The sequence below is a fragment of the Arthrobacter sp. 10T425 genome, from assembly GCF_056393985.1.
In genome coordinates this window covers 1-56,510 of the sequence record NZ_JBFTGZ010000021.1, presented here as the reverse complement: position 1 = coordinate 56,510, position 56,510 = coordinate 1, and the positions used below count along the sequence as shown (strand labels likewise).

At 67.6% G+C, this 56,510-nt stretch carries 50 protein-coding genes (1 of these 50 running past the window's edge); 19 read left to right on the top strand and 31 right to left on the bottom strand.

The window, feature by feature from the left end:
- On the bottom strand, positions 1-30 hold the beginning of the coding sequence (locus tag AC1DDH_RS19235; RefSeq protein WP_079555658.1) for an Lrp/AsnC family transcriptional regulator. Its footprint begins 426 nt before the window's first position; 30 of the gene's 456 nt are visible here — the first part of the coding sequence; the start codon lies at positions 28-30; the stop codon falls past the left edge of the window.
- A 117-nt stretch (positions 31-147) separates the two neighbouring features.
- Here AC1DDH_RS19235 and AC1DDH_RS19230 point away from each other — a divergent pair, with 117 nt between their 5' ends.
- Complete coding sequence (locus tag AC1DDH_RS19230) at positions 148-810, top strand: LysE family translocator (RefSeq protein ID WP_230007336.1); 663 nt, start codon at positions 148-150, stop codon at positions 808-810.
- 21 nt (positions 811-831) lie between these two features.
- Here the strand turns inward: AC1DDH_RS19230 and AC1DDH_RS19225 are convergent, their stop codons facing one another.
- The 6 genes from AC1DDH_RS19225 to AC1DDH_RS19200 all read right to left on the bottom strand — a co-directional run bounded on the left by AC1DDH_RS19225 (position 832) and on the right by AC1DDH_RS19200 (position 6,518).
- Positions 832-1,188 carry a nuclear transport factor 2 family protein gene (locus AC1DDH_RS19225; RefSeq protein ID WP_028277562.1) on the bottom strand — a complete coding sequence of 119 codons (357 nt, stop codon included), beginning with the start codon at positions 1,186-1,188 and terminating at the stop codon, positions 832-834.
- Positions 1,189-1,269: 81 nt separating this feature from the next.
- The gene (locus tag AC1DDH_RS19220) at positions 1,270-2,319 is read right to left on the bottom strand and encodes a hypothetical protein (protein WP_476932237.1); all 1,050 of its coding nucleotides are present in this window, start codon (positions 2,317-2,319) and stop codon (positions 1,270-1,272) included.
- Between the two features lie 33 nt (positions 2,320-2,352).
- Positions 2,353-2,853 (bottom strand): DUF456 domain-containing protein, encoded by a 501-nt coding sequence (locus AC1DDH_RS19215; protein ID WP_230007333.1) that lies wholly within the window; start codon positions 2,851-2,853, stop codon positions 2,353-2,355.
- Positions 2,854-3,017: 164 nt separating this feature from the next.
- Positions 3,018-4,211, bottom strand: coding sequence for an NAD(P)-dependent malic enzyme (locus AC1DDH_RS19210; RefSeq protein ID WP_374208206.1), 1,194 nt, complete (start codon positions 4,209-4,211; stop codon positions 3,018-3,020).
- 302 nt (positions 4,212-4,513) lie between these two features.
- The gene (locus tag AC1DDH_RS19205; RefSeq protein WP_476857711.1) at positions 4,514-5,071 is read right to left on the bottom strand and encodes a TetR/AcrR family transcriptional regulator; all 558 of its coding nucleotides are present in this window, start codon (positions 5,069-5,071) and stop codon (positions 4,514-4,516) included.
- 181 nt (positions 5,072-5,252) lie between these two features.
- Positions 5,253-6,518, bottom strand: coding sequence for an MFS transporter (locus tag AC1DDH_RS19200; protein WP_476956079.1), 1,266 nt, complete (start codon positions 6,516-6,518; stop codon positions 5,253-5,255).
- Positions 6,519-6,672: 154 nt separating this feature from the next.
- On the opposite strand from AC1DDH_RS19200, the gene rraA reads away from it, so the two are divergent.
- The 3 genes from rraA (at position 6,673) to AC1DDH_RS19185 (ending at position 10,587) form a co-directional block, all read left to right on the top strand.
- Positions 6,673-7,149, top strand: coding sequence for a ribonuclease E activity regulator RraA (rraA, locus tag AC1DDH_RS19195; RefSeq protein ID WP_223914960.1), 477 nt, complete (start codon positions 6,673-6,675; stop codon positions 7,147-7,149).
- A gap of 102 nt (positions 7,150-7,251) precedes the next feature.
- Positions 7,252-8,910, top strand: coding sequence for an MDR family MFS transporter (locus AC1DDH_RS19190; RefSeq protein WP_476956078.1), 1,659 nt, complete (start codon positions 7,252-7,254; stop codon positions 8,908-8,910).
- A 201-nt stretch (positions 8,911-9,111) separates the two neighbouring features.
- On the top strand, positions 9,112-10,587 hold the full coding sequence (locus AC1DDH_RS19185; RefSeq protein WP_476956077.1) for a sugar porter family MFS transporter: 1,476 nt from the start codon (positions 9,112-9,114) through the stop codon (positions 10,585-10,587).
- 120 nt (positions 10,588-10,707) lie between these two features.
- On the opposite strand, the gene AC1DDH_RS19180 is transcribed toward AC1DDH_RS19185, so the two are convergent.
- The 5 genes from AC1DDH_RS19180 to AC1DDH_RS19160 form a co-directional block, all read right to left on the bottom strand.
- Positions 10,708-11,934 (bottom strand): MFS transporter, encoded by a 1,227-nt coding sequence (locus tag AC1DDH_RS19180; protein ID WP_028277571.1) that lies wholly within the window; start codon positions 11,932-11,934, stop codon positions 10,708-10,710.
- 38 nt (positions 11,935-11,972) lie between these two features.
- A complete protein-coding gene (locus AC1DDH_RS19175; RefSeq protein ID WP_223914957.1) occupies positions 11,973-12,437 on the bottom strand; it encodes a MarR family winged helix-turn-helix transcriptional regulator in 465 nt (154 codons plus the stop codon).
- Positions 12,438-12,621: 184 nt separating this feature from the next.
- Positions 12,622-13,770, bottom strand: a complete 1,149-nt coding sequence (locus AC1DDH_RS19170) for a mannitol-1-phosphate 5-dehydrogenase (protein ID WP_476956076.1) — start codon at positions 13,768-13,770, stop codon at positions 12,622-12,624.
- Positions 13,770-15,740: a PTS mannitol transporter subunit IICBA gene (locus tag AC1DDH_RS19165; RefSeq protein ID WP_476872291.1), complete on the bottom strand. Its 1,971-nt coding sequence runs from the start codon at positions 15,738-15,740 to the stop codon at positions 13,770-13,772. Before AC1DDH_RS19165 ends, AC1DDH_RS19170 begins: the two co-directional genes overlap by 1 nt.
- Positions 15,741-15,798: 58 nt before the next feature.
- On the bottom strand, positions 15,799-16,527 hold the full coding sequence (locus tag AC1DDH_RS19160) for a TetR/AcrR family transcriptional regulator (protein WP_028277575.1): 729 nt from the start codon (positions 16,525-16,527) through the stop codon (positions 15,799-15,801).
- A gap of 184 nt (positions 16,528-16,711) precedes the next feature.
- Between AC1DDH_RS19160 and ptsP the strand changes: the two genes are divergently transcribed.
- The 3 genes from ptsP (at position 16,712) to AC1DDH_RS19145 (ending at position 19,186) form a co-directional block, all read left to right on the top strand.
- On the top strand, positions 16,712-18,397 hold the full coding sequence (gene ptsP / locus AC1DDH_RS19155; protein ID WP_223914954.1) for a phosphoenolpyruvate--protein phosphotransferase: 1,686 nt from the start codon (positions 16,712-16,714) through the stop codon (positions 18,395-18,397).
- Between the two features lie 22 nt (positions 18,398-18,419).
- Positions 18,420-18,842, top strand: a complete 423-nt coding sequence (locus AC1DDH_RS19150; RefSeq protein ID WP_476857705.1) for a helix-turn-helix domain-containing protein — start codon at positions 18,420-18,422, stop codon at positions 18,840-18,842.
- A gap of 74 nt (positions 18,843-18,916) precedes the next feature.
- On the top strand, positions 18,917-19,186 hold the full coding sequence (locus tag AC1DDH_RS19145; protein ID WP_230006918.1) for a hypothetical protein: 270 nt from the start codon (positions 18,917-18,919) through the stop codon (positions 19,184-19,186).
- Positions 19,187-19,194: 8 nt separating this feature from the next.
- Here the strand turns inward: AC1DDH_RS19145 and AC1DDH_RS19140 are convergent, their stop codons facing one another.
- A complete protein-coding gene (locus tag AC1DDH_RS19140; RefSeq protein WP_223914951.1) occupies positions 19,195-20,415 on the bottom strand; it encodes a PucR family transcriptional regulator in 1,221 nt (406 codons plus the stop codon).
- 244 nt (positions 20,416-20,659) lie between these two features.
- Between AC1DDH_RS19140 and ald the strand changes: the two genes are divergently transcribed.
- The gene (gene ald / locus AC1DDH_RS19135; protein WP_476872288.1) at positions 20,660-21,778 is read left to right on the top strand and encodes an alanine dehydrogenase; all 1,119 of its coding nucleotides are present in this window, start codon (positions 20,660-20,662) and stop codon (positions 21,776-21,778) included.
- Positions 21,779-21,936: 158 nt separating this feature from the next.
- Here the strand turns inward: ald and AC1DDH_RS19130 are convergent, their stop codons facing one another.
- From AC1DDH_RS19130 to AC1DDH_RS19105, 6 genes are all read right to left on the bottom strand, one after another.
- Positions 21,937-22,992: a Gfo/Idh/MocA family protein gene (locus tag AC1DDH_RS19130; protein WP_476859597.1), complete on the bottom strand. Its 1,056-nt coding sequence runs from the start codon at positions 22,990-22,992 to the stop codon at positions 21,937-21,939.
- Between the two features lie 139 nt (positions 22,993-23,131).
- Positions 23,132-24,829: an ABC transporter family substrate-binding protein gene (locus AC1DDH_RS19125; protein ID WP_230006921.1), complete on the bottom strand. Its 1,698-nt coding sequence runs from the start codon at positions 24,827-24,829 to the stop codon at positions 23,132-23,134.
- A gap of 69 nt (positions 24,830-24,898) precedes the next feature.
- A complete protein-coding gene (locus tag AC1DDH_RS19120) occupies positions 24,899-27,055 on the bottom strand; it encodes a dipeptide ABC transporter ATP-binding protein (RefSeq protein WP_476956075.1) in 2,157 nt (718 codons plus the stop codon).
- Positions 27,052-28,062: an ABC transporter permease gene (locus tag AC1DDH_RS19115; protein WP_230010032.1), complete on the bottom strand. Its 1,011-nt coding sequence runs from the start codon at positions 28,060-28,062 to the stop codon at positions 27,052-27,054. Before AC1DDH_RS19115 ends, AC1DDH_RS19120 begins: the two co-directional genes overlap by 4 nt.
- Positions 28,063-28,064: 2 nt before the next feature.
- On the bottom strand, positions 28,065-29,051 hold the full coding sequence (locus tag AC1DDH_RS19110) for an ABC transporter permease (RefSeq protein ID WP_028277582.1): 987 nt from the start codon (positions 29,049-29,051) through the stop codon (positions 28,065-28,067).
- Positions 29,052-29,408: 357 nt separating this feature from the next.
- Entirely contained in the window at positions 29,409-30,041 is a 633-nt protein-coding gene (locus AC1DDH_RS19105) for a TetR/AcrR family transcriptional regulator (protein WP_476956074.1), read from the bottom strand.
- A 126-nt stretch (positions 30,042-30,167) separates the two neighbouring features.
- Here AC1DDH_RS19105 and AC1DDH_RS19100 point away from each other — a divergent pair, with 126 nt between their 5' ends.
- The 3 genes from AC1DDH_RS19100 to AC1DDH_RS19090 all read left to right on the top strand — a co-directional run bounded on the left by AC1DDH_RS19100 (position 30,168) and on the right by AC1DDH_RS19090 (position 32,722).
- Positions 30,168-30,731, top strand: coding sequence for an NAD(P)H-dependent oxidoreductase (locus AC1DDH_RS19100; protein ID WP_018775397.1), 564 nt, complete (start codon positions 30,168-30,170; stop codon positions 30,729-30,731).
- Positions 30,732-30,894: 163 nt separating this feature from the next.
- Positions 30,895-32,187: an aminotransferase-like domain-containing protein gene (locus AC1DDH_RS19095; protein WP_476956073.1), complete on the top strand. Its 1,293-nt coding sequence runs from the start codon at positions 30,895-30,897 to the stop codon at positions 32,185-32,187.
- Positions 32,188-32,293: 106 nt separating this feature from the next.
- Positions 32,294-32,722, top strand: coding sequence for a universal stress protein (locus tag AC1DDH_RS19090; RefSeq protein WP_223914942.1), 429 nt, complete (start codon positions 32,294-32,296; stop codon positions 32,720-32,722).
- A gap of 4 nt (positions 32,723-32,726) precedes the next feature.
- Here AC1DDH_RS19090 and AC1DDH_RS19085 read toward each other — a convergent pair whose 3' ends face one another.
- A complete protein-coding gene (locus tag AC1DDH_RS19085; protein WP_476956072.1) occupies positions 32,727-34,370 on the bottom strand; it encodes an AMP-binding protein in 1,644 nt (547 codons plus the stop codon).
- Positions 34,371-34,626: 256 nt separating this feature from the next.
- Here AC1DDH_RS19085 and AC1DDH_RS19080 point away from each other — a divergent pair, with 256 nt between their 5' ends.
- On the top strand, positions 34,627-34,965 hold the full coding sequence (locus AC1DDH_RS19080; protein ID WP_476851437.1) for a hypothetical protein: 339 nt from the start codon (positions 34,627-34,629) through the stop codon (positions 34,963-34,965).
- A gap of 116 nt (positions 34,966-35,081) precedes the next feature.
- Here the strand turns inward: AC1DDH_RS19080 and AC1DDH_RS19075 are convergent, their stop codons facing one another.
- The 4 genes from AC1DDH_RS19075 to AC1DDH_RS19060 form a co-directional block, all read right to left on the bottom strand.
- Positions 35,082-36,623, bottom strand: a complete 1,542-nt coding sequence (locus tag AC1DDH_RS19075; protein WP_476888041.1) for a dihydrolipoamide acetyltransferase family protein — start codon at positions 36,621-36,623, stop codon at positions 35,082-35,084.
- A gap of 9 nt (positions 36,624-36,632) precedes the next feature.
- Positions 36,633-37,613, bottom strand: a complete 981-nt coding sequence (locus AC1DDH_RS19070) for an alpha-ketoacid dehydrogenase subunit beta (RefSeq protein ID WP_090582226.1) — start codon at positions 37,611-37,613, stop codon at positions 36,633-36,635.
- A complete protein-coding gene (gene pdhA / locus AC1DDH_RS19065; protein WP_476888040.1) occupies positions 37,613-38,878 on the bottom strand; it encodes a pyruvate dehydrogenase (acetyl-transferring) E1 component subunit alpha in 1,266 nt (421 codons plus the stop codon). Before pdhA ends, AC1DDH_RS19070 begins: the two co-directional genes overlap by 1 nt.
- Positions 38,879-39,025: 147 nt before the next feature.
- A complete protein-coding gene (locus tag AC1DDH_RS19060) occupies positions 39,026-40,144 on the bottom strand; it encodes a histidinol-phosphate transaminase (protein ID WP_476888039.1) in 1,119 nt (372 codons plus the stop codon).
- 128 nt (positions 40,145-40,272) lie between these two features.
- Here AC1DDH_RS19060 and AC1DDH_RS19055 point away from each other — a divergent pair, with 128 nt between their 5' ends.
- Complete coding sequence (locus tag AC1DDH_RS19055; RefSeq protein ID WP_028277592.1) at positions 40,273-40,659, top strand: phage holin family protein; 387 nt, start codon at positions 40,273-40,275, stop codon at positions 40,657-40,659.
- On the opposite strand, the gene AC1DDH_RS19050 is transcribed toward AC1DDH_RS19055, so the two are convergent.
- Positions 40,610-42,064, bottom strand: coding sequence for a hypothetical protein (locus AC1DDH_RS19050; protein ID WP_476888038.1), 1,455 nt, complete (start codon positions 42,062-42,064; stop codon positions 40,610-40,612). The two genes, AC1DDH_RS19055 and AC1DDH_RS19050, sit on opposite strands and share 50 nt — an antisense overlap.
- On the bottom strand, positions 42,064-42,378 hold the full coding sequence (locus AC1DDH_RS19045; protein WP_476888037.1) for a hypothetical protein: 315 nt from the start codon (positions 42,376-42,378) through the stop codon (positions 42,064-42,066). The genes AC1DDH_RS19050 and AC1DDH_RS19045 overlap by 1 nt, the downstream gene beginning before the upstream one ends.
- 271 nt (positions 42,379-42,649) lie before the next feature.
- Between AC1DDH_RS19045 and purB the strand changes: the two genes are divergently transcribed.
- The 5 genes from purB to AC1DDH_RS19020 all read left to right on the top strand — a co-directional run bounded on the left by purB (position 42,650) and on the right by AC1DDH_RS19020 (position 50,942).
- Positions 42,650-44,092, top strand: coding sequence for an adenylosuccinate lyase (purB, locus tag AC1DDH_RS19040; protein WP_476888036.1), 1,443 nt, complete (start codon positions 42,650-42,652; stop codon positions 44,090-44,092).
- Entirely contained in the window at positions 44,089-44,760 is a 672-nt protein-coding gene (locus tag AC1DDH_RS19035; protein ID WP_476872278.1) for a histidine phosphatase family protein, read from the top strand. The genes purB and AC1DDH_RS19035 overlap by 4 nt, the downstream gene beginning before the upstream one ends.
- Before the next feature lie 156 nt (positions 44,761-44,916).
- Positions 44,917-49,773: an NAD-glutamate dehydrogenase gene (locus tag AC1DDH_RS19030; protein ID WP_476956071.1), complete on the top strand. Its 4,857-nt coding sequence runs from the start codon at positions 44,917-44,919 to the stop codon at positions 49,771-49,773.
- 160 nt (positions 49,774-49,933) lie between these two features.
- Positions 49,934-50,437, top strand: coding sequence for a GNAT family N-acetyltransferase (locus AC1DDH_RS19025; RefSeq protein WP_043436378.1), 504 nt, complete (start codon positions 49,934-49,936; stop codon positions 50,435-50,437).
- Between the two features lie 70 nt (positions 50,438-50,507).
- On the top strand, positions 50,508-50,942 hold the full coding sequence (locus AC1DDH_RS19020; protein ID WP_079555099.1) for an acyl-CoA thioesterase: 435 nt from the start codon (positions 50,508-50,510) through the stop codon (positions 50,940-50,942).
- Here AC1DDH_RS19020 and AC1DDH_RS19015 read toward each other — a convergent pair.
- From AC1DDH_RS19015 to AC1DDH_RS19000, 4 genes are all read right to left on the bottom strand, one after another.
- Positions 50,881-51,933 (bottom strand): FAD-dependent monooxygenase, encoded by a 1,053-nt coding sequence (locus AC1DDH_RS19015; protein ID WP_476956082.1) that lies wholly within the window; start codon positions 51,931-51,933, stop codon positions 50,881-50,883. The two genes, AC1DDH_RS19020 and AC1DDH_RS19015, sit on opposite strands and share 62 nt — an antisense overlap.
- 44 nt (positions 51,934-51,977) lie before the next feature.
- The gene (locus tag AC1DDH_RS19010) at positions 51,978-52,370 is read right to left on the bottom strand and encodes a nuclear transport factor 2 family protein (RefSeq protein ID WP_230008143.1); all 393 of its coding nucleotides are present in this window, start codon (positions 52,368-52,370) and stop codon (positions 51,978-51,980) included.
- Positions 52,371-52,479: 109 nt separating this feature from the next.
- Positions 52,480-53,670, bottom strand: coding sequence for a 4-hydroxybenzoate 3-monooxygenase (locus AC1DDH_RS19005; RefSeq protein ID WP_476956070.1), 1,191 nt, complete (start codon positions 53,668-53,670; stop codon positions 52,480-52,482).
- Between the two features lie 93 nt (positions 53,671-53,763).
- Complete coding sequence (locus tag AC1DDH_RS19000; protein ID WP_476874192.1) at positions 53,764-54,543, bottom strand: IclR family transcriptional regulator; 780 nt, start codon at positions 54,541-54,543, stop codon at positions 53,764-53,766.
- 133 nt (positions 54,544-54,676) lie between these two features.
- Here AC1DDH_RS19000 and AC1DDH_RS18995 point away from each other — a divergent pair, with 133 nt between their 5' ends.
- Positions 54,677-55,993, top strand: coding sequence for an MFS transporter (locus AC1DDH_RS18995; RefSeq protein ID WP_476956069.1), 1,317 nt, complete (start codon positions 54,677-54,679; stop codon positions 55,991-55,993).
- A gap of 13 nt (positions 55,994-56,006) precedes the next feature.
- Here AC1DDH_RS18995 and AC1DDH_RS18990 read toward each other — a convergent pair.
- The coding region (locus AC1DDH_RS18990; protein ID WP_476956068.1) for an integrase core domain-containing protein at positions 56,007-56,510 on the bottom strand (504 nt) is incomplete at its 5' end.

The window sequence follows — 56,510 nt, the reverse complement described above, 5'->3', positions numbered from 1 at the left end:
CAAGATACTTCTGTCAATGGCGTCAATCACGCAATTATCTTACCCAATTGCGGTGATTCTTCAGTAAATAAGCGAGCACTTCCCGGCCGAATTTGCCTAGAGTTTTTCTTGTACCCGCCACGGGGTGCCGCACTCCTGGAGCCCGCCATGAACCCCCAGCTTTTCCTCGCCTTCCTGGTTGTCGCCGTCGCCCTGGCGTGCACCCCCGGCGTCGACTGGGCCTATTCGATCGCGGCCGGGCTCCGGCAGCGCAGCTTCGCGCCCGCCGTCGCCGGTCTCTGCGGGGGCTACGCCCTCCACACGGCGTTGTTGGTGCTGGGCCTGGCGGCACTGCTCGCCGGGATGCCCGGCGTGCTGGGCTGGCTGACCGCGGCGGGCGCCCTCTACCTGCTGTGGCTGGGCTTCAGCACCCTGCGGTCCTGGCGCGGGGCCAGCTTCAGCACCGGTACCGCTGCTCCCGGTGCCGCCACACCCGCGAGCCAGTTCCGGGTCTTCCTCCAGGGCATGGGCATCAGCGGGATCAACCCCAAGGGCCTGCTGTTCTTCGTGGCCCTGGTGCCGCAGTTCGTCAGCCCTGACGCCGCGTGGCCGGTTCCGGTCCAGTCGGGTCTGCTCGGGCTGACCTTCATCCTGCTCGTGGGCGTCATCTACAGCTGTGTGGCACTCCTGGCGCGGAAACTGCTGCAGGCCAGGCCGGGCGCAGCGCGCCAAGTGACGCTGGCCAGCGGGATCATCATGCTGGCCCTGGGCGCCTTGCTGCTCGCCGAGCAGATCGTGCCCGCCGTCAGCGCAGCCATGACGCACGGGTGAGGACGCGAATCCGCCCTGGGGCTACTTGCGCTGCATGTACCACTCGGTGAAGGACGACGCGCGGCCGTCCGCGGTCAGTTGGATGACCCACAAGTTGTCATAGCTCCGGCTGTTGCCGCGGTACGTCGTCAGGCCCTGCACAAACGCCCGGCCGCCGTCGACCCCCAGCAGCTTCCATTCAAACATCCAGTCATCCGGCTCATCACGCCCGGCAAGCCAGTGCTCCACGATATCGTCCCGGCCCTGCCACGGTTCGGCTTCCTGGGGGCTGGTCGCATAGATGGCGTCCTCGGTAAACAGCGCCCGGATGTCCTCCGGATCGTTCGTCGTCCACGCTGTGATGTAGTGCTGCATCCAGCGCTCCACCGCATCTCTCATGCCTCGTTTGTACTCCCCGCCCCAGGGGCCCGCAAGAGTAGTGGATACGTGGATTTGGCCGCGATCGGGCGTGGAAGCCCGTCAGTCGTCGTCAGCGCGCCCGTATTCGCGGTCCCAGAGTTCGTGCATTTCGGCGTCTTTGCGGATGGCTTTCACGGCCTCCAGCTGTGCCGGTTTGTGGCGCTGCCAGTCCCGGCCGCCGAGGGTCTTGCGGCCCGCCTCGAGGAGGAGCAGGGCGGTGTCCGTCAGCGCGTCGCTGCGGAGGGTGAAGTCAGTCTTCCTGCGCCGCAGGACTTCCTGCAGGGCCGAACGGGAAGCGGTGTAGGCGCCGAGCCTGCGCAGCGACCGGGCACGCACCAGCAGCAGCGCCGCGGACAGATCGTCCGCGTTCAGCAGGCCCTCGGTCTCTGCCACCACGTCGACGTCGCGTCCCAGCTCGGCCTCCAGCGAACAGCGCGCCAGGGCGAGCGGCAACGACGGCGGCAGGCCGGCCAGCGCCGCCAGCGCCGCCTCCGTCTGGCCGGTCTCGCGCAGGGAATGGGACAGCGCCAGGAACACGGCCTCCTCGGAGAAGAGCACCGGAACCTCAATCCGCTCGGCCACCTCCACCCTGGTGACCACGCCGGCCAGGTATTCGCCGGCGTAGCGGTTGGCGTCCTCGTCGTTCCGCAGTCTCAGGCCGTGCTGCAGGAGTTCGGACGCGCGCAGGTGCCCGCCGTGGGCGTACGCCAGCAGCCCGGCCATGAGGTAGCACACCCCCGCCCAGCCGGGGTAGGAGCGGGCCAGGGTTATCAGGCGGTCAGGATCGGTGCTTCCGAAGACGGCGGAGTGCACGGCTTTCATCCTCTTGGCCGAGGTCCGGCCCCCTACCCTGCCCAGCCGGGGCACCCCGCCTTCGGCGGCCAGCGTCCCGGGTGCCCGGCCCGCCATGAGTCCGGCCACCGCGCCGCCCACGGTGCCGGCCAGGCCGCGGACGGGTGTCCGGACCACTACCTTGCGGAAGGGCGTCAGGTCGCGGGTGTCCGTGTACGGCCTGCGCTGGCCGTCGGGATTTTCGCCGTCAGCAAGCTGGCCAGCGGGAATGCGGCCGTCAGGAATTTGGGGGGCGGATTCGCCAAGTCCGGCGCTCATTCCCCCATGGTAGTAGGCTCCGGCAGGCCGCTGCTAGGCCGCCGAGGCCACCCAGAGGCCGATCACCCAGGTGCTCGCGGCGAGGCACGCGAGGCCGAATTCCACGATCATGCCCAGGCCCGTGGCCTTCAGCGCGGCCCAGCTCGAGGCCACTGCGGTGCCGAACACGCGGGTGCGCTGCAGCTCGCTGAGCAGGAGCCCAGCGGCGAAGCCCACAAAGAGCCCCACCACGGGGATGACGAACATGCCGGCCACGCCCAGCACGAGGCCCACCACCACGGAACGGCTCGGGATGCTGTGCTGCTTGAGCTTCCGGCCGGTAAGGACGGTGCTCGCGGCCAGGCCGGCCAGAACGAAAAGCATCCCGATCCCGAAGACCACCCAACCGGTGGTCCCGGCGCCGCCCCACAATGCCCAGGCAAGCAGGCTCGCCCCGATCAGGATGCTGCCGGGCAGAACGGGAATGATCGTCCCGGCAACGCCCACCACGATGGCGAGGCCGCAAAGCACTGTCACGACAATCTCGGGGTTCATGGCCCCAGTCTATGGCCGGGCCCGGGGCTGCCGTTGACGGCCCCGGGCCCGGAATGCCGGCGCCTAACTTCCGGACGGCTCCCCGAACGACAGCGGCGGCGCTCCCCCCTCAGGGAAGCGCCGCCGTCGTCGTCCGGTGTCGGATGCCTTCTGACGCGGTCCTGCTACTCGGCGGCCACCGCCGCGGCGACTGCGGCGGAGACGGCCGGGGCCACGCGCGGATCCAGCGGGCTGGGCACGATGTAGTCCGCGGAAAGGTCGTCCTCGGCCAGTTCCGCGATGGCCCGGGCCGCGGCGAGCTTCATGGCCGGCGTGATCCGGCGGGCGCCGGCGTCGAGGGCGCCGCGGAAGATGCCGGGGAAGGCCAGGACATTGTTGATCTGGTTCGGGAAGTCGCTGCGTCCGGTGGCGACGACGGCCGCGTACTTGCTCGCGACCTCCGGCAGGACTTCCGGGTCCGGGTTCGACAGGGCGAACACGATCGAGCTGTGGTTCATCAGCTTGAGGTGCTCCTCGTCCAGCTTCGAAGAGGAGACCCCGACGAACACGTCGGCGCCGAGCAGCGCCTCCCCCGGGCCGCCTGTCACGCCACGAGGGTTGCTGCGGGCGGCGAGCTGGGCCTTCTTGCTGGCCGGATCGGCGGCGATGTCCGCGCGGTCCTTGTTGATGGTGCCGCGGGAGTCCAGGAGGACGACGTCGCCGATTCCGGCCGTCAGCAGGATTTCGGCGACCGCGATCCCGGCGGCCCCGGCGCCGGAGACCACCACACGCAGGCTATCGAGGGTCCGGCCGGTCACCTTGGCGGCGTTGGTCAGGGCGGCGAGGACGACGACGGCGGTGCCGTGCTGGTCATCGTGCATGACCGGGCAGTCCAGCGCCTCGATGAGTTTCTCCTCTAGTTCGAAGCAGCGGGGCGCGGCGATGTCCTCAAGGTTAACGGCGCCGAAACTGGGGCGCAGCCGGACAAGTGTCTCGATGATTTCGTCGACGTCGGTGGTGTTGAGGACCAGCGGGATGGAGTCGAGTTCGCCGAAGGCCTTGAACAGCGCGGACTTGCCCTCCATCACGGGCAGCGAGGCGCTGGCGCCAATGTTGCCCAGCCCCAGCACGGCCGTGCCGTCGCTGACCACCACCACGAGGCGCTGGGCCCACGTGAGCGTCTTGGCGAGCTCCGGGTTGGCGTGGATGGCGCGGCTGACCTGGGCGACACCGGGCGTGTAGGCGATGGAGAGGTCGCGCTTGCTGGCAAGCGGGACGGTGCTGGAAATCGACAGCTTGCCGCCCTCGTGGGATGCGAAGATTTCCTCGTCGCTGAGCACGGCTACTGGCTCAGCCGGGGAGGTGGAATCGGCGGGAATGATCGTTTCAGTGGACACGTCGTTGTCTCCTGGGGCTCACCGTGGGCGCACGGCTCATGGAAGCTCAAGCAAGGATGCTCAAGTTGGTCTGGCAGGGGCGGCGGCGACCAGAGGTGGCGGTCGCCGGTGTTTCCCCGATTTGCCGGCATCAGCCGGCTCCGGTCCAGCAATGGTAAACAGGGCATCGCGCCCGTTACGCCCGCGGGGAGCGTTACCCACCCGTGGTGAAACGTTTCTTCTCCAGAATATGTGACCCGGATCACGCGCGGGAGGGCATATTCCGGGCCGCTGGTCTAGACCAGTTACGCGGCCTGCGGGGTCCGCTGCAGGAGGGAACAGGCCTTCTTCAGGTCCTCCTCCGCTTCGAAGAGGGACAGCCGGCGGCAGCGGACGGCCTGGACCAGGCCCGTAACCGTCAGCAGCAGGACCCGGGCCACGGCCGGGTCGCCGCACGCCGCCGTGACTGCCTTCTCGGCCGTCGCATCGATCTCGCGCAGCAGCCGCGTTGTGTCGTTGTCCTTGACGTAGACCGCCCGGTTGAGGGACTGCTCCACGGCGGGCTGCATCAGGCGCATGTGGAAGATCTCCATCACCACTCCCGCGAGGGCCTGGGCCGCGACCTTGCCGGCCGCCGGCGAGCTCCCCGCGAGCAGTTCGCCCAGTTGCTTGCGGTACAGCGCCAGGACCAGCTGGGTGGCCGACGGGAAGTAGCGGTACAGCGTCCCCAGTGGCACGTCCGCCTTGGCCGCCACCTCGGACAGGACCACGGAGTCCAGGCCCTTGCGGGCAAACCCCGCGGCGACATCTAGGATCCGCACGTAACGGAGCCGCTGCCGGGGCAGAGTGGGTGGAGGGGCCATCGGTGGAAGATCTGAGTGAAAATCAGGCATCAGCAGCGTTCCGGGGGTCGTTTTTCTCGGCAGCCGGGCGCGATCCGCCCACCGCGCTGCCGCGGCAATTGCCGTCCACTATACGCCACGAATCCGGGCGCCCGGCGAGGAGACCGGGGCTCCGAGGCCCCCTGCACGGAACGCGGGCGGCTCAGTCCACGCCCTTGATCTTCACCACGAACACGGCCCCCAGGAGCCCAATCACGGCGGCCGCCAAGTACAGCGCCACATAGCCGCCCCAGAAGGCAACAAAGGGGTACGCGATCAGCGGGGCGAGCACTTGCGGCAGCGAGTTGGCAATGTTGATGACGCCAAGATCCCTGCCCCGGTTCAGGGCCGTGGGCAGCACCTGGGTAATGAGGGCATAATCCACCGCCAGATAGCAGCCGAAGCCGATGCCGAGCACGGAGGCGCCGACCAGCGCACCCGGCCAGGTGGGCGCGAACGCAAGAATGAGGGAGGCTGCGGCGATCACGGCGGAAGAGATGATGACCAGCGGCTTCCGGCGGCCCAGGCGGTCGCTCAGCCGGCCGCCGACCACGCTGGTGATGATCACCATGACCGCATACAGGCCCGTGAGGATCAGGACGCCAAACTCGGGCTCGATACCCTGGGTTTCGCGGACGCGGACGGCGTCGTTGAGGAAAAACAGCAGGTAGAGGGTGATCATATGGTTGCCGATGTTCACCAGGAGCCGTGTCAGCCAGGCCCAGGCAAAATCCGGATGGCGGGCCGGGGAAATCCAAAAACCCCGCACAAAGCCGCCCAGACTGAACGGCGGACGGGCCTGCGCAGGCAGCGGAACGTCGTCGTTCTTGAAGTAATAGAGCACGACGCCGGCGAGCAGCGCCACCGCGCAGACAACATACCCCGCGGCGAAGTTTCCGGCGACGGCGGCGGCGATCACCGCCCCTGCCAGGATTCCCGCTGTTTGGCCCATGGCGGCAAGGCCGCCGACGGTGCCGCGCTGGGGTACCGGCACGCGGTCCGGGATGGCCGCCGTGATGGCCGCATAGGCGCCGTTGCAGCCGGCCTGGACGAGGCACCAGAGCAGCGTCATTGCGGCAACGCCCGGGGCGCCGGCCAGCGCGATCAGGGCCGCGGCACCCAGGACGGCACCGAAGAGCACCCACGGCACCCGCCGCCCCCGGCGCGCGGTGGTCCGGTCGCTGAAGGCGCCGAAGAGGGGGTTGGCCATCAGGGACACGGCCGCACCCGCACCCGTCACGAGGGCGAGGATGGCTTCCTTGTCCGGTTCACTGAAGGCTGCCGCCTGTTGGCCGAGGAGCACCTGGAGCGGGCCGAAGAATGCCGCGTTGATGCCGACGTTGACCAGCACCACCCCTGCCGTCCAGACAGGCCGGACGCGGCGTTCGGGTTCGGCGAGCGCCGGCGCGGTGGTATCGGACATGCTCATGGCTCCCCCTGGAACTGATGATCAGGCATATGTATCAGTGCGCAGCCAGACTACCGGGACTCGGCGGATCTGGGCGCAATGTGCGAGTCTCGGTCATGAAACACGCCGCCAACCCGCTCTGCCACGCCATCCGGTTAACACGCAAGGAGTCACTGTGAACGCTTCCGCCCTGAATACTGCAGACCTTTACGACGAGCGCGGCGGGGAGCTGGAATCCGTGTCGGTGCAGTTCCAGTCCCTGGGCGGGCACACGCATTTCAGCGGGCCGGTCCGGACTATCCGCTGCTTTGAGGACAACGCGCTGGTCAAGTCCGTGCTGGCCGCTCCCGGCCACGGCTCCGTCCTGGTGGTCGACGGCGCCGGTTCCCTCCGCACGGCACTGATGGGGGACATGATCGCGGCGAGCGCCGTCGCGAACGGCTGGGCCGGCGTCGTTATCAACGGTGCCATCCGGGACCGGCTCGCCATCGCGGGGCTGCCGCTCGGGGTCAAGGCACTGGGCAGCAACCCGCGCAAGAGCGCCAAGGACGGCGCCGGGGCAATCGACGTGCCCCTGGAAATCGACGGCGTGGCCATCCGCCCCGGCGTGATGATCTGGTGCGATCCGGACGGGATCCTGGTCGAACGCTAAGGACTTTCTTCTCCCCGAGGTAGTGGCGGGAACAATTCAGCCAGTAACATAGTTACTGAAAGCAACTATCCGCTTAATCCCCCACTTCACCTTGGAGCAGTCATGTCCAAAACCACCTCCGTGCGCGCCGCGGGAGAGGTCCTGACCCACCGTCAGACCATCACCGTCATGGTGGGACTCATGCTCGGCATGTTCCTGTCTTCGCTGGACCAGACGATCGTGTCCACCTCGATCTACACGATCGCCAACGACCTCGACGGCCTCTCCCTGCAGGCCTGGGCCACCACCGCCTACCTCATCACCTCCACGGTGAGCACGCCGCTCTACGGCAAGCTCAGTGACATCTTCGGGCGCCGCCCGCTGTATCTCATCGCCATCGTGATCTTCCTCGCCGGTTCGCTCTACGCCGGCTCGGTCCACTCAATGACCGAGCTCGCCATTGCCCGCGGCATCCAGGGCATGGGCGCCGGCGGCCTCCTGGCCCTCGCCCTGACAATCATCGGCGACATCGTGCCGCTCAAGGACCGGGCCAAGTACCAGGGCTACTTCATGTCGGTCTTCGGCATCTCCTCCGTCCTGGGCCCGGTTATCGGCGGCGCCTTCGCGGGCACCGAAACCATCCTCGGGATCGACGGCTGGCGCTGGGTGTTCCTGATCAACATCCCGATCGGTCTCGCGGCCCTCACGGTGGTGTTCATGTACCTGCACCTCCCCGCCAAGCACGTGAAGCAGAAGATCGACTACTGGGGCGCCGCGGCCATCACGCTGGCCATTGTGCCGCTCCTCCTCGTGGCCGAACAGGGCCGCACCTGGGGCTGGAGTTCCGCGAACTCCTACCTCTGCTACGGCCTCGGCGTCGTGGGCATCATCGCGTTCCTGCTGGCCGAACGGCACGCCGCCGACTACGCGCTGATCCCGCTCCGGCTGTTCCAGAACATCACCTTCGGCCTGTCCTCGCTGCTGAACTTCATCATCGGCATCGGCATGTTCGGCGCCATCGCGATGCTGCCCATGTACCTGCAGCTGGTCAAGGGCCTGACCCCCACCGAGGCCGGCCTCATGATGATCACTTTCACCGTGGGCATCCTCACCGGCTCCATCACAGCGGGCCGGACCATCTCGGCCTCGGGCACCTACCGGATCTTCCCGATCCTTGGCACCGCAACGCTGACGGCGGCCGCCGTCGTCATGGGCCTCTCCCTCGGCGTGGACACCCCGCTGTGGGTCCCCGGCGCCATCGCCGTGTTCTTCGGCCTGGGACTGGGCTTCTGCATGCAGCCCCTGACGCTGGCCATGCAGGTCTCCGTGCCCTCGAAGGACATGGGCGTGGGCACTTCCTCCGCCGCGTTCTTCCGTTCCATGGGCGGCGCGGTTGGCACGGCAGTGTTCATCTCGATGCTTTTCAGCCTCGCGGCGGACAAGATCGCCACGGGCATGAAGGACGCCGCGCAGAATGCTGACTACCTCAAGGTGCTCAAGGATCCGGCCGTGGCCGCCGACCCGGCCAACGCCCAGCTCTACGACTTCTTCAAGAACGGCGCCAGCAACGACTCGCTGAACGACACCAGCTGGCTGCACACGGCCAACTCGACGCTCACCCGTCCCATCGTCGAGGGCTTCGCGCAGTCGATCGACGCGGTCATGCTCACGGCCGCCGTGCTCACCGGCATCGCCTTCCTGATCACGTTCGCCCTGCCGAACAAGAAACTCACGGACCCGAGGGCGGTTGCCCGGGAGGGCGCCGTGGCCGCCGCCCACTAGGCGGTCACGAGGTCTGGAACACGACGACGGCCGGCAGTCTTGTGGACTGCCGGCCGTCGTCGTCTGTCCTCAGCCGCAGCAGCGGCAAAGTGTATGTTTCGTCTCACTTTCCAGTGGTTGTGACAGGGGGCACGCGGGGGCGGGTGTAAAACTGGGTAGTTGCGGCGAAGGCCGTGGACCGCGAACTGCCAAGGGAGCCGTATGACCACCACCCATGACCAGACCGCCGCCAAGATCCCAAAAAGGGTCATTTGGCTGGCCGTAGCGGGCGCCGTCGGCGGCTTCCTCTTCGGCTTTGACTCCTCCGTCGTCAACGGCGCCGTCGACGCGATCAAGGACGAGTTCGCCCTCAGCGAGGCCGTGACCGGCTTCGCCGTCGCCGTGGCCCTCCTCGGCTGCGCGGCAGGGGCCTACCTGGCCGGCAAGATCGCCGACCGCTACGGCCGGATCCCGGCCATGAAGCTGGGCGCGCTGCTGTTCCTGGTCAGCGCCATCGGCACCGGGTTCGCGTTCGGCGTCTGGGACCTGATCTTCTGGCGTCTGGTGGGCGGGCTCGGCATCGGCCTGGCCTCGGTGATCGCGCCGGCCTACATTTCCGAAATTTCCCCCCGCCACGTCCGGGGCCGCCTGGCCTCGCTGCAGCAGCTGGCGATCACCACCGGCATCTTCGCCGCCCTGCTCTCCGACGCCGTGTTCGCGACGTCGGCCGGCGGCGCGGACCAGGCCCTGTGGCTTGGTTTGGAAGCGTGGCGCTGGATGTTCATGGCCGCCGCCGTTCCCGCGGTCGTCTACGGCTGGATCGCCTTCACCCTGCCCGAATCGCCGCGGTTCCTGGTGTTCCAGGGCAAGGACGAGGAGGCCCTCAGGGTCTTCAAGTCGATCGCCCCGGACGAGGACTCGGACCGGCACCTGCGCGACATCAAGAAGGCCATCGACGAGGACAAGCTTGCCGGCCAGAAGGGATCCCTGCGCGGCAAGGCCCTGGGCCTGCAGCCGGTGGTCTGGATCGGCATCATCCTGTCCGTGCTGCAGCAGTTCGTCGGCATCAACGTGATCTTCTACTACTCCACCACGCTGTGGAAGGCCGTGGGTTTCCAGGAAAAGGATTCGCTCACCATCTCCGTGGCCACCGCCGTCACCAACATCCTGGTCACGCTCGTGGCAATCGCCCTGGTGGACCGGATCGGGCGTCGTCCGATCATGCTGGCCGGCTCCATCGGCATGGCCCTCTCGCTGGGCACCATGGCGCTGGCCTTCGGCTCGGCCACCGGGTCCGGCGACGCGATCTCCCTGCCCGGGGCGTGGGGTCCGGCGGCGCTGGTCGCCGCCAACGTGTTCGTCATCAGCTTCGGCGCCTCCTGGGGCCCGCTGGTATGGGTGCTGCTGGGGGAGATCTTCCCGTCCCGGATCCGCGCCCGGGCCCTGGGCCTGGCCGCGGCCGCGCAGTGGATCGCCAACTTCGCCATCACCCTGAGCTTCCCGGTCATGGCCGCGGCCTCCCTGTCGCTGACGTACGCCATGTACGCGCTGTTCGCGGCGGCGTCGTTCTTCTTCGTCATGTTCAAGGTCCCGGAGACCAACGGCATGTCCCTGGAGCAGGCCGAAACCCTGTTCGTGCCCAAGGGATCCGCAAAGGAAGCCGCCAAGGAATCCGCGAAAGAGTCCGCCAGGGCCTGAGCCGGCGCTTCTGTGAGGGCCGCCGCGCCTTCAGCGTTCCGACAAAAGAACGCCCATGCTTGCGAGGAAGCATGGGCGTTCTTTGTCACCTCAGCGGGTTCTGCGCAACACCGGGTGTTGCTACACCACGTGCGGCTCGTGCGCCGCCAGGTAGCGGCGTCCGCCGAAGACGACGGCAATGGCGGCCACCATGGCCAGCGCGCCGGCGAAGAAGGGCACCTGCGGGCCGAAGTGCTCGCCCAGCTGCGCGGCGGCAAACGGTGCCAGGGCGCCGCCCATCCAGCGTACAAAGTTGTAGCCGGCCGAGGCCACCGGCCGCGGCGAGTCGGACACGCCCATGGCCAGCTCCGTGTAGATGGTGTTGTTGATGCCCAGGAGCGCCCCGGAAATGACCACGAGGACGACGACGGCCGGCACCGAGTGCCCGGCGGCCAGGCCCAGTCCCACAAGGTCGAGCATCAGCAGGACTAGCGTGCCGGTGAGGACCCGGACCGCTCCGAAGCGGTTCTGCAGCACGGGGGCGGCAAACACTGAGAAGACCGCGACGGCCACACCCCAGCCGAAGAACACCCCGCCGATCCCGTAGGCGTCCATGCCGAGGATGAAGGGCGTGAAGGCGAGGACGGTGAAGAAGCCGTAGTTATAGAACAGGCCGCTGGCCGCCGTCGTCCGCAGCCCCTTGTGCCCCAGTGCCAGCAGCGGATCCCGGAGCCGGACTTTCCGTTCGGGCAGCGGCGTCTTGGGCAGCAGGGCAATGAGCGCGATGAACGCGGAGGCCATCAGCACGGCCGTACCGAAGAACGGGGCGCGCCACTGCCAGCCGCCCAGCAGTGCGCCCAGGAGCGGGCCGAGGGAAATGCCCAGGCCGAGTGCGGCCTCGTAAAGGATGATCGCCGTGCCGGCTCCGCCGCTTGCGACGCCGACAATCACGGCCAGCGCCGTGGCCACGAACAGGGCGTTGCCCAGCCCCCAGCCGGCGCGGAAGCCGATGAGCTCAGCCACGCTGCCCGACGTGCCGGACAGGGAGGCGAACACGACGATGACCGCCAGCCCGATCAGCAGCGTCCGCTTCCCGCCGATTCGGGAGGAGACGTAGCCGGTGATCAGCATGGCGACTGCGGTCACCAGGAAATAGCTTGTGAAGAGCAGCGACACCTGGCTCGGCGAGGCGTCCAGGTTCTTGGCGATCGCCGGCAGGATGGGGTCCACCAGCCCGATCCCCATGAAGGCGAACACCGCCGCGAGGGCCGTGGCCCACACCGCCTTGGGCTGTTTGAGCAGTGAGGCCTTCTCGGCCTCGAGGGTTACTTCCGCTGCCGGCAGGGTGTCGGCGGGCTGGCCGTGCATGGGGGCACTCCTAAGTGATTGGAATTGTTGGGTGAAGATCAGGCCAGGAGCGTCGCGTTGATCCTGCCGATGACCGGGAGGGCGGCCGCGAGGGCGGCGCGGTCTTCGCCCGAAAGGGACGAGAGGACGCCGGCCATGACGGTGTTGCGGCGCTCGTTGGCGGATGCGACGGCGGCGAGGCCGGCGTCCGTGAGGGTGACCCGGACGGCGCGGGAATCGTCGGGGTCCGGCTCGCGCCGGGCGAGGCCGGCGCGCTCGAGCTTGATGATCTGCTCGGTGGCACTGGGCACCTTGACGCCCAGGTTCCGGGCGATTTCGCCTACCCGCACGCCGCCTGCGGCGGGCCCGGCGTCCAACAGCATCTTGAGCATGCTGAGTTGGGCGGCGCTGAGTTCGCCGTCGGCGTCCAGGCGGCGGACGAGGTAGATGCTGTGGCGGAGGGCCTCGCGGAAGTCCTCGGCGAGAGCGAGGAGGCCGGGGTCAGCCGGTTCACTGGCGTTCATAGTTAGGTAGCCTAACAGTTAGGCAACCTAATGGTCAACAGTCAGTCCCTCCCTCACTTTTCGCGTCAAAAACACAGACCCTCCCTCACCAGAAGTGAGGGAGGGTCTGTGTATCGGACAATCATCTGAGGGAGCGTCGTCCAAAACCCGCGCGATCTGAGGGAGCGTCGTTGGGCTGGGGCGGCTAGACGACCGCCTTGGCCTCCTCGATGAGGGAGGAGACGGCGGCAAAAAGCGGGTGGTCCGCCGGCAGGCCAGTGATCTCCTCCGTGGCCTCGTCCGGCGTGGACGCGGAGAGGATTTTCGCCAGCTCCACGGCCTCGGCGTCGGCCGGATCATTGAAACGCAGGGCGGCGGCGATGGCCCCGAGCAGCGCCTCGGGGACAATTCCGCGTTCGGCCAGCTCGGCAGCGGGACCGATGAAGCGCTCGTGCCGGCTGAGTTTGCGCAGCGGGGCACGGCCCACCCGCGTGACGGTGTCCGGCAGGTGCGGGTTCGAGAAGCGGCCCAGGATTTTTTCCACGTACGCCTCCTGCTCGGCCCGGTTGAAGCCATGCTTGGCCACCAGCAGCTCCTTGGTTTCGTCCAGGACGGCGCGCACATCGGCCGCGACGTCCTGGTCGGCCATGGCCTCGGAAATCTTGCCCAGGCCGGCCTCGAATCCGAAGTAGGCCGCCGCCGCGTGCCCCGTGTTGACGGTGAACAGCTTCCGCTCGATGTACGGTGCGAGATTGTCCACGAACGTCGCGCCCGGGACCACCGGCTCCTTCCCGGCGAACGGGGTACGGTCGATTACCCACTCATAGAACGTCTCCACCGTGACGTCCAGGCCCTGCCCGGCCTCCTGGTTCGGCACAATCCGGTCCACCGCCGTGTTGGCAAACACGGCGGCCGCGTCCAGGGCGCCCGCGGCCGGATCCCACTGGGCAATGACCTCGGACTTCAGGATGTCCGTGGCGTTGATCGCGTTCTCGCACGCCATCACCTGCAGCGGCGCCAGCCCGGCGGCACGGGCGGCAATCCCCTTGGCGATCACGGGCGCCACGAACTTCAGGATGTGCGGCCCCACGGCGGTGGTGACGATGTCCGCCGTCGCGATTTCCGCGACGACGTCGGCTTCCTGGGTGCCGGAGTTCAGCGCCCGGAAGTTGTTGACAGTACGGACAGCGGGGTTCTCTCCGACTTCGTGGACCTCGTAGCTGTCCGCGGCGGCCAGCTCGGTGATGAGGGCGTCCGCGACGTCGGCGAACACCACCTCATACCCTGCGTCGTGCAGCAGCAGGCCCACGAAGCCGCGCCCGATGTTTCCGGCTCCGAAATGAACAGCCTTCACTAGGAGTTGACCTTTCCGAACAGGGCCAGCACTTCGTCAACCGTGGTGGCCGCCTCGAGCTGGGCCACCTGGGCCTTGTTGGTGAAGACCTTGGCGATTGAGGACAGGATGTGCAGGTGTTCGTTGTTGACGCCGGCCACACCGACGACGAACTTCACTTCCTTGCCGTTCCAGTCGATGCCGTTCGGGTAGCGGATAACGGAGACCGCCGACTTCATGATGTGGTCCTTCGCGGCGTTGGTGCCGTGCGGGATGGCCAGGAAGCTGCCCATGTACGTGGAGACGGATTCCTCGCGTTCGTGCATGGCGTCCACGTAGCCGGAGTCGACGGCGCCGCGGTCCAGCAGAAGCTGCCCGGCCTCGTCGATCGCGGCGTCCCGCGTGGTCGCGTGGCCATTGAGGACGACGCTTTCGGCCACCAGGATGCCGGCGGGACCCTGCTCGGCTTCTGCCTCGGCGGCCGTGGGGGCGGTGCCGGCGGCGGCCGCGGCAGGGGTCGTTTCCGTGGTGCCGGCTTCCGTGTTGCTGGCCTCGACCAGTTCCACGATCTCGTCGTACCGCGGGCTGTTCATGAAGTTGTCCACAGAGACATGCACGGCGCTGGCGGTCGCGGGCTTGGCCCGTTCGGTCAGGTCCTGGTGGGTGATGACGACGTCGTACGTGTCGGTGAGGTTGGCGATCGCGGAGTTGGTGACCTTGACGTCCAGGAATCCGGCGGCCTTGATCTTGTTGCGGAGCACCGAGGCGCCCATCGCGCTGGAGCCCATGCCGGCGTCGCAGGCAAAGACGATGTTCTTGATCGGGGTGGCGAGGACGGCGACGCCGCTGGCACCCACGCCCTCACCGATCAGGGCTGCGGACACCGAGCTCTTCTTGCCCTTCAGGGCCTCCATCCGGTGGGTGGCCTGATCGAGGTCGTCTTCGGCGGGCGCCTTGCTGGCTTTCAGGACCACCGAGGCGATCAGGAAGGACACCGTGGTGGCAAAGAGGACGGAGAGCGTCACGCCGACGTAGCTGTCGCGCGCCGTTGAGGCGTAGACCGCGATGATGCTGCCCGGGGCTGCCGGGGACCGGAGTCCGGCGCCGGTGACCACGAGCGTGAAGATGCCGGTCATGCCGCCGCCGATTGCGGCGAAGATCGTCATCGGCTTCATCAGGACGTACGGGAAGTAGATCTCATGGATACCGCCGACGAACTGGATCACGGCTGCGCCCGGCGCGGACGCCTTGGCCAGACCCTTGCCGAAGAATGAAAAGGCGAGCAGGATGCCGAAGCCCGGACCGGGGTTGGCTTCGAGCAGGAACAGGATGGACTTGCCCTGCTCGAGCGCCTGCTGCGTGCCCAGCGGGGTGAGGATGCCGTGGTTAACGGCGTTGTTGAGGAACAGGACCTTTGCGGGCTCGATGAAGATACTGGTGAAGGGCAGCAGGCCGTTGGTGACCAGGAATTCGACCACGGCGCTGGCGCCATTGCTGAAGGCCTTCACGATCGGGCCGACCACCAGCATGCCCACGACCGCCATGGCAGCGGCAACGATACCTGCCGAGAAGTTGTCGATCAGCATTTCGAAGCCGGGCTTGACGCGGCCTTCCCAGATCTTGTCCAGCTTCATCATGATCCAGGCAGTGAGCGGGCCAAGGATCATGGCGCCGATGAACATGGGGATGTCGGTACCGACGATGACGCCCATGGTGGCCACCGCGCCCACCACGCCGCCGCGCACGCCGTAGACCATCCGGCCGCCGGTGTAGCCGATCAGCAGCGGGAGCATGTACGTGATCATGGGCCCGACAAGCTTGCCGAGCTCCGCGTTGGGGAAGAAGCCGGCCGGGATGAAGAGCGCCGTGATGAAGCCCCAGGCGATGAAGGCGCCGATGTTGGGCATGATCATTCCGGACAGGAACGTCCCGAATTTCTGGACGTGTACGCGCATGCTGGTGCGTGGTTTCGCAACTGTCTCTGTTGCCATGTGAGTTCCTAACCGTCGTTCCCGCTGCATTGCAGGATGGTCCGATAATTTCGCCGAGCTAGCTGGTGGAGCTGTTGGAGATCCGGTGGAGCCATTCGAGGAAGAGCTTGAGTTCCGAGCTGGAGAGCTGGTCCGAGTGGGACGCCTGGAGTGCTGCATTCAATGCGATGGCCGCCACAACCACTGAGGACTTTCCGCTGTCCACAGAACCGTTGTCCCGGGCCTGCTCGGTGGAAACCGCAAAGATCATGGCGTCGCGGGTCATGGCGGAGAGCTCGAGGTTTCGCTCCGGCACCTTTTCCGCGATCAGCATGAGGGTCATGCCCACATTGGCCGCCAGGATGGACCTGGCCGCCTCCTTGGGCGGGACGTTGAGCTGGCCGGAGACAGCCGCCTTGTTCAGCATTTCCTCCATGAGAGCCTCGGCATCGGCGACGATGGCCGGGCGGCTCTCAGGGCGGATATTGCCGAACATGACGAGGTACAGTTCCGGCTGTTTCAGCCCGAACTGGACATGGTTGTCCCACATCCTCCGGATGTCCTCCAGAGGTTGGCCAGAGGGCGCGAAGTCACGTTCGCCCGCGACATATTCGTCGAAACCTGCTGCGACGACGGCGTCGAACAGCCCTTCCTTGTCACCAAAGTGGTGGTAGAGGGTCGGTGCCGTGACACCGGCCAGCTGCGTGATCTGGCGGGTCGAGACTGCGGATCCGCCGGAGTTGGCCAGCAGCTCGGCGGCCGCACGCAGCAGCCGGGCCTTGGGTGGTAGCTGGCCATCGATACTCATAACCGCTACCCTAGCACCTATAGCAACGCTATATGAACTGCATCACATACAATTTTTCCAGGTGCCGTGACCCGCCCGCTGCCGCAGCCGTCAGCCGCAGGCGCAGATGATCAGCAGGGTCGCTGCGGCACCTGGTTTACCGGCTTAGTGGCCACTGGCCTACGACAGAAAATGAGGACCTTCAGTGCAGAACTTCCCAGGAGTAGGCGTTAGCCCCGGCCGCATCATCGGTACCGTCCGGCAGATGCCCAAACCGATCAGCGAACCGCCTGCCGGAGAGCAGCTTCCCGCCGGCGTCACGGCGGAGGACGCGACGGCGGCGCTGAAGGCCGCGGCGAAATCCGTCCACGACGAACTGAAGGCCCGGTCCGAGACCGTCTCGGGCGACGGCAAGGCCGTCCTCGAGGCCACGGCCCTCATGGCCACTGACACCATGCTGCTCAAATCCGCCGCCAAACTGATCGGCCGCGGCACCTCCGGGCAGCGTGCAATCTGGGAAGCCGGCGCCTCGGTCTCGGAGATGCTGCACAACCTGGGCGGCTACATGGCCGAGCGCGCCACGGACGTCCTGGATGTCCGCTCCCGGATCGTGGCGGAACTGCGCGGAGTCCCCGCGCCAGGCATTCCCGTGTCCCCCACCCCGTTCATCCTCATCGCCGAGGACCTGGCCCCGGCCGACACCGCCACCCTGGATCCGGAAAAGGTCCTGGCGCTGGTCACCGCCGGCGGCGGCCCGCAGTCCCACACCGCGATCATCGCCCGCTCGCTGGGCCTGCCGGCCGTGGTCGCCGCCGTCGGGGTCGACGAGCTCGCCGACGGCACCGAGGTGTACGTGGACGGCGCGGCCGGCCTCATCACCGCGAACCCGGACGAGTCCCAGCGCGCGGCCGCAGCCCACTGGGCCGCCACCGCGTCGCTGCTTGCCGCCTTCGACGGGACCGGCACGACGGCGGACGGCCACCTCGTGCCGCTCCTGGCCAATGTCGGCGGCGCCAAGGACGCCGTGGCCGCGGCCGGCCTGAACGCCCAGGGCGTGGGACTGTTCCGGACCGAGTTCTGCTTCCTGGAGCGGGACACCGAACCGACCGTGGAGGAACAGGCCGCCGCCTACCAGGGCGTCTTCGACGCCTTCCCGGGCAAGAAAGTGGTGCTCCGCACGCTGGATGCCGGAGCGGACAAGCCGCTGCCGTTCCTGACCGACGCCACCGAGCCCAACCCGGCCCTGGGCGTCCGCGGCTACCGGACCGATTTCACCACGCCGGGGGTCCTTGAGCGCCAGCTGCAGGCCATTGCCCTGGCGGAAAAGGCATCCGAGGCCGATGTCTGGGTGATGGCCCCGATGATTTCCACCGCTGAGGAGGCGGCCCGCTTTGCCTCGCTGTGCACCGCGGCAGGGATCAAGACGCCCGGCGTCATGGTGGAGGTCCCGTCGGCGGCGCTGACGGCCGAGGCCATCCTCCGCGAGGTCGGCTTCGCCAGCCTGGGCACCAATGACCTCACCCAGTACGCCATGGCGGCGGACCGCCAGCTCGGCCCGCTGGCCGCCCTGAACACCCCCTGGCAGCCGGCCGTACTGCGGCTCGTGGGCCTGACCGTGGAAGGTTCCGCGGCCGAGGGCCACAACAAGCCGGTGGGCGTGTGCGGCGAGGCCGCGGCGGACCCTGCCCTCGCCGTCGTCCTCACGGGACTGGGCGTCACCACGCTGTCCATGACGGCGCGTTCCATCGCGGCCGTCGCCGCCGTGCTGAAGACCGTCACCCTGGCTGAAGCCCGGGAGCTTGCCAAGCTGGCCTTGTCCGCGCCGAGCGCTACCGAGGCCCGGGCCTGGGTGCGGGCAAAACTGCCGGTCCTGGAGGACCTTGGGCTGTAGCTGCTGCCGCTAGGATGCACTCATGGCACTGATAGCCCCCCGGGTGACGGCCGGCCTCCCGGCCGAGGATGCGCAGAACCTCAGGTACGCCCTCGACGGCAGCCACGACATCACGGTGTTCGTGGACGGCACCGTCCACCGGCTGCCGCCCGCGGCGCGGGACGCCGTCGTCGATCTGCTGGGCCGCTTCAGCCGCGGCGAGGCCGTGACGGTCAGCAGCGTCGAGGAAATGCTGACGACGTCCCGGGCCGCGGAGCTTGCGGGGATCTCGCACACGTATTTGCGGAACATGACCGACCGCGGCGAGATCCCGGTGGAATACCGCGGAACGCACCGCCGGATCCGGCTGGCCGACATCATGGCGTGGCTTGAAACGCAGAAGAAGAACGGTGCGGACGCCGGGACGCCGGCCGGCCAGGATGACGAGGCTGCCGGTGCTTCATGAAGCAGTGATAAGGATCAAGCAACGATCCCGGTCCGGCGCGAAAGCACTGATATCCCGCGGGTTAAGCTTGGAATGTGGGTAAATTCAGAGGGTGGCACATCGTGGCAGGGATCGCCGCCATGCTGCTCGCTGGCATCTTCGGAACCGCCATGGGCCTGAACAACACCGCCACGTATCTGGCCAGCGGCGTCGCTTTCGTAGCGGTGTCGCTCTGGGTGGACAGCCGGATTTCCCGCCGCCGCAGTGCCGCCGGCATCGCCCGCCCCGGCCAGGACCTTGGCCAGGACGCTGGCCACGACGCGAAGCCGGCCCTCGACGCCGACCCCTCCAAGCGCGAGGGCTAAGCGCGCCGCTAGATTCTGGGCCGGCCAGCCCAGCGCCGCGCCTTGAGCCCGGCATGCAGTTCCAGCCGCACCATTCCCTTCAACGGGTCCACGCCCAGCAGCTGGCGGATCCGGCCGAGCCGGTTGTAGATGCTGCTCCGGTGGAGGTGCAGTTTGGCCGCGACTTCCTGGACCGAGCCGTCGTTGTCGTAGAACAGCTCCAGCACGGGCAGCAGCTCGTGGTTGCGGTCATGGTCCTCGAGGAGGCGGAAATACACGGAACCCGCGTCTGCCCAGGCTCCCGCGCCGCCGCCGGCCGAGGCCAGGAGCTGGTAGACGCCGGTGGCCCGGCAGTCGACGAGCTCGCCCAACTGGGGATCCACCGCCGCGGCCTGGGCCGCCTGCCGTGACTGCCGGTAGGCCTCGGCCAGTTCCCGAGGCTTGGCGAATCCCTCGGACGTGCCCAGGATGATCCGCCGGACCGTGCGCCCGGAGCGTTTGGCGAGTTCGAGTTGGTAGTGGACCAGCACCTGGGCGTGGTCGGCGCGTCCCGTGGATTCCTTGAAGAGCACCACCGCGTGGGTCTCCGTGCCTGCGCTGAACAGTGCGGCATCCACCCCGATGGTCGCCTGCAGCGCCGCGGAGCGGTGAATGAGCGTGTCGGCGATGGGATCCGAGCCACCGGCCCAGCCATCCGCGTCCAGGACGGTCACCAGCTGCCAGGGCCCCTTGCCCTGGACCTCTTTCCAGCCCGCGACGGCCGCCGCCGCGTTGGCCTCGCCGGCGCACGCGGCCAGGAACTCCTGTTCGCGCCGGCGCCGGAACTCGGACTCGGCCGTATTGGAATCCAGCAGCAGGGTGGACAGCTGTTCCAGCTCCGGGGCCACGTCCGGCAGCTGGGCGAGGACGGTCGCGGCGCTGGGTTCCTCGGCGTCGAGCTGGACCCACAGGTACCCCACCCGGAAGCCCCGCACCAGCAGCGGCACGCACACGCGCCCGAGCATGCCGAGGTCCGCGTTGGCCGGCACGACGACCGGCCGGACCGCCGTCGCGATCCCGTGGGAGAGCTGCCACGCGATGACGTCCACGGGGACACGCTTACTGAGCAGGAAGTTCACCCGGACGCGGTCCGCATGGGATTGGTTGGAACTGTAGGCGAGGAGCAGACCGTCGAGATCCTCGAGGGAGAGGCCGCGGCCCAGCCGCTGCGCCACCTGCTCCACGAGCTGCTCCACGTCCTGCTGCTGCATCCTGCCAGACTACTGCCCCCGCCCGCCGCACTGCGAATGCAGCCGGGACGGACACCAGCCGACACCTGACGCCCGCTCCATCGACAAATGTCTATCCCCGGTTTTGAAAAACCCCGGAATGACGCGGCGGGCGCCCAATGCCCGGCGGCGGCACCTGTCGCGTGCCTCACAGCGGGATTTATTCTGGAAGTACGAATCCCCCACTCATCCAGGCCCACGAGGCCCCACCTACTGGAGCTAACAAATGATCATCGGCGTACCCAAAGAGATCAAGAACAACGAGTTCCGCGTCGCCATCACGGCGGCCGGCGTCCATGAATTCCGGACCCACGGCCACGAGGTCCTCGTCGAGCGCGGCGCGGGGCTGGGCTCCGGCATCACGGATGAGGAATACGCGATCGCCGGTGCCGAGATCGTCGCCGAAACCGACGACGTCTGGGGCCGCGCCGACATGGTGCTGAAGGTCAAGGAACCGGTCAAGGCCGAATACCACCGCTTCCGCAAGGGCCTGATCCTCTTCACCTACCTGCACCTGGCCGCCGAACCGGAACTGACCCAGGCCCTGATCAACTCCGGCGTCACCGCCATCGCCTACGAGACCGTCCAGGAGGGCAGGTCCCTGCCGCTGCTGGCCCCGATGTCCGAGGTTGCCGGCCGGCTGTCCGTGCAGGTCGGCGCCACGTCCCTGATGGCGCCGGCTGGCGGCAAGGGCGTGCTGCTCGGCGGCGTCCCGGGCGTCCGTCCGGCCAAGGTCGTTGTCCTCGGCGCCGGTGTTGCCGGCACCAACGCTGCCGCCATGGCCCTGGGCCTGGGTGCCGACGTCACCATCCTGGACATCAACATCAACCGCCTGCGCGAACTGGACGCCCAGTACCAGGGCCGCCTGAAGACTGTCGCGTCCAACAAGTACGAGATCGAGAAGTCCGTGGTCGACGCCGACCTCGTGATCGGTTCGGTCCTGATCCCCGGCGCCAAGGCACCGAAGCTCGTCACCAACGAGCTCGTGTCCCGGATGAAGCCCGGCTCCGTGCTGGTCGACATCGCCGTGGACCAGGGCGGCTGCTTCGAGGACACGCACCCCACCACGCACCAGGAACCGACGTACAAGGTCCACAACACGATCTTCTACTGCGTCGCCAACATGCCCGGCGCCGTCCCGAACACCTCCACGTACGCGCTGACCAACGTCACCCTGCGCTACGCCGTCTCGCTGGCGAACCTGGGTGTCAAGGCTGCGTTTGAGCGCGACGCCGCCCTGGCCGCCGGCCTGAACATCGCCGGCGGCAAGGTTGCGCACCGCTCGGTCTCCGAGGCGCACAACCTGCCCCTCGTCGCCGACTGGCACGAGCTGGTCTCCGCGTAGCCAGCACTTCATCGGCTGCTCCTCCCCACCGGCCCCCTCGCCTCGCAAGCTCGGCCAGGGAACCCTGCCGGTGTGGGCCCAAACCGCCCTTTTTTGGACACTCAGAAGGGCAGTTAGGAGCAGCCGATGGCTGTTTAAGCCCGCACCGCGCCGAGAACCTAGGCCAGGGACCGGGCCTGCTCGATCAGCTGCAACACCTGGAGCGGGCCCGCGGGGTCGACGGGGACGGGCAGCGCCGAGCTTGCGCCGCCGTCGGCGATCTTGGCGGCCAGGATCCGGTAAAACTCGGGGTAGGCGCCGCGCTCGGTGGGCAGCCGGTCCAGGTGCCCGTCGCGCCCCAGCAGCCCGGCCCAGTCCGGATCTTCCACGCCGTAGTCGGCATCCAGCGGGCTTCCGCCGGCCAGGATGTACGGCTCCTGCGGGTCCACGCCGTGCTTGGTGAAACCGCCCTCGCTGCCCAGGATGCGGTAGCGCGGGCCCTGCTGGGCGCACAGCATGTTCATCCACAGGTGGCTGGTCACCCCGGAGCTGTGCCGCAGGACCAGGAAGACGTCGTCGTCCGCCTTGGCTCCGGGCCGCCGGGCCGCCAGTTCCGCGTGAATGAGCGTGGCCGGCCCAAAAAGCTGCACGGCCTGATCCAGCAGGTGGGTGCCGAGGTCAAACAGCACCCCGCCGCCGTCGTCCGCCGTCGCGGCGGCCTTCCATGCTTTGGGGACGTCGGGCGACCATCGCTCGAAGCGGGACTCAAAGCGGCTCACGGTGCCGAAGGCTCCGGTGTCCATGAGGGCTTTAACGGTGAGGAAGTCGCCGTCCCAGCGCCGGTTCTGGAACACCGTGAGCACCCGGCCCAGCCGCCCGGCCAGGTCGATGAGCTCCTGCCCCTCGGCGCTGCTGACAGCGAAGGGCTTGTCGACGACGACGTCGAGGCCGGCTTCCAGCGCCGCTTTCGCGAGTGGGTAGTGGGTGGCGGGCGGCGTGCCGAGCACCAGCAGGTCCAGTTCGCCGGCGAGCTCCAGGATATCGGCCGGGGTGTCGACGATCCTGGCCGCCGGATAGCTGTGTGCGGCGGCAGATCTCCTGGCGGCGTCGGAGGTGGCAATGGCATCGAGCGAATAGGCCGGGTTTGCGGCGATGAACGGGGCGTGGAAGACGCTGCCCGAAAGGCCGAAACCGGCGACGGCGGTGCGGATGGGCCGGGTTGAATCGTTGCTCATGGTGCCAAGGCTACCGGCTGGGCATGCACCGGGGCGCCTGTCCGGCAGGGCTTAATCGAACGAGGCCGGCGCCGCCCGGAAGCTTCCAGGGGCACCGGCCTCGGCCGTGCTGCTTGTTAGTGCGTGGTGCTTGCCGGGACTAGCTCTTCTGCCAGCCGACGACGCTCCAGTCCGGGGTCTGGAACAGGGCCGCACCGTAGTTGGCCAGGCCCGTGCGGGCGAAGTAGATCTGCGGGCCGTTCATGATCACGCCCATGGAGAAGTACTTCTCCATGTGCTTCTTCTCGACGTCCATGGCGGCCTTGTTGCGCTGGGCGTCGTCCTGGATGGAGGCAAGGTCCTTGATGGCCTTGTCCAGTTCGGCGTCGCCGAGTTCGTTCTCGTTGGTCTTGGAATCGTAGAACTGCTTCACGCCGGAGGTGGCGTCGGCGCCTACCGTGTAGCCGCTGATGGTGAGCTGGAAGTCGCGGCTGCCAACCACCTTGCCGAAGTCGGCGTCACCGCGCTGGTCGATGCCAACGTCCATGCCGGCCGCCTGAAGCTGCTTCTGGAGCGTCTGAACGGTGGCGAGGCCGGTGGGGTCGTCACCGAAGTTGGTGATCTTGAACGACGCCGGGACGCCGTCCTTTTCCATGATGCCCTTGGCGTTGGCCTTGTAGCCGGCCTCGGTCAGGACCTTCTTGGCCGCGTCGGCGCCGGTTTCCTTGACCGGGTAGTTGTCCTGGTAGTACTTCGAGAACGGCATCAGCATCATGGAGCCCGAGCTGTTCTCTTCCCAGTTCAGTCCGCCAAAGCGGACGGCGCGGATGGCGGGGCGGTCCACGGCGGTGAAGATTGCCTTGCGGACTGCGACGTCGGTGAGCGGGGCCTTGAGGGCGTTGAGGTTCAGGCCGCCGGCGAAGAGGCGCTGGCCGCGGCGGACCTCGGAGTTCTTGGAGCCTTCAAGCTGCTTGTACTTCGTCAGCGTGCGGCCGTCGGCCATGTCGATTTCGCCGTTCTTGAAGGCGGCGATCTCGGCGCTGGCCTCCAGCTGGCGGAAGATCACCTTGTCCAGGACCGGCTTCTCGCCCCACCACTTGTCATTCGGCACGAGGGAGACAGTCTTCGCGGCGGAGTCAAACTTGTCGACCTTGAACGGGCCTGCCATCCACTCGGGGTGCAGTTCGCCCGTGAAGCCGGTGTTGAAGATTTCGGGAGTGTTCACGGTCTGCGGGATGAAGCCGCCGAACATGTCACTGAGCGGGTACACCGGCTGTGTGGTGGTGACAACGACTTCCTTGTCGCTGCTTCCCGCCTTGACGGAGTCGATGAACTCGTAGGCCCCGGAGCTGACGATGTCGATGTCCTTGTTCTGGCCATTGAGCATCTTCCACGTGTTCTCGAACGTGGCGGCGTTGATCGGGGTGCCGTCGTTGTAGGCGGCCTTCGGGTTGATCTTGATGGTGATGGTCTGCTTGCCGTCTTTGACCTCGCTCTTGAAGTCTTCGCAGAAGTTCTTGTTGAGGTTGGCGGTGCCGTCGAAGTCCAGCTTCCAGCAGCCCACGTAGCCGGCCTCGTCGATCGGGTAGTGCAGTTCGGTGTTGTCCGCCGAGTTGCCCGCGTTGGAGAAGCCGTTGAAGTCCGGTCCGATGTTGCCCAGCGGCAGCGTCACGGTACCGCCCTGCTGCAGGTCGGCGGCCTTCTTGGCGTTGACGCTGACCAGCTTGCTCAGGTCGCCGGAGGCATCCTGTGCCTTGGCGCTCTGGGCGGTGGTTGAGGCGCCACCGCTGCCGCAAGCGGTCAGCGCGAGGGCAGCCACGACGGCGGTGAGGCCGCCGATCCTGGTCCGATTTTTCATGTGATCCCCTTCATTTTTTTCATGCGAGTGTGATGCGTGGGTTCTCGGGTGGTGTGCTGGTCCGGTGATTCAGTGGTTTTCGTGGACAACCAGCATGTCCGCGTCCAGTTCGCCGTCCGGGTAGAAGCAGGCGAACTGCTGGTCGGTGGCGGACGCTTCGAGGGCCGGCTCCAGGGTCAGGCACTTCTCCTGCCTGGCCGGCGGCAGGGCCGCGAACACGGGGCAGCGGGTGGCGAAGTTGCAGCCTGCCGGCGCTTCCAGCGGCGAGGGCAGGTCGCCCTGGAGGATGATCCGCTCGCGGGTGCGCTCCAGCTCCGGATCCGGTACCGGGATCGCGGAGAGCAGGGCACGGGTATAGGGGTGGCGGGGGTTGTCGAAGACGGCGTCGACGTCGCCGATCTCCACGATCTTGCCCAGGTACATGACGGCAACGCGGTTGGAGATGTGCCGGACCACGGAGAGGTCATGGGCCACCATGAGGTAGCTGAGGCCGAGTTCGGCACGGAGCTTGTCCAGGAGGTTGATGACGCCGGCCTGCACCGATACGTCGAGGGCGGAGACGGGCTCATCCAGGACCACCAGCCGGGGGTTCACCGCGAGGGCGCGGGCAATGCCGATGCGCTGGCGCTGGCCGCCGGAGAACTGGTTGGGGAACCGGTTGACGTGGTCCGCCTGCAGGCCCACCAGCTCCATGAGCTCCATGATCCGCTTCCGGATGGCAGCCTTGGGCATGCCCAGGTTTTCCATCGGCTCGGCCAGGACCTCGTAGACGGTGAAGCGCGGATCCAGTGCCCCGGTGGGATCCTGGAACACCATCTGCAGTTCCTTGCGCATGGCGCTCTTGGCCCGGGCGTCCGCGGCCTGCTTGTTGCTCAGCCCGCCGATCACCACCTCGCCGTCCTGGTCCTTGTGGAACTCCATGATTTCCAGCAGGGTGGTGGTCTTTCCGCAGCCCGACTCCCCCACGATCGAGAAGCACTCACCCTCACGGATATCGAAGCTCAGCCCGTCCACGGCCTTCACCGTGCCGATCCTGCGCTTGATCAGGGCGCCCTTCATCAGCGGAAAGTGCTTCCTGACGTCGCGGAGTTCCAGGACAGTCTTGCGTTCGTGCCGGGGAAGGCTGTCAAAGCGGGATACCGGCACGGCCGGGACGGCGAAAACAGTGTGGACATCGACGTCGGCGAGGGCCTCGCTCTTGATGCACGCGGCGCTGTGCGCCACCGCCCGAAGGTCCGGTTCGCCGTCGAGGCAGGCCTCGCTGGCCAGCGGGCACCGCGGCGCGAACGAACAGCCGGTGGGCGGCTGGGTGAGGTTCGGGGGGATGCCGTCGATCGGCACCAGCGACGATTTTTCCGCGACGTCCACGCGCGGGACCGCACCGAGCAGGCCCATCGTGTAGGGCATCCGCGGGCTGTAGTAGATGTCATCGACGCTGCCGGTCTCCACCGGCCTGCCCGCGTACATCACCATGATGTCGTCCGCCATGCCGGCGACCACGCCGAGGTCGTGCGTGATCATGACGACCGCGGCGCCGGTCTCCTCCTGGGCGGCGTGGAGCACCTCGAGGACCTGCGCCTGGATGGTGACGTCCAGCGCCGTCGTCGGCTCATCGGCGATCAGAACCCGCGGGTTGTTGGCGATCGCGATGGCGATCATGACGCGCTGGCGCATGCCGCCGGAGAACTCGTGCGGGAAGGCCTTGAGCCGGTCCTTCGGGCTGGGGATGCCGACCAACCCCAGGAGTTCGACGGCGCGTGCCTCCTTGGCCTGCTTGCTCATGGTCGGGTTGTGGACGGTCAGGGCCTCGATGATCTGGGTGCCGACCGTGTAGACCGGGGTCAGGGAGGACAGCGGGTCCTGGAACACCATGGCGAGGTCGCTGCCGCGGTGGCGGCACATGGCCTTGTCGCTGAGCCCCAGGAGCTCCTTGCCCTGCAGCCGGACGGAACCGGTGATTTCCGCCGTCGCGGGCAGCAGGCCCATGATCGCCATGGACGTGACGGATTTGCCGGAGCCGGACTCGCCCACAATGCCCAGCGTCTTGCCGGGCATCACGTCGAAGTCGACGCCGCGGACCGCGTGCACCACGCCGTTTTCCGTGTTGAAGCGGACGTTGAGGTCCCGGACGGAGAGGACCGCGCTCGTGGGGGCGTGCAGCCCGGCGGAGTGGAGGCGCTCGGCGGTCCCTTGCGCGGTGTCCCGTGCGGTGGTGTTGCTGGTCATTTGCTCTTCTTCTGTGTCTTGCCGGTGGCGCCGCCGGTGGCGTGGCCAGTGGCCTTGCTCCTCTTGGCGCGGCCAACGGAGCTGGAGCTGGGGTCGAACGCGTCGCGGAGGCCGTCGTTCATCATGGCGAGCGAGCCGGTCAGCAGGAACATCACGATCAGGGGCGCCCAGAACATCCACGGAAAGGTGGAAACCTGGGAGGTCGACTGGCCGATCAGGACGCCCAGGCTCACGTCGGGGACCTTGATGCCGATGCCGATGAAGGAGAACGCGACCTCGGCGAGGATGGCTCCAGTGACGCCGCGGGTGACTTCCAGGACCAGCAGGGAGCCGATGTTCGGCACGAGGTGGCGCCAGACGATCCGGCGCGGCGGGATGCCCATGTACTGGGAGGCTTTGACGAAGTCACGCTGCATGAGGGAGAGCGACAGGGACCTGATGAGGCGTGCGGTCCCCATCCAGCTGAAGACCAGCAGCACGATGATGAGCAGCAGCCAGCTCGGGACGGTGTTCTTCAGGCCGTTGGCGCCGCCGCTCGTGGCCACCGCGACTACCAGCAGGGCCGGCATCATGATCAGGGCTTCGAGGATGAACAGCATGACCTTGTCCACCTTGCGGCCGAAGAACGCCATGGTGCAGCCGTAGACGGCGGCGATCAGCACCGAGACGAGGCCGACGACGACGCCGATCAGGATGGAGACCCTGGTGCCCTCGACGGTCAGGGCGTAGAGGTCGATCCCGGCCTGGGAGGTGCCCAGCAGGTGCTCCGCGGAGGGCGGCATGCCGATGTTGAAGGGGTCGATGGTCTCCTTGTCCCAGCTGCCGAAGAAGCCGCCGATGAAGGAGAAGAGGGTCAGGGCCAGGAAGATGGCGAGGCCGGCGACCGCTGTCCGGTTGCGCAGGAAGCGCCGCAGGATGATCCGCGACTTGCCGATCACGACCTCGTCGTCGCCGAACTTTCCTTCGTCCAGGACGGCGGCCGGGTCAATCGTGTTGAGGTTGGTCATGATTACTGCACCCGCACTCTCGGGTCCACGAGCGTGGTGGCGAAGTCGGCGAGGATCGCTCCGACCGCGAAGATGACGGAGCCGTAGGCGAGGGTCGCGGTGGCCGCGTTGACGTCCTGCAGGGCAATTGAATCGATGGACCAGGACCCGACGCCGTGCCAGGCGAAGATTTTCTCGGCGAAGAAGCCGCCGGCGAAGATGGCCGGGATGGTGAACGCAATGCTCTGCGCCACGGGGATGAAGGACACCCGCAGGGCGTGCCGGCTGATGGCCTGGTTGCGGGTCAGGCCCTTGGCCCGCGCCGTCCTGACGAAGTCGGCGTTGACGTTGTCAAGCAGATACTGGCGCTGGGCGATCTGGTATGCGCCCCAACCCACAATCGTGATGGCGAACGTGGGCACGGCGTAGTGGGCGAGCATGTCGACGAACTGGGCCCAGCCGTCGCCGTCCAGGCCCGGGGTGGAGATGCCGGTGACAAAGAAGACCCGCTCCCCGACCGACTCGTTGATGTTGATGGCGCCCAGCTGCACCAGGAAGTAGGCGATCGGTGCGGGGACGATGTACATGAGGTAGCTGTACGAGGTGATGGCCCGGTCCGAGGCCTTGTACTGGCGGGCTGCGGTGAAGACGCCGAGGGCGACGCCGATCACGAGGGTCAGGATGATCGAGGCCAGGAAGAGCCGGGTTGAGATCCAGACCCGGTCGCCGAACTCGGCGTTGATGAAGGCGCCGTTGGGGCTCCGTCCCCAGTCCCAGCGGGTGAGAATGGCGGTGAGCCAGTCGACGTAGCGCTCCCACGGATTGAGGGTGGGATCGAGCCCCTTGAGCCGGAAGGAATTGACCACCTGCTCGGGCGTAGGCCGCGGAATCCGCTCCTGCTCCAGCAGCGCCGGCTGCAGCGTGCTCACAGCCAGGAGATAGCCGGCGCTGGTGGTCAGGAAGATCATGAAGACATACGTGAGCGCACGTTTGGCGAGATATCGAAGCATGGAGCGGCTAGTTCTGGATCGCCGTTGCCTGAGCAGATCCGCGCGTCACGGCTGCGGCCGCACGGGCGGGCCCGCCTGTGCCAGGGACAAGATTATTCACAACGTCGATCCTTCCGTCGTCCCCATCCGGCAGCGGGTTCCGCGGCCGGTTCGGGAGTATGGGCCAGCTGGTTTCCGGCCGCCCGCATGCCTTGCGGCTGAGCCCTTGTGGGCTATGTTGCGGGTCACATTCCAGAGGAAGCTATCACATTAGCCGGGCTCCGCCGGGCTCTCACGGGCCGCGACACGGCGGCTTCACTACAGATCGTTATGAATAACTCCGTGGAATGGATTTGGCCCACGGAAGCGGCTGCGCCGTCAGGAGCCGCACACTACGCGCGTGACAAGCTCCCGCCAGGTGTCCGCAAGGCGCTCCGGCGCAATCCCGTGCACGCCGACGGAATGGAGCAACAGTTCCGGCTCCAGCGACGCCCCGAGGGCCGAGGCCATGACCCACGGGTCCGCCGTCACGCCGGCTTCGCGCAGCAGCATCTCGAGATGACGGCGCCAGAGGACGGCCGGCGGGACATCGAACCTGTTGTAGACCGAGGCATCGGCGGCCCGCGCCAGCTCCCCGAATTCCAGGATCCAGTCAATGCGGGCGGCGCCCACGGCGATCAGCCGCTCCAAGGGCGGCGCGCCGGGACCTACCGGGGGCGGACCAAACATGAACCGGCCCTGGAATTCGGCCTCGGCGTCGCTAAGAAGCGCCATCATCAGCCCGGCACGGCTGCCGAACCGCCGGAAGACCGTCCCTTTTCCAACTCCGGCGCGCTGCGCCAGCCGGTCCATGGTGAGGGCTTCGACGCTGGATTCCTCAACGATTTCCCGGGCGGCGCAGAGCAGGAGCTCCCTGTTGCGGATCGCGTCGCTGCGCGCTGATTCTGCGGCGGGCGCGGCGGGGCGCCCTGCCCCGGACTGGGCACCGGGACGGATCGGGATGAGGCTCACACCGCTGATTCTAGCGCCCCGGAATATAACCGGACCGCAGTCCGTTTAGGATTGGTGAAGGCCCCCAAAGCCTCACGATCCACCAGCCGCCGGAATCACCCCGCGGCGTGATGCACAGGAGTACACATGTCCAAGAAGACCATCCTCACTCTCGTCGGCAGCCTTCGCGCCGGCTCCACCAACCTGCAGCTGGCCGAGGCCATCGCGCTCAACGCCCCGGAACAGGTGGACGTGGTTATTCACGAGAGCCTGGGCAACATCCCCTTCTACAACGAGGACATCGACGTCGAAGGCCAGGTGCCCGCGGCCGCCGCCGCCCTGCGGGCCGCCGCCAACGAGGCCGACACCATCCTGCTGGTCACGCCGGAGCATAACGGCACCGTCCCGGCATCGCTGAAGAACGCCATCGACTGGCTGTCCCGCCCCTTCGGTGCAGGCGCCCTGTCCGGCAAGCCCACCGCGGTTGTCGGAACCGCCTTTGGCCAGTTCGGCGGCGTATGGGCCCAGGACGAGGCCCGCAAGGCCGTCGGCATCGCCGGCGCCCAGGTCCTCGAAAACGTCAAGCTGGCAGTCCCAGGCTCGATGGTCCGCTTCGCCGAGGTTCACCCCAAGGACGACGCCGAAGTTGTCGAGCAGATCAAGGGCGTGTTCGACGCGCTGGCCGAGGCTCCCGCTGCGGAAGCGGCGTAAGCTTCCGAACCCCGCACTCCGCTCCAGATACCTCCCGGGCCCCCGGCAGCACACGGCTGCCGGGGGCCTCGGGCCGCCCGGAGCAGCCCGGTCGCTTTCGGCCCGGGCATGATTTGGAAACAATCGTTTCCCCCAAGACAACACGGGTAGTATCCTTGGGTTTGTGACCCACGAAACACTTGATGCCGCCGCAGCAGTACTTCCGGCCGAGGCCATTGACGCAATCGAACGTGCGGCTACGTCCGCCCACCGCCACGAGATCCTGTTCTCGGAGCGCGCAGCAAATATCAAGCAGTCGGCGGTCCGGGATGTTTTCGACATCTCGATGCGCCCCGGCCTCGTCTCCCTCGCCGGGGGCAGCCCCTACCTGCAGTCCCTGCCGCTGGAACGCCTGGGCCAGACCGCCGCGAAGATCATCGCCGAGCAGGGGATGACCGCCCTGCAGTACGGCGGCGGCCAAGGCACTGAAGAGCTCCGCATCCAGATCTGCGAGGTCATGGCGGCAGAGGGGATCCTGGACGCCGACCCCGCGAACATCGTCATCACGGCCGGCTCGCAGTCCGCGCAGGATGTGGCCACCAAGGTTTTCTGCAATCCGGGCGACGTGGTCCTCGTCGAGGACCCCACCTATGTCGGGGCCCTCAACACCTTCGAGGCCTACCAGGTGGAGGTCGAAACGGTGCCGATGGACGGTGACGGCATCGTCCCTGATCTGCTGGAGGCAAAGATCGCCGCCCTCCAGACCGCGGGCAAGAACGTCAAGTTCCTCTACACCATTCCCAGCTTCAACAACCCGTCCGGCATCACCCTGTCCGCGGAACGCCGGCCATCCGTGGTGGATATATGCCGTCGCGCGAATATTCTGGTGCTGGAGGACAACCCCTACGGCCTGCTCCGCTTCGACGGCAAGCCGCTCACCCCCCTGCGGGCGGCCAACCCGGATGACGTCATCTACATGGGGTCCTTTTCCAAGATCTTCGCCCCGGGCCTGCGGATCGGCTGGGCCCTGGTCCCGGCCCACCTGCAGCGCAGGTACTACCTGGCGTCGGAGGCCGTCACCCTGTGCCCGCCGACGCTGAACCAGATGCTGGTGTCGGCCTATCTGCGCGACTACGACTGGCGCGGCCAGATCGAGACGTACCGGGGGCTGTACCAGGAACGTTGCGAGGCAATGCTGGCCGCCTTGGCCGACTACATGCCGGAGGGACTGACCTGGACGCGCCCCGAGGGCGGCTTCTTCGTGTGGGTTACGCTGCCCGACGGCGTGGATACTTACCCGCTACTGAGGAAGGCCATCGACGCCGGCGTCGTCTTCATTCCGGGAGCGGCCTTCACAAACTCGGACGACCCGTCGAACAAGATCCGGCTGGCGTTCAGCGCGGTGCCGCCCGAATCGATCCGCGAGGGTGTGCGGCGGCTCGCGCCGGTCCTGCGGGAAGCCCTGGCCGCCCTGTAGCGTGAACACCGGCAGGATCCATGCGGGGCCTCGACTGGGGCGCGCTGGGGCCAGTTGATCGGCCAGGCACACTAAACAGCATTACTCGTTGAAAGAGGAGCGGTCCATGACCGGAATAATCGTTGTCGGCGTCGACGGCAGTGAAACTGCACTGCGGGCGGCGCACACCGCGCGCGACCTCGCAGTTTCCGTGGGGGCGACACTTCATGTGGTCAGCGCCTTTGACAGCGACAAGACACAGGTCTTCGGCAGCGGCAGTGACCAGTGGATCGTTTCCGACGCCGGCAACGCGGAAACGGTTGCGCGCTCGGTCGCGGAAGGCCTGCGCCGCCCGGACATCACCGTCACGTACGCCGCCGCGCGGGGCAAGCCGGCCGAGGCCCTGATCCGGGAAGCCGAACGGACGAGTGCCTTGATGATCGTGGTCGGCAACCGGCGCATGAGCGGAATCGGCCGGGTCTTGGGGAGCGTTGCGAACAGCGTGGCCCACAACGCCCCCTGTGACGTCTACATCGCCAAGACCGACGCCGACTGAGGCGCTACTGCTGCTTCGGTGCCGCTGCCGGCACGGCGGCTTGGCCGGTGTCTGAGCCTGCAGACCCAAGCATCCGCCGCAGGATCTTTCCTGAGGCGGATTTCGGCACGGCGTCGATGAACTCAACCTGTCGGACTTTCTTGAACGGCGCCACCCGGGCCGCCACGAAGTCCATGACGCCCGCCAGGTCCAAGGCATCGCCGTCCGCGCCCGGCTGGCGGACCACGAACGCCTTGGGCACTTCCTGGCCGTCGGCGTCGAGGGAGCCGACCACCGCGGAGTCGGCGATGCCGGGGTGGGTGAGGAGCAGCGCCTCCAGTTCCGCCGGGGCGATCTGGTAGCCGTTGTACTTGATCAGTTCCTTGAGCCGGTCCACGACCGTCACCACCCCGTCCGCCCGCACCGTGGCGATGTCCCCGGTGCGCAGGAAGCCGTCCGCGTCCAGGGTGTCCGCGGTTTCCTGCGGCCGGTTGAGGTAGCCGAGCATCACATTCGGCCCGCGGCACAACAGGTGCCCCGGCGCGCTGGTCCCTTCCGCGGGAACCGGGATCTCCTCCCCCGTGGCCGGGTCCACGAGGCGGCACTGCATGTTCGGCACCGTATACCCCACGGAACTGACGGGGACTCTGAGCCCATCGCGGCCTCCGCGCGGAATGAGGTGCGATACCGGGCTCATCTCGGTCATGCCGTAGCCCTGCAGGACCCGGCAGCCGAGGCGTTCGGCCAGACGCTTGCCAAGTTCGCCGTCCAGCGGTGCCGCGCCGGAAAGGGTGGTGTGCACCGAGCCGAGGTCGTACTCGGCAACGAGCGGGTGCTTGGACAGCGCCACGGCCACGGGAGGTGCGATGAACAGGTAGCTGCACCGGTGGTCCTGGATGATCCGCAGGAACTCGGGCAGGTCGAACCGGGGCATGGTCACAAGCCTGGCCCGCTGGCGCAGCGCGAGGTTCAGCAGCACGGTCAGCCCGTAGATGTGGAAAAACGGGAGCAGCGCCAGGACCCGGTCTTCGGGGCCGACGTCGAGCAGACCCCTGGCCTGTTCCACGTTGGCGACGAGGTTGCGGTGGCTGAGCATGACCCCCTTCGGCCGGCCGGTGGTGCCGGAGGAGTAGGGCAGCACGGCCACATGCGTGGCGGGATCGAACGAGACGCGGGGGGCCGGTGCGCCCATGGCGAGCAAGTCGGCCAGCGAGGGGTGGCCGTCGGCGCCGTCGAGCACCACGAGCCGTGAGGCAGGGATCCCGGTCCTTTCGGCGGCCTCCCGGGCGGCCGGCAGCAGCGCCGATACGGTGAAGAGCCAGTCCGCGCCGGCGTCGGTGAGCTGGGTGGCGATCTCGTCGGCCGTGTACAGGGCGTTGATGGTGGTGACCGTTGCGCCTGCCCGGAGCAGGCCGTGGAAGACGGTCGCAAAGGCGGGGACGTTGGGACACAGGATGGCGGCCACGCCGTGCACGCCCAGGCCCTGGGCGGCGACGGCACCGGCGAGGGCGTCGATCTGCCCGCGCAGCGCCCGGTAGGTGGTCTCCGCACCGCTGGCGCCATCGACGACGGCGACCCGGTCCAGGTCCTCCTCTGCCAGAGCGCCGAAGAGATAGTCGTAAATGCCGAGGTTGGGAACATCGACGTCGGGGTACGGGCTTGAAAACACGCAACATCTCCTTTGATCCGCTTCCGCCCGGGCTGTCGGCGGCTGGTGCCACTCTAGTGCCGGGCGTAGCCGCGGGACAGGAGGGCGCGGACTTGGCTGTGTCCGGTCGTGGCCGTGTCCGGACTTGATGAGGATCACCCTTTGTCGTGGGCAGCCTCACCGCCCAGCGGGCCGCCCGGCGCGGACCGGCTCAGTAAAATGGGAGGTGCCCTGCGATGGTGCGGACGTCCGAGAACCCACCTACCAAGGGAGCCCCATGATCACTCTTCAGCGCCGCCAGCTGGTTGGCCACGACATCCTGCTGGCCCGGCACGGCAACCACATCAGCGCCATGCGCGTGGACCGCGGTGCCGGTCGCGTTGTCGCGTTCCTGGACGACGGATCGACGGACAGCGCACCCAACCTGATTGCCCCGGGACTGCGCATGCCCGACACCTTGCGCAGCGTGTTCCGGGAGGACTGGAAGTTCCTGACGGGAATCAGCGCGTGCTGCGCGGGGCTCGCGGGCCTGATGTTTGCCGCCTCGGCCGCCCTCGCCGGCATGAGCGGCGATCCCGCGCTGGTCCAGATCCTGACCGCATACTCGGGAAACTGAGCGGCCCGGGCCAGGCTGGCCACTGAGAAACCCCAACACTGAGAAACCCCGCCGCTGAAAGGTTCAGCGGCGGGGTTCTGCGGTTTCGCGGCCGGTTTCGTGGCCGGTTTCGCCGGCTAGTCCAGCAGCAGGGCCGGCTCTTCCAGGATGGCGGCGACGTCGGCCATGAAGCGGGCCGAAAGGTCGCCGTCCACCACGCGGTGGTCGAAGGAGCCGCCGAGGGTGGTGATCCAACGCGGAATGACTTCGCCGTCCAGGACCCAAGGCTTTTGCTTGATGGTGCCGAACGCCACGATGGCGACCTCGCCAGGGTTGATGATCGGCGTTCCGGTGTCGATCCCGAGGGCGCCGATGTTGGTCACGGTGAGCGTGCCGCCGCGCATCTGGGCAGGCTGGGTCTTGCCGGCCCGCGCCGTCGTGGCGAGCTCGTTCAGGGCCAGGGCCAGTTGCTTGAGCGAGAGGTCCTGGGCGTTCTTGATGTTCGGCACCATCAGCCCGCGGGGCGTGGCGGCCGCGATGCCCAGGTTCATGAAGTGCTTGACGTGGATCTCCGCGGAATCGCTGCCGTCCGGGTTGTCCACCCACGTTGCGTTGACACTCGGGTTTCGCGCCGCGGCCCAAATGACCGCCTTGGCCAGGATCAGCAGCGGGGAGACCTTGATGCCTTCGAAGTCGCGGGAGGCCTTGAGGCGTTTGACGAATTCCATGGTGCGGCTGGCATCGACGTCGACAAAGATGCTGACGTGCGGCGCGGCAAACGCGGATTCGACCATGGCCTTCGCGGTGGCTTTGCGGACTCCCTTGACCGGGATCCGCTCGATCCGCTGGTCCTGCGGGCGGCCGGACTTGCCCCAGAACGAGTCCGCCTTGTCCACCTCGGCGTCCCGCTGGGCCTGGTAGCTCACCAGGTCCTCGCGGGTCACTTCACCGCGGGCGCCGGTAGGCACGACATCGGCCAGGTTGATCCCGAGGTCCCGGGCGATCTTGCGGACCGGCGGCTTGGCCAGCACCTTGCCGACCAGGCCGCTGATGGCACCGCCGAAGGTGGGGCGCGCCTCAACGGAGCCGGCGGGGCCCGTGGCCGCGTCGGCAGGGCGGCTGGCCGCGTCCGGGTTGATCCATATGTCGTGGGCCTCCACCCCCACCTGCTCCACCACCGGGGCGGCAGCGCCGGTGGCTGCCGCGGCGGACGGGGCGTCGTGGCCGGCTGCCGCAGGGGCGGAAATCCGCCGCCGGCGCTTGACGGCGTCGGCCTTGGGACCGGAGCCCACGAGCGGCCCGCCGGCCGGGCGCCCGGCTGGTTCGCCGGCGTCGGAGTCATCAGCCGGAAGCGTGCCGTACATGGGCGCGGCGGCAGCCTGCTCCTGGGCTACAGGCGCCGGGGCGGGTGCCGCGGCGGCCGGCGCCGGGGCGTCGATGGCGTCGCTCACGCTGATGATCGGCGTGCCGACATCCACCGTGACTCCCTCGGGCACCAGCAGTTCGGTGACGGTCCCGGCGAAGGGTGAGGGCAGTTCCACCAGGGATTTGGCCGTCTCGATCTCGCACAGGACGTCGTTGACGGCCACGGTATCGCCGGCCTTGACCTTCCAGGCGACGATTTCGGCCTCTGTCAGCCCTTCGCCGACGTCGGGAAGGTTGAACTTGTTGAGCGTCATGGGTCCTCGTCAGTACGCCAGGGCGCGGTCGAGCGCCTCAAGGATGCGGTCGATGTCCGGCAGGTAGTCTTCTTCGACCTTGGCCACGGGATAGGGCATGTGGAATCCCCCGACGCGGATGACGGGGGCCTCCAGTGAATGGAACGCCCGCTCACTGATCCGCGCGGCGATTTCGCCGCCGATGCCGCCGAATGTGGGGGCCTCGTGGGCCACGATCAGCCGGCCGGTTTTCCGGACCGAGGCCGTGACGGTGTCGAAGTCGATCGGCGAGATGGAACGGAGGTCGATCACCTCGACGCTGTGGCCGTCCTCGGCGGCGGCCTCGGCCGCTGCGAGGGCCACGGGCACCAGCGGGCCGTAGACGACGACGGTCGCGTCGGTGCCCTCGCGGAGCACATGCGCCTTGAAGGGGTCAGCGGACGCGCCCGGGGTCTCGGTGTCGACCTCGCCCTTGAGCCAGTAGCGGCGCTTGGGCTCGAAGACGATCACGGGATCCTGGCAGTCGACGGCCTGCTGGATCATCCAGTAGGCATCGTGCGGATTGGAGGGGGTGATGATGCGCAGCCCGGCCGTGTGGGCGAACAGTGCCTCCGGCGATTCGGAGTGGTGTTCAATGGAGCCGATGCCGCCGCCGTACGGGATCCGGATGACGACGGGAACGGTCAGGTTGCCGTTGCTGCGCGAGTGCATCTTGGCCAGCTGGGTGGTGATCTGGTTGAACCCCGGGAACACGAAACCGTCGAACTGGATCTCGCAGACCGGCTGGTAGCCGCGCAGGGAGAGGCCGATGGCGGTGCCGATAATGCCGGATTCGGCCAGCGGGGTATCGACCACGCGGTCGGCGCCGAATTCGGCGATCAGCCCGTCGGTGACCCGGTAGACGCCGCCAAGGGCCCCGATGTCCTCGCCCATCAGCAGCGAGCGGGGGTTGTTGTTCAACGTGGCCCGCAGACCCTCATTGATGGCTTTCGCAATGGTCATGGTGGTCATCAGCGGGCCGCCCTGTCTGTCTCGGCTGTGCGTGCCTCATCGGCGGACACCTCATCGGCGAACCCTGCGCTGTATTCCTCGAACCAGGCCAGTTCCTCGGCCACCAGCGGGTGGGCCTCCACATAGGTGTTGGCGAAGGCGGTCCGGATGTCCGGGGTTTCGAGGTCGTGGGTGGTCTTGCGGACATAGGCGGCGAGCTCGTCGCCGTCGGCCTTGACCTGCTCGAAGAAGCTGTCATCCGCGAGGCCCTGGGCCCGGAGATACTTCTCCAGCCGGGCCAGCGGGTCCTTGGCACGCCAGAGGCTTTCTTCGGCGGATGCGCGGTATTTGGTGGGGTCATCGGCCGTGGTGTGCGCCCCGACCCGGTAGGTGAACGCCTCGATGAGTACGGGCCCATGGCCCTCGCGGGCCCGCTCCAGCGCCCATTCCGTGACGGCGTGGACGGCGATCACGTCATTGCCGTCCACCCTGATACCGGGGAAGCCGTAGCCTTTGGCGCGGTTGGCGAGCGGGATGCGGGTCTGCACGGAGCTTGGCACGGAGATGGCCCAGTGGTTGTTCTGGCAGAAGAAGACCACGGGCGCCTGGTAGGAAGCGGCGAACACCATGGATTCATGGACGTCCCCTTCGGAGCTGGCGCCGTCGCCGAAATACACCATGACGGCGGCGTTCGGCTCCACGGCCTGTCCCGCCTCACCGCTGGCGACGGCGTTGGCGGCCGCCAGTTTCTGGTCCCGCTGGATGCCCATGGCGTACCCGACGGCGTGCGGGGTCTGGGCGGCCAGGACCAGCGTGTAGAGGTGGAAGTTCGTGTCTTTCGGGTTCCAGCCGCCGTTGGAGACGCCCCGGAACTGGCGCAGCAGCTCGGCCAGGTCCACGTTTCGCGTCAGGGCCACGCCGTGCTCGCGGTAGGTGGGGAAGATGTAGTCCTGCGGCTGGCTGGCCCGTCCGGAGCCGATCTGGGCGGCTTCCTGTCCGGTGAGCGGGACCCACAGGGCCAGCTGGCCCTGCCGCTGCAGGGCGGTGGCCTCCACGTCGAAGCGGCGGATCTTGGCCATATCCGCGTAGAAGCCGCGCAGGGTGCCCGGGTCCAGCTTCTCGGCGTATTTTGAGAAAACCGGGTCCGAGCCCAGGGTGCCGTCCGGGTCCAGCAACTGCACCATCGGCTCGGCCGGGGCACCCAGTTGGGCCTCGGCCTCCGCTTCGAGCTGGTCATCCATCCCGGTTCCGTCGAACTCGGTAGAGGGCAGATGTGTGGCGCCCATACCGTCTCCTTGCTTGCCGCATCCGAATGCGCCGCAATCGCTGGGATATATGCCGGACCAGGAATACATTCCAGGTCCGGCATATATTTTGGCTTACTGGTCCTTACTTTATCCGCACGGGGCGGCCTGAGCGCGCAGTGTTAAGCGCTAGGAACGCCGCGGCGGTTTTGTATAGATCGCACAGAGCTCCAGGAAACGGGTGTTGGCTTCCGTTTCGCCGATGCTGACCCGGACGCCCTCGTTGCCGAAGGCCCGTACGGACAGCGCCCGTTCCGCCGCCAGGGCGGCAAATTCCGCGCTGTTTTCGCCCAGATTGAGCCAGACAAAGTTGCCCTGGGCCTCCGGGACGAACCACCCGAGCTCACGCAGTCCCGCCGTGACCCGGTCCCGTTCGTCCACCAGTCTTTGTACCCTTTCTACAACATCGGCGAAGTGCTCGAGCGACGTCACGGCCGCCGTTTCCGCGATCTGGGACACGGCGAAGGGGGTGGCACTGACGCGCAGGTGCTGCGTCAGTTCGGGCCTGGAGACGCTGTAGCCCACACGGAGTCCGGCGAGGCCGTGCGCTTTTGAGAAGGTCCGCAGGACGACGACGTTGGGGTACTTGCGGTACATGGCGATGCCGTCCACGGCGTCGCCGGCGCGCACGAATTCCTGGTAGGCCTCGTCAATGACCACCACGACGTCGGCCGGAACGGCCTGGATGAAGCGCTCCGTTTCCTCGGCCGTCAGGATGGGTCCGGTGGGGTTGTTGGGCGTGCACAGCAGGATCATCCGGGTCCGCGCACTCACTGCGGCGGCCATGGCGTCCAGGTCATGCCGCCCGTCGGATGTCAGCGGGATCCGGACGCTCTCGGCGCCGGCCAGTCCGACGCAGATCGGGTAGGCCTCGAACGAGCGCCAGGCGTAGATGACCTCGTCGGCCTTGCCGTCGTCGTTCTGGCCGGCGAAGGTGGTCAGCAGCTGGTTCAGGGCGCCCAGGCTGCCGGCGCCCGTGACGATGTCCTCGGCGGGAACATCCAGGAAGCGGGCGAGCGCTTCACGCAGCCTGCTGCTGAGCGGATCGGGGTAGCGGTTGAAATCGGTCTGCGCCGCGATGGCCTGCTGCACTGCAGGGATCGGGGGCAACGGGTTCTCGTTGGAGGACAACTTGTAGCTGGTCAGGCCTTCCACGGGAACGGGGGGTTTTCCAGCCGCGTAGCGGGGGAGGAGGTCTACCACCGGACGGGGCCTGATGCCCCCGGCCGGATTCTCTGATGAAGTCATGCCAACTAGCCTACTTCGGGTCGCTGCCGCAGTTGCGGGAGCCGATTGCTGTCCGTAGGGGATAACCGTTGCTGACATGGGGAATATGGTCCCTGCCGTCGCCGCCGGGCGTATGACAGCATGGGGCCATGCGCTCAATCATCGTACGAGTCATCATCAACGGACTGGCCCTTGCAATCGCCTGCTGGATCCTCACCGGGCTGGATATTTCCACCCAGAGTGACGGCACCATCAGCATCATCTTGGGCTACCTGTTCATCGGATTGATCTTCGGTCTGGTCAATGCCTTCGTCAAGCCCATTGTCAGCCTCCTCTCGCTGCCGATCACGATCCTCACCCTGGGCCTGTTCACCGTGGTCATCAACGCCGCGATGCTCTACTTGACCTCCTGGATCAGCAGCTACACCACTGTGCACTTCACCATCGACTCGTTCTTCTGGACTGCCGTGTTCGCCGCCATCATCATCAGTCTGGTGTCCCTCGTGGCGAGCTTCCTTCCTGCCCTCGATCGTTAGAAGCGCCCGTGCCGCGCGGCGTGCCCGAAGAGGTTGCGGGCGTTGCCCGCGGTTCCGGCCGGGCCTCGCGCCGGAGCGAGAACCTGGTCACCGACGCCGCCCCGCCGGTCCCCACCACTGCGGCCAGTGCCGCGGTGGAGTCCTGCAGGGTGTTGTCCCGGCTCGCGGAGACGAGCGCGGCCCCGTCAGCGTAATTCTCCAACCGGTGCCCGGGACCCAGGCCGAAATCCTGTGGCGGCGGCACCGCCAGCGGGTTGGTGAGGGTCACGGTCACCCTGTCCCTGGTGTCCGGGTTCGCCAGTCCGTCCGCCCCCGGCACCCAGTCCTGCTCATGTTCGAGGTGCAGGCTGCGGATCCCCGGCGCGGGGCTGATCCCGCCCACCGGCGAGCCCGCGGTCAGCACGAACTTGAGGTCGTACTCGGCCAGGACAGCACGGTCCTTGCTGAGATTCATCGCGTGGATCCCGCCCTGGCTGTAGCCGACGGCCACGAGCTGATCGCCGGCCTCGGCCCCGGCCTGCCGCAACGCCTCCCTGATGGCCTGCGCCGTCGACGCCGAGTCATAGCCCAGGGCCTCGGCGATTCCGGCGGGGTCAAAGGGGTTGGTTCCTTCCGGCAGGGCGCCCTGCTGGGTTCCGGGGATGATCACCACCCACGCTGGCCGGGAACCGCCGTCGACCTCGATAACCTCGATCCGGCCGCCTTGCTCTCCCACTGCCCCGGCCCGCCGCAGCAGCCCGGCCGGTGAGAGGTCGACGTCGGCCGTAAACGTCTCCCGGCCCACGATGCTGACGGGGCGGGGCTTGAGGAACACAAGCCCCGGCGCTTCCGAGGCGTCCCGCACCAGGCGGCGGACGTCAGCGGGCCCGGCCAGGGCGCTGGCCACGGCGGCCAAAGGCCAGGGCAGGCCAAGCAGCACGGCGAGATTCCGGGGCGCCATGGCGACCCAGCCTTCAACAGTGCCGCGCACCCCGGGCAGGGCGAAGGGCTCCGGTGCTGCGCCGTACTCGGAGCCGTGCAGTCCCATGCGCAGCAGCAGGGCATTCCGGGCTTCGGCGTATTCGTATTCGCGGTGACTGGCGCGGACGTCGTCGCCGATCCGCTGAAGCTGGGACCGGACGCGTCCGACCTCCCGGCCGGCCTCCCCCACAGCGATGATGGCGTTGCTGCCGCTGGTGTAGGAGTCGGACTGGTAGGGAAAGAGTGCCTGCCGGACGGTGTCGGCCTCCGCCTCAACCATTTGCAGCTGCCGCACCAGCCCGTCCAGTGCCGCGGCACCCGCCAGCAGCTCCTCAAACTGGAAGCTCACCCCGCCGATTCCGCCCCGGATGAGCAGGCTGCCGTCGCGCGGCGGCGCGGAAACCCCGGGGCCGCCGCCGGAGCCCGCCGGACTCGACTCGGCCATCAGGGTCCCATCTGGTCCGTGGGCTGCGCCACGTTCCGGGCATGCCGGAGCACCACGGCAACAGCATCGAGCAGCGCATCCCGGCTTCGGTGCAGCGCCGCCGCGTGCAGGGACAAGGCCACACGGTAGGCGCGGCCGGCCGGTGACTGCCACGACTGCAGCTCAAGGCGGGCGAGGGCGGCGAGCACCGCATCAGCCTCATCGGCGCACCGCGCAACGCGCGCAGCAAACTGCTGGACTTCATAACTGCGCGAAGCGCACTCAAGGGCGTCGGCGGCCGTCACGCCAAGAACCGCCATATCCTGCACCGCCATGTCCTGCACCGCCACACTGCCCGCCGGTCCCGGTGCTATCCCGTTGACCGGCCTCATCCCGGCCTCACCCCGGCCTCATCCCAGTGACCTGCCTCATCCAGCTGCCCATGAACCGACGCTAGCGGGGCGGCCTGTGCCCGCTGAAGAGAGCCGCCCGGCTATGTGGACAACGTCCGGACCGCCATGCGCTGCCAGCCGGCAATGTCATCCGGCAATGTCATAAGGACGGGGGCGCTTAAGGCCCGGCGGCACTTCGTGAAAGAATCGCCATATGCCTGAAACTGCCGCCACAGCTGATACCCGCACGCCGTCCGGACGCCTGGCCCTCGCCGCGTCCGACCACCAGATCGCGCTCGGCCCGCTGGATGGCCGCTACCAGTCCGCCGTCGCGCCGCTGGTCGACTACCTTTCCGAGGCTGCCCTGAACCGCGACCGCGTGGCTGTGGAGGTCGAGTGGCTGATCCACCTGACCGGCAACAGCGTCCTGCCCGGGGCCGGACCGCTCACGGCGGAACAACAGGAGCAACTGCGTGCGATCGTCACGGAGTTCGACGCCGCCTCCGTCACCGAACTCGCCGAGATCGAGGCCGTTACGGTCCACGATGTCAAGGCCGTGGAGTACTACATCGGCCGCCGCCTGCCCGGCATCGGAATCGATCACCTGACCGCCATGGTGCACTTCGGCTGCACCTCGGAAGACATCAACAACCTCTCCTACGCCCTGGGCATCAAGGGGGCCGTGGAGGACGTGTGGCTGCCTGCGGCCCGCGCCCTCGTCGGCCAGATCAGCGCCATGGCCGGGGAAAACCGCGCCGTGCCGATGCTCTCCCGCACCCACGGCCAGCCCGCCACGCCCACCACGCTGGGCAAGGAACTGGCAGTCATCGCGCACCGGCTCAACCGGCAGCTGGACCGGATCGCCCGCACCGAATACCTCGGCAAGATCAACGGCGCCACCGGCACCTACGCCGCCCACGTCGCGTCCGTCCCGGGCGCCGACTGGGAGCACGTCGCCAAGGGCTTCGTCGAAGGCCTCGGCCTGACCTGGAACCCGCTGACCACGCAGATCGAAAGCCATGACTGGCAGGCCGAACTCTATGCCGACGTCGCGCGTTTCAACCGCATCCTGCACAACGTCTGCACCGACATCTGGAGCTACATCTCGATCGGGTACTTTGTGCAGATCCCGGTGGCAGGCGCCACGGGCTCCTCAACCATGCCGCACAAGGTGAACCCGATCCGTTTCGAAAACGCCGAGGCCAACCTCGAGATCTCCTCCGGCCTGCTGGACGTCCTCGGCTCCACCCTGGTCACCTCCCGCTGGCAGCGCGATCTCACCGACTCCTCCTCGCAGCGCAACATCGGTGTGGCGTTCGGCCACTCGCTGCTCGCCATCTCGAACGTTGCCAAGGGCCTGGACCGGCTCAAGGTTGCCGAGGACGTGCTGGCCGCGGACCTGGACACCAACTGGGAAGTCCTCGGCGAGGCCATCCAGATGGTCATGCGCGCCGAGGCCATCGCCGGCGTCGACGGCATGGAAAACCCGTACGAGCGGCTCAAGGACCTGACCCGCGGACAGCGCGTGGATGCCGCCCGGATGCAGGAATTCGTTCAGAGCCTCGGCCTGTCCGCCGACGCCGAAGCCCGCCTGCTGGCGCTGACCCCGGGCAAGTACACGGGCATCGCGGACCAGCTGGTGGACCACCTCAAATGAGGCTTCTGCTCATCCGGCACGGCCAGACGCCCGGCAATGTGCTGGGCCAGCTGGACACGGCGCACCCGGGGCCCGGGCTGACCGAACTCGGCGAGCGTCAGGCCGAGACGTTGTCCCGCGCCTTGGCGAACGAGCGGATCCTTGCCCTGTACGCCTCCACCCTGGTTCGGACGCAGATCACAGCGGCACCGCTCGCCCGGGTGCACGGGCTGGAAACCGAGGTGCTGGAGGGCCTTCACGAGATCGAGGCCGGGTCGCTGGAAAAGCGCACGGACCACGAATCGCACAAGCAGTACATCGGCACCATTTTTTCGTGGGCGGACGGCGAGCTGGACCGCCGGATGCCTGCCGGTCCCAGCGGCCGGGACTTCTTTGAGCGTTACGACGCCGCGATCGCCAAAATAGCGGGACGGACAAACGGGGCGGGGGGCTCAGGATCCGTGGCCGTGGTCAGCCACGGCGCAGCCATCCGGGTGTGGGCCGGCCTGCGGGCGGACAACATCGAACCGGACTTTGCCATCAGGCACGTGCTGGACAACACCGGAATCGTGGCGCTGGAAGGCGATCCCGCCAACGGCTGGGAACTCATCCACTGGGACGACAGTCCCGTGGGCGGACTGGTACTGGCGGATCCGACGGCGGAGGATCCCACCGGCCGTCCGGCGTAGCGGGCCGGTCCGTCCCCGGCGGGCGTACAGGCCGTCCCGGCGGGGCGTACCGGGTCTGGACTGCTCACGGGAACGCGGCGATGATGAAGACAGGCGTGGGGACAGGATGGTCGGCCGCGGCATGCGGTTGAGCCCGCGCAGTGGAGGCGCAGGGGCATGTCACGCAAATCGGTACACCCGGGGCATGCGCCCGGCCACGTTTTCCCCGGCTTCGATGACCAGTTCCTCGCGGCGTACTACGAGCACGCTGCGCCGGAGGACCTCCAAGGCTACAGTCCAGAAAACCTGGAGCAGCGCTCCAGGCACCATGCGGAACTAGCGGACGGCCGTCCGGCAGGCACGGCGGCCGTCGACATCCTGAACGAAAGCGACGCCAGCGTCCTGCTGGTGGTTGCCGACGCCATTCCGCACCTGATCCATTCGCTTACTGCGGAGCTGGCCCGCCAAAACGAGTCCATCCGGTTACTGGTGCATCCCAATTTCCTGGTGCGGCGGGATCCGCGGACTGATCGGTTGATGGAAGTACGGCATGGGTCCTCGCAGTCCGGACCGACGGGCCCAATTGCCGGCGTCCCGGGTGCCGCGGCGGCCGGCACCGTCCAGGTCCCGCCGGGGTGGAGATCAGAAACGTGGGTGGCGGCAGAGATAGGCCGCATGCCGGGGTCACGGGCCATCGCGGAGCTCACCGCCAACGTGCGGCGTGTCCTCGCGGACGTCCAGTTGGTCGCGGATGACACCCCAGCCATCCACGCCCGTCTCGCCCGCACCATCAACTCCCTGGACCTGCTGCCCGCCGGCACGGTTCCGGCTCCGGAGCAGCTCGGTGAGCTTCTGGGCTGGCTGGACCGCGGCAACTTCATGTTTCTGGGATACAGCGAATATGAATACTCGACGGCGGAGGGCCCGGATGTTGTGTCGTTGCTGCCCGGCGCGGGGCTGGGCCTGCTCAGGGACGGGCGGCCGGAGGCCCGCCAGCCTGTTACGGGGCTGCCCCATTCGCAGGTCCTCACCATCTCCATTTCGGATCTGAGATCCTCCGTCCCCCGCCCGGCTTACTTGGATGAAATCCTCGTCCGGACCTTCGGCAGCGCCGGGGAGGCCACGGGAGAAGTCAGGTTTGTGGGCCTTTTCGCCCCGGGTGCCACGGGCCGGTCCGTGCGGCGCATCCCGGTCATCCGGGACAAGGTACGCGCCATCCAGGAGCGCTTCGGCTTTACCGAGGCCTCCCACCCTGGCAAACAGCTCCTCACCGTCCTCGAGTCCTTCCCCCTGGACGAGCTGTTCCACCGGGACCTGGATGAACTTTCCGGGCTTGCCCGAGAGATTCTGCGCCTGCAGGCCCACCACCAGACACGGGTGTTCCTGCGCGCTGACAGCTACGGGCGCTTCATGACCGCGCTGGTGTTCCTCCCCCGGCCCAGGTACAGCACGGCCGTCCGCCTCCGGATTGAACACGAGCTTAAACAGGCTTTCTGGTCCTCCTCGCTCGAGTTCGAAGTCAGGCTTAGTGAATCCCCGATGGCCCGCGTGTTCTTCCGGATACTGTTGCCCGCCGGCGGGATGCCCGACGTCGATCCCGCTGAAGTGGAGCGGAGCGTTGTCAGCGCAACGCGGACGTGGGCCCAGGGCCTGGACGAAGCGCTCCGTGACAGGTTGCCGTCGGCGGAGGCCAGCCGGTTGTCGGCGCTGTGGTCCGCCGCCTTCCCGGCCAGCTACCGGGCTGATTTCGAGGTCGAGGACGCGGTCGAGGACATCAATACGTTCGAGCGGTTCGATCTCGACGGCACGGGCGGGCGACCGCTGAACGATCCTCAGCTGGCCGTTTATGTCCGCACCGACGCCTCCCCGACGCTGGCCGAAGACGCACGGATCCGGCTTTACCTGACCACCGCCCACAGCCTGACGCGGATCCTGCCGTTCTTCCACAACCTCGGACTGGAGGTGCTGAACCAACGGCCCTTCGATGTGGTGCGCGGGAGGGACCGGGCCTTGTTCCTCTATGACCTTGGCGTCCGCTACCCGGCCGGCGTGGATCCGTCCCGCACCAGCGGGCTGCTGGGGGATGCCTTCGGAGCTGCCATGCGTGGGGACTCAGAATCGGACCGCTTTGACGGCCTCGTCCTCCGGGAGGGCATCGAATGGCGCCAGGCGGCAATCCTGCGCAGCTATGCCAAGTACCTGCAGCAATTGGGCACAACGACCTCCTACGGCTTCATGGCCGATACGCTGCTGGTCAATGTCCGGGCTACCCACGCGCTCCTGGCATTGTTCAGGGCCAAGTTCGATCCCGAGCTGGAGGCGGCACGCCGGTTCGGGGACACCGACGCGGCTCGGAGGGATCTGCTGGCCGCGATCGACGACATTCCCGTCCTCGACGCCGACCGGCTGTTGCGCACCTTCATGAACCTGGTGGAATCCACGCTCCGCACTAACTACTTCCAGGCGAAGCCCCACCTGAGTTTCAAACTGAACCCTTCCGCGATCGCGGGTGCCCCGCTTCCCCGTCCCAAATATGAAATCTGGGTGTACTCGCCCCGCGTGGAAGGCGTCCACCTGCGCTTCGGGGCACTGGCCCGGGGCGGGCTGCGCTGGTCCGACCGGAGCGAGGATTTCCGCACCGAGGTCCTTGGCCTGGTCAAGGCGCAGAACGTGAAGAACTCGGTGATAGTGCCAACCGGCGCCAAGGGCGGTTTCTATCCCAAACAGTTGCCGGACCCGGCCATGGACCGCGACGCCTGGCTGACGGAGGGCCTGGAATGCTACCGGACCTTCGTCCGCGGGCTGCTGGACATCACCGACAACCTGGTCACCACCGCCCACGGCGAAACAGTGGTGCCTCCGGCGCGAGTGGTGCGGCACGACGTCGACGACTATTACCTCGTGGTGGCGGCGGACAAGGGAACAGCGTCATTTTCCGACGCTGCGAACGCGGTGGCAGCGGAGTACGGCTTCTGGCTGGGCGATGCCTTCGCGTCCGGCGGGACCGTGGGCTATGACCATAAGCAGATGGGCATCACGGCCCGCGGGGCCTGGGAATCGGTGAAACAGCATTTCCGCGAACTCGGGATGGACTGCCAGGCAGAGGACTTCACAGTTGCCGGCATCGGCGATATGGGCGGCGACGTCTTTGGGAACGGGATGCTCCTCTCCCGCCACATCCGGCTGGTGGCGGCTTTCGATCACCGCCACATCTTTCTTGACCCGGCGCCGGATGCGGGGGCCTCGTTCGAGGAACGGCGGCGGCTCTTTGCCCTCCCCCGCTCATCTTGGGCGGACTACGATCCAGCACTGATCAGCGGGGGCGGTGGTGTCCATTCCCGCCGGGCCAAGTCCATCGGCATCACTGAACAGGTCAGGAGCTCTCTGGGCCTGGAGCCGGGCACCGTGTCCCTGCCGCCACACGCTCTGCTTCAGGCCATCCTCCGGGCGCCCGTGGACCTGCTGTACAACGGCGGCATCGGAACTTACATCAAGGCCTCATCAGAGGCCAACACCGGGGTTGGCGACAAGGCGAACGACCCCGTCAGGGTCAATGGCAATGAGGTGCGGGCGAAGATCATCGCCGAGGGCGGGAACCTCGGAATCACGCAGCTCGGACGGATCGAGGCCGCCCTGGCAGGCGTCCTGCTCAATACCGACGCCATCGATAATTCAGCCGGCGTGGACTGCTCGGATCATGAAGTAAACATCAAGATCTTCGTGGACCGGATGATCGCGGCGGGAAAGATGCCGTCGCCGGAACGCGCCGGCTTCCTGCATTCCCTCGCGGACGAGGTGGCCCGCCTTGTGCTGGCGAACAACGCGGACCAGAATGTCCTGCTCTTCAACGACCGGCACCTGGTGCGGGAATGGAGCCCGGGCTTCGAACGGACCATGGACTGGCTCGAGAACGCCACGGACCTTGACCGCAAGCTGGAGGGCCTGCCAAGCAACGAACAACTCAGGGAACGGCTGCGGTCAGGTGAGGGCCTGACCGCGCCGGAACTGTCGGTGCTGGCCGCCTACGCAAAGATCGAACTGGCAGCGGAGCTCAACGCCAGCGACCTTGCCGATGACCCGTGGTTCCGGCGCGTGCTCCGCGGCTATTTTCCACGCCAGCTGTCCGAACGCTTTGAAGCAGAGCTGGCGGACCACCCGCTGCGCCGCCAGATCGTGTGCACAGTGGTGGCCAACGACATGATCAATCTCGGCGGAATCACCTTCGCCTTCCGTGCCATCGAGGAAACCACTGCCACCGCCGCCGCTGTTGCCAGGGCCTTTGTGGTGGCGCGCGAGGCCTACGACCTGCCGTGGATCGTCACCCGGCTGGCCGCACTCCCCGCCGGATATCCCACCGAACACGTCGCCGAGGCGACGCTGCACATGCGCCGGATCCTCGACCGCGCCACGCGATGGTACGTGACGCATGACCATCGCGACCAGCCCGTGGCCGCGGCCTTGGACAGGATCATGCCCACCCTGGAACTGCTGCGGACCCGAACATTGGACTACCTCCGCGGCTCCGACCTGGACCGCGTGGAAGACAGACTCGCGCACTGGGCCGCCGTGGGGATGCCCCGGGAGCTGGGCCTGCGCGCCTCGGACCTGTTGGAGAGTTTCGGGTTGCTGGACATCTCCCTGATCTCCGAGCAGGTGCGCGAACCCATCCCCACTATTGCTGACCTGTACTACGCGGTGTTCCAGCGCATCGGCGCCGCGAACCTGCTGCTCAGCATCACCGACCTGCCCCGGCAGAGCCGCTGGGAGTCTCTCGCGCGGGCAGCCCTGCGCGACGATGTGTATTCCGCCGTAGCCGACATGACCGTCTCGGTAATGGCGACAACCCAGGGCCTGAATGCCACCGACGCCGGCACGTCCGATGCCGTGGAGCGCATCGTGGCCTGGGAACGCGGGCACCAGGAGCAGCTGGCACGGATCAAGGACACCTTCGCGGAAGTGACCAAACCGGGCCAAGTGGATATCGCCTCGATCTCCGTGGCGCTGAAACTCCTGCGGACACTGGTGCGCCGCTAGGCTGTGGCCGTCGCCACGTCGACCCGGAAAGTCGAGCCGGAAGCCGCAACTGCACTGCCATCCGCCCACAGTTCTCGCGACGCTTACCGGCAGGAAACACAGCCGAAACCGCTGGTGCCTAGCCTTGGACTGCATAACACTTCGGCGAATCGAGGCAGTGATGCAGACCAACCCGCGGCTCAACATCCGTCAGGTCACTTGGGCGAACCCCGTCGGAGCGGACCTGAGGGCAGCCCAGCAGGCGGAACTCGAGGCCCGCTTCGGCCGGCCCGACCACGAACCCGGCCCGCCGCCGTCGGAAGCGGACACGGCGGTGTTCCTGGTGGCGCACGACAAAGCCTCAGGCCAGCCGGTGGGCTGCGGCGGCCTTCGCATGCTGGACGCCACCACCGCTGAAATCAAACGCCTCTACGTACTGCCCTACACCCGTGGCTCAGGAGTGGCGAGCTCCATCCTCGCGGCCCTCGAAGCCCACGCCCACGCGCTGGGAATCACCACCCTGACTGCGGAGGCCGGCTCGGTGCAGACCGACGGCCGGCAGTTCTACGAGAACTCGGGCTTCGTTTCCGTGCCGAACTTTGGGCCTTATGTCGGCCTGGTTCACTCGTACTGCTACGCGAAGCCGATCGATTCGCACAGCGCCGCGCACACCGCCATGGCGTGAGGCCGCGCGCCTCCCCGGGCCGGCTGCGTCACACAACGCCGCCGGTCACGGAGTCGGCTAACCTCGCACTATGGAATCGGCCGACATCACCTTCCGTACCCGCAAATGGGTGCGGCCCGAGGACCTCAACGCCAACGGCACCCTGTTCGGCGGGAGCCTGCTGAAGTGGATCGACGAGGAGGCGGCCATCTACGCCATCCTGCAGCTGGGCAACGGCCGGGCCGTCACCAAATACATCTCCGAAATCAACTTCGTCAGCTCCGCGGTCCAGGGCGACCTGATCGAAATGGGCCTGACCGCGACCCGTTTCGGCCGGACATCGCTGACCATGCGGGCCGAAGTCCGGAACATGATCACGCGCCGCAGCATCCTCACCATTGATGAGATCGTCTTCGTGAACCTGAGCCCGTCCGGTAAGCCAGAGCCGCACGGCTATACCGAGATCACCTACGACCGGGACCGGATTCCAACGCACCATCTGACCGAGACCCTGGACCAGGACTAGCCAAGCCCAGCAGCGCGTCCCGCACAGGCTGGCCCCGCTCCGCCAGGGCCAGCCGCATCACGGCCGACGACGCCCACCGCAACGCCTGGGTGCGGAGGTGGCGCGCACGGTTGTAGGCGCCCAGGGCCTCGTCCACGGGCCGGGTGTTGAGCAGCGCCGCGAGGGTCACGGCATCGACCAGCGCCTCGCAGGCACCCCGGCCAAGGTTGGGTGTCATCGCGTGGGCGGCATCCCCGAGCAGTGCCACCCGGGCGCGGACATAGCTACCAAGCGGCGGCGTCGTCCAGATCCGCTGCACCAGGGTCGTTTCCGGTTCCGCAGCGGCCAGGACGTCGCGGATGCCCGGGGCGTAGCCTGCGTAGCGGGCGCGGGTTTCCGCCAGGACCGCGGCGACGTCGAGGCTTCCGTGTCCCGCCCCGGAGCGGAACGCCGCGTACCAGTTGGTCCCGGCCGCCGCGGGACCAATCCCGAAGAGCTGCCCGCGGCCCCAGTATTCGCCCGCGTGCCCCCGCCACAGCGATCCGGGAACCACGCCGCGGACCGCGAGGTAGCGGGTGTACCGGGCACCGGAGCGGGCACCCCAGCAGCTGCGGCGCACCGCGCTGTGGACACCGTCAGCGCCCACCACGAGGCCGGCAGGACCGGGACGGACGACGTCGAGGCGGCCGGACACCCGGCGCACGCTGGCCGGGACTGCACCGTCGAGGAGCCGGACGAGATCAACCCGGGAGACGCCGATCAGCCCCGTCGCCTGCGCTGATGTCCATGCCCTGCCGGAGGCCGCCCGGACGGTCATGCCGTCGATCACCGGGCTGGCCTCCCTGACGGCGTCCAGGATGCCCAAATCGCCGAGGGCGCGCTGGGCCGCGGGCCACATGGCCAAGGATGTCCCCACGGTCGGGAGCCCGCACCGCTGTTCTGTGACCGTGACCTCGAAACGCGCGGGATCCAGCCGGGCTGCAAGAGCCAGCCCGGCGATGCCGCCGCCGATGATGGAAACAGCCTGCGGGCGGGGCCGATCATGCGGTTGTTCGGTCAGGTCCAGAAGTCGTCTGCCTTGGCCGTGTCCTCGAAGAACTCCCGCCCTTCCGCGATCTGTCCGTCGCGAACCACGAACGTGATGACGGTAGGCATGTCCAGGGTTTTGCCGTTGGCTTCCCCGTGGGTTTGCTGGATCGCGACCGTGTGGTTTTCCCCGCCGACGATGTCCTCGACGTTGGCTTGGAAGTGACCTTGGGTGCGCGCGCCCAGTTCACCGAAGTACGCCAGAATCGCGTCGCGGCCCTGTTTGGTTCCGGATAGCACGCCGCTTCCGGCAACGTGCCAGACTGCGTCCTCCGCGAACAGGTCGCTGAGGGTCGCCATATCCCCTGCGTTGAAGGCCGTGTAACCCCGCCGGACCAGTTCAACATTCTCTTCGGTTCCCATGATCGGACACCTCTCCATCGTCCTTGTCGGGTCGTGCTGGGACGGTTCAAGGCTAGTCCTGGCCCCGGTGCCTGTCGACGGAAAATATGAGCCCCGCCGGGCCGCCGGTCTAGCGGGCCCCCGGCCAGCCGGTGTAGGCCTCCGCGAGGTAGGCGCTGCCGTGGCGGGAGGACACCACGGACTGGAGCTCGCCAAGCTGGCGGGCGCGGGAGAAATCATCGGCGCCGGCCGGGGTGTGCAGCATGGAAGTCATCCAGTAGGAGAACTGCTGGGCCTTCCACACCCTGTTCAGGGCGCGGTCGCTGTAGGCGTCCAGGAGCGCGGCGGAGCCGGTGGCGTAGAAGCTGTCGAATCCCTCGAAGAGGACCTTGACGTCATGCAGCGCCAGGTTCAGGCCCTTGGCCCCGGTGGGCGGCACCGTGTGCGCGGCGTCCCCGGCGAGGAACAGGTTGCCGTGCCGCATGGGGGCGTGGACAAAGCTGCGGAATTTCAGGACCGTCTTGTCGATCACGGGCCCTTCCTTGACCTCGAAGCCGTTGCCGTTGACGCGGCTGCGGAAGGCGTCCCAGATGCGGTCCTCATCCCAGTTGTTGACGTCCTCGTTGGGGTCGCACTGGAAGTACATCCGCTGGACCGTCTCCGTGCGCTGGCTGATCAGGGCGAAGCCGTTCTCCGAGTTGGCGTAGATCAGCTCGTCGGAGCTGCGCGGCGCCTCGGCCAGGATGCCGAACCAGGCGAAGGGGTACTCGTGGAAGTACCACTTGCGGTGCGCCTCGGGAATCTGGAACCGGCAGTGGCTGCGCGAGCCGTCCGCGCCGGCGATGAAGTTGGCCTGGAGCTCGTACTCGACGCCGTCCGCGCCCGTGAACCAGACCTTGGGCTTGGCTTCGATGTCGTGGATGGTGGTGTCCGTGACGCCGTAGCGGACATCGCCGCCGTCGGCCTTCCGGCGTCCGGCGAGGTCCAGGAACACGTCCGTTTGCGGGTACAGCCACACCGACTCCCCGACGAGGTCCTGGAAGTCGATCCGGTGGCTTTCGCCGTTGAAACGCAGTTCGATTCCGTCGTGCCGGTCGCCGTCACGCAGCACGCGGTCGGAGACACCGCTGTCGACGAGCATGTTGACCGAGCCGTGCTCAAGGATGCCGGCACGGACCGTCTCGGAGATCTCCTGGTGGCTGCGGATCTCCAGGACGGTGGATTCGATGCCGGCCTTGGCCAGCAGGTGGGACAGCATGAGTCCGGCCGGGCCGGCCCCGATGATGGCTACCTGGGTGGTGATGACTTTTCGCTGTGCCATGTGCGTCTCGCTTCGTTGCGGGGTCCGGGCGGTCGGGGCCGGGGCCGTTTTCGTCTTCCGGCTAACAGTGTGCTCCCCCGGGGGTGATGCACGTTACATGGATTCCGCTGAATGGAATACGGGATTCTCGCGGGGTTCTCCCAGCCGCCGCCCGATCCCCCGCGCCGCCGTCTGGAGGGCGGGAACAAGCGCCTGCAGGCGCACCTCGCGAAGGGGAACAACGACGCCGAGGGCCGCCACAGCGTGCTTCCTGCGGTCCAGCACCGGAACCGCGATCCCCCACGTGTCAGGGTCCACGACGCCGGCCAGCTGGGCATAGCCCCGATGGGCGGCCTCGCCAAGGAGGGCGCGGAGATCCTCCAGGGCCAGCCGGCCGGCCGGATCACTGAATCCCTCGAGGTACTCGGCCTGGACGGGGCGGGGCTGGTTGGCCATGAGCACCAGCCCGGCGGAGGACACGTGCACGGGCATCCGCCCGGCCACCTGCGCCCGGTTGGCGACGGAGCCGCGGCGGGACAGCCGCTCCACAAAGAGCGCTTCCCGCCCGTCCAGCACGGCGAGGTTCACGTTTTGATGCAGCACCTGCTGGATGTCTTCCATGAACGGCAGGGCTGCCTGGCGGAGTTCGAGCGTGGGGGAATTGCGGTTGGCGAGCTCCCAGAGCCGCAGGCCCAGGCTGACGGAGCCGCCGGGGCCGACGTCGAGCAGGCCATGCCCGGCCAACTGCCGCACGAGCCTGTGCGCGGTGGTCAGGGGGAGCTCCGCCCTCGCGGCAAGCTCCGAGAGCGGCAGCGCCGTGACGCCTTCAGGGAACGCGGCAATCAACCGCAGGACCCGGTCCACCACCGAGTCGCCGGAGTTCGAGTTGGCCACCATATCCCTTCCGTTGAATGGTTTTAAGTGTCCCATGCAACACGGCCCGGTGATACAACTCTCACAATGGAAAGAGGCCCCGCGAACACCGGCCGGGGCACGGAATCACCTAAACACTAGCGCTGAGGTAACAATGTCAACGTCGTCATTGGACAAGTCGTCGTCATCGGGAGAGAAATCACGGTGGCCCGTGTGGCTCTGCTGGCTGGCCATGGTGCTGGACGGCTTTGACCTGGTGGTGCTCGGCACGGTCATCCCGACCCTCATCAAGTCTCAGGAACTTGGCTTCGACGCCGTTGGGGCGACGTTCGCGGCAACCGTCTCCCTGGTGGGTGTGGGGCTCGGCGCGCTCTTCATCGCCCCGCTCTCGGACCGCTTTGGCCGGCGGAACCTGCTGGTGGCCTGCGTGGCGTGGTTCTCCCTCTTTACGATCGCCGTCGTCTTCGCACCCAACGTGGCGTGGTTCAGCACGTTCCGGCTGCTGGCGGGCCTCGGCCTGGGCGCCTGCCTGCCCGCCGCGCTGGCGTACATGAACGACTACGCACCCGCCGGAACGGCCGGAAAGTCCACCACCCGGACCATGACCGGGTACCACGTCGGCGCCGTGGCCACCGCGTTCCTGGCCCTCATGGTCATTCCAAGCTGGCGGACCATGTTCGTGGCCGGCGGCCTGGCCGGCTTCGCCCTGGTCCCCTTCCTGTGGTTCAAGCTTCCGGAGACCCTCCCGCCGGTCCACCACATCCCCGCGGCCGCCAAGTCCCCGGCCGGCGCCTCCCCGGCCGGCAGCCAGGCCCGCGCGCAGGCCGCGGCCGCGCCCGCGGAAGAACGCGCCAGCTTCCGGGATTTGGGCCGAAAGCCCTACCCGCTGATAGCAGCCGGTGTGGCCGTGGCGTCCTTCATGGGGTTGCTGCTGGTCTACGGCCTGAACACCTGGCTGCCGCAGCTCATGGCCTCCGCCGGTTACAGCCTGAACGCCGGCCTCGCCTTGCTCCTGGTCCTGAACGTGGGCGCCGTTGTGGGCCTGCTGATCGCCGGCGTCCTGGCCGACCGGCACGGGACCAAGAAGATCGTCCTGCTCTGGTTTGGCCTCTCCGCCGTGTTCCTGGCCGCGCTCAGCATCCAGATCCAGAACGAAGTGGTGCTCTATGCCGCCGTCTTCGTCACCGGCGTGTTCGTCTTCAGCTCCCAGGTTCTGGTCTACGCCTGGGTCACCCAGCTCTTCCCCGTCCGCCTGCGCGGCACCGCCCTGGGCTTCGCCGCCGGCGTGGGCCGGCTGGGGGCAATTATGGGCCCGGCCGTCACCGGCGCGCTGGTGGCCGCCGGCATCGCCTACCCGTGGGGCTTCTATGTTTTCGCCGCCGCCGCGGTCCTGGCGGTCCTCGCCCTCGCCTTCGTCCCGCAGACCGTCCCGGCAGTGCCCCGCGCCGGCGCCAGCGTCGGGCACTCGTAGCCGTCAGGCGCGCCTAGGTGTACTGCCCAGGGAGGTTGGTTAAGCGGCTGATGGGCGGCTGGCCTCCGATTGCGGTGTGGGGCCTATGGTGATTGTAGTGGTGCAGCCATGCCGGGAGGGCGTTTCTGCGGGCTGATTCCGTGGCGTAGAAGCGCCTGAAGGCCCATCCGTCGGCGAGGGTGCGGTGGAAGCGTTCGATCTTGCCGTTGGTCTGCGGCCGGTAGGGGCGGGTCTTCTTGGCCTTGATGTTCATTTCACGGCAGGTGTCCCGCCAGAGGTGCGATTTGTAGGCCGAACCGTTGTCGGAGAGGACCCGCTCAACGGTGACGCCGCGGGCGGCAAACCACGACACTGCACGCCTGAGCACTCCGACTGCGGTGGCCGCTGTTTCATCGCCGTGGATCTCTGCGTAGGCGACCCGGGAGTGGTCGTCGATGACGGTGTGGACATAGGCGGTCCCGATCAGTGGCCCGCGGTGTCTGCTGCGCGCCTTGTCCGGGGTTCCTGCCCGGTTCCG

What these genes read in the sequence shown, in the direction of transcription:
- AC1DDH_RS19230 (WP_230007336.1), top strand. Translation starts at nt 148, where the DNA reads ATGAACCCCCAGCTTTTCCTCGCCTTCCTGGTTGTCGCCGTCGCCCTG.
- AC1DDH_RS19225 (WP_028277562.1), bottom strand. Translation starts at nt 1,188, where the DNA reads ATGAGAGATGCGGTGGAGCGCTGGATGCAGCACTACATCACAGCGTGG.
- AC1DDH_RS19220 (WP_476932237.1), bottom strand. Translation starts at nt 2,319, where the DNA reads ATGAGCGCCGGACTTGGCGAATCCGCCCCCCAAATTCCTGACGGCCGC.
- AC1DDH_RS19215 (WP_230007333.1), bottom strand. Translation starts at nt 2,853, where the DNA reads ATGAACCCCGAGATTGTCGTGACAGTGCTTTGCGGCCTCGCCATCGTG.
- AC1DDH_RS19205 (WP_476857711.1), bottom strand. Translation starts at nt 5,071, where the DNA reads ATGGCCCCTCCACCCACTCTGCCCCGGCAGCGGCTCCGTTACGTGCGG.
- AC1DDH_RS19200 (WP_476956079.1), bottom strand. Translation starts at nt 6,518, where the DNA reads ATGAGCATGTCCGATACCACCGCGCCGGCGCTCGCCGAACCCGAACGC.
- AC1DDH_RS19190 (WP_476956078.1), top strand. Translation starts at nt 7,252, where the DNA reads ATGTCCAAAACCACCTCCGTGCGCGCCGCGGGAGAGGTCCTGACCCAC.
- AC1DDH_RS19185 (WP_476956077.1), top strand. Translation starts at nt 9,112, where the DNA reads ATGACCACCACCCATGACCAGACCGCCGCCAAGATCCCAAAAAGGGTC.
- AC1DDH_RS19180 (WP_028277571.1), bottom strand. Translation starts at nt 11,934, where the DNA reads ATGCACGGCCAGCCCGCCGACACCCTGCCGGCAGCGGAAGTAACCCTC.
- AC1DDH_RS19175 (WP_223914957.1), bottom strand. Translation starts at nt 12,437, where the DNA reads ATGAACGCCAGTGAACCGGCTGACCCCGGCCTCCTCGCTCTCGCCGAG.
- AC1DDH_RS19165 (WP_476872291.1), bottom strand. Translation starts at nt 15,740, where the DNA reads ATGGCAACAGAGACAGTTGCGAAACCACGCACCAGCATGCGCGTACAC.
- AC1DDH_RS19160 (WP_028277575.1), bottom strand. Translation starts at nt 16,527, where the DNA reads ATGAGTATCGATGGCCAGCTACCACCCAAGGCCCGGCTGCTGCGTGCG.
- AC1DDH_RS19150 (WP_476857705.1), top strand. Translation starts at nt 18,420, where the DNA reads ATGGCACTGATAGCCCCCCGGGTGACGGCCGGCCTCCCGGCCGAGGAT.
- AC1DDH_RS19140 (WP_223914951.1), bottom strand. Translation starts at nt 20,415, where the DNA reads ATGCAGCAGCAGGACGTGGAGCAGCTCGTGGAGCAGGTGGCGCAGCGG.
- ald (WP_476872288.1), top strand. Translation starts at nt 20,660, where the DNA reads ATGATCATCGGCGTACCCAAAGAGATCAAGAACAACGAGTTCCGCGTC.
- AC1DDH_RS19130 (WP_476859597.1), bottom strand. Translation starts at nt 22,992, where the DNA reads ATGAGCAACGATTCAACCCGGCCCATCCGCACCGCCGTCGCCGGTTTC.
- AC1DDH_RS19125 (WP_230006921.1), bottom strand. Translation starts at nt 24,829, where the DNA reads ATGAAAAATCGGACCAGGATCGGCGGCCTCACCGCCGTCGTGGCTGCC.
- AC1DDH_RS19120 (WP_476956075.1), bottom strand. Translation starts at nt 27,055, where the DNA reads ATGACCAGCAACACCACCGCACGGGACACCGCGCAAGGGACCGCCGAG.
- AC1DDH_RS19115 (WP_230010032.1), bottom strand. Translation starts at nt 28,062, where the DNA reads ATGACCAACCTCAACACGATTGACCCGGCCGCCGTCCTGGACGAAGGA.
- AC1DDH_RS19110 (WP_028277582.1), bottom strand. Translation starts at nt 29,051, where the DNA reads ATGCTTCGATATCTCGCCAAACGTGCGCTCACGTATGTCTTCATGATC.
- AC1DDH_RS19100 (WP_018775397.1), top strand. Translation starts at nt 30,168, where the DNA reads ATGTCCAAGAAGACCATCCTCACTCTCGTCGGCAGCCTTCGCGCCGGC.
- AC1DDH_RS19090 (WP_223914942.1), top strand. Translation starts at nt 32,294, where the DNA reads ATGACCGGAATAATCGTTGTCGGCGTCGACGGCAGTGAAACTGCACTG.
- AC1DDH_RS19080 (WP_476851437.1), top strand. Translation starts at nt 34,627, where the DNA reads ATGATCACTCTTCAGCGCCGCCAGCTGGTTGGCCACGACATCCTGCTG.
- AC1DDH_RS19075 (WP_476888041.1), bottom strand. Translation starts at nt 36,623, where the DNA reads ATGACGCTCAACAAGTTCAACCTTCCCGACGTCGGCGAAGGGCTGACA.
- AC1DDH_RS19070 (WP_090582226.1), bottom strand. Translation starts at nt 37,613, where the DNA reads ATGACCACCATGACCATTGCGAAAGCCATCAATGAGGGTCTGCGGGCC.
- pdhA (WP_476888040.1), bottom strand. Translation starts at nt 38,878, where the DNA reads ATGGGCGCCACACATCTGCCCTCTACCGAGTTCGACGGAACCGGGATG.
- AC1DDH_RS19060 (WP_476888039.1), bottom strand. Translation starts at nt 40,144, where the DNA reads ATGACTTCATCAGAGAATCCGGCCGGGGGCATCAGGCCCCGTCCGGTG.
- AC1DDH_RS19055 (WP_028277592.1), top strand. Translation starts at nt 40,273, where the DNA reads ATGCGCTCAATCATCGTACGAGTCATCATCAACGGACTGGCCCTTGCA.
- AC1DDH_RS19050 (WP_476888038.1), bottom strand. Translation starts at nt 42,064, where the DNA reads ATGGCCGAGTCGAGTCCGGCGGGCTCCGGCGGCGGCCCCGGGGTTTCC.
- AC1DDH_RS19045 (WP_476888037.1), bottom strand. Translation starts at nt 42,378, where the DNA reads ATGGCGGTGCAGGATATGGCGGTTCTTGGCGTGACGGCCGCCGACGCC.
- purB (WP_476888036.1), top strand. Translation starts at nt 42,650, where the DNA reads ATGCCTGAAACTGCCGCCACAGCTGATACCCGCACGCCGTCCGGACGC.
- AC1DDH_RS19035 (WP_476872278.1), top strand. Translation starts at nt 44,089, where the DNA reads ATGAGGCTTCTGCTCATCCGGCACGGCCAGACGCCCGGCAATGTGCTG.
- AC1DDH_RS19030 (WP_476956071.1), top strand. Translation starts at nt 44,917, where the DNA reads ATGTCACGCAAATCGGTACACCCGGGGCATGCGCCCGGCCACGTTTTC.
- AC1DDH_RS19025 (WP_043436378.1), top strand. Translation starts at nt 49,934, where the DNA reads ATGCAGACCAACCCGCGGCTCAACATCCGTCAGGTCACTTGGGCGAAC.
- AC1DDH_RS19020 (WP_079555099.1), top strand. Translation starts at nt 50,508, where the DNA reads ATGGAATCGGCCGACATCACCTTCCGTACCCGCAAATGGGTGCGGCCC.
- AC1DDH_RS19010 (WP_230008143.1), bottom strand. Translation starts at nt 52,370, where the DNA reads ATGGGAACCGAAGAGAATGTTGAACTGGTCCGGCGGGGTTACACGGCC.
- AC1DDH_RS19005 (WP_476956070.1), bottom strand. Translation starts at nt 53,670, where the DNA reads ATGGCACAGCGAAAAGTCATCACCACCCAGGTAGCCATCATCGGGGCC.
- AC1DDH_RS18995 (WP_476956069.1), top strand. Translation starts at nt 54,677, where the DNA reads ATGTCAACGTCGTCATTGGACAAGTCGTCGTCATCGGGAGAGAAATCA.